Origin of the sequence: Mesorhizobium sp. M6A.T.Cr.TU.014.01.1.1, from assembly GCF_004022765.1 — a bacterium.
Taxonomy (GTDB): Bacteria; Pseudomonadota; Alphaproteobacteria; order Rhizobiales; family Rhizobiaceae; genus Mesorhizobium; species Mesorhizobium mediterraneum.
This window is the reverse complement of the sequence record NZ_RZPG01000002.1, coordinates 215,909-272,913: the sequence shown is the minus strand read 5'-3', so window position 1 is coordinate 272,913 and position 57,005 is coordinate 215,909. Positions and strand designations below refer to the sequence as shown.

Below are 57,005 nucleotides of genomic sequence, written 5' to 3'. Positions count from 1 at the left end.
TCGTCGCTCGGCCGAGTGGGCCCCTGGCACTCAGATTCCTTCTTCAGCCGGTGATGGCGACTTTGTTCGGGATACGTGACGGCATCAAGGATGCGCGCGACGGGCGGTCGCCCTATTTCTGGACCGTCCTGTCAAAGTCTGACGAGCGCCGCGCACGCCTTGTCGAAGGGGTTAGATCGACGGGCAAGGTTATGGTGCTCGCCGTGATCCTGGATGCCGTCTATCAAATCATGCAACTCGGCACCTTCTATCCGTTTGAAGCTGTGGTCGTGGCGATTGTTCTCGCCTTCGTTCCCTATCTCCTGATCCGGGGCCCCGCGGCGCGCATCGCGCGCTGGTGGAGCAGCGCTCGTCTCGGACCAAAATCGTGAATGATCAAAAAGCCTTGGGGCCAATCTCGTACGCTGAAACAATGTCGATGAACAAGGATTCAAGGGGATCAGAATGGTGAGCCAGCCCGCGGATGAGAACCCACCAAGATTTGAAGTCCATGTGACATCGGACAGTCATTTCTCTTGGCTGCGTACGCGTCTCAGCGTCGAGCGCACGCTGATGTCTTGGGTGCGAACGTCCGTCTCGCTTATCGGCTTCGGCTTCACGATCGTCCAGTTCTTCGAGCGTTTTCAGGACATGCAAGGCGTCGCCCCGGCGCTTCGCCCGCAGTCGCCGCGTGTTCTCGGCCTTGCGCTCATCCTCGCCGGCGTGGGTGCGCTTGCTGTCTCGCTGTGGCAATACCGATCGCTACTTGGTTATCTCTGGAGCAAACAGTTCGCTCCGCTCGCCGGAGTGGACGAGGACCCGCACAAGACGCCGCTCGTTGCTGTCACAATCGTTCTGTTGCTCATCGGCATTTTCACTTTCATTGCCGTGCTGTTCCGGTTGGTCTGAAGGCAAGGATGGCGCAGCATCCAAGTGGCAACACGAAAACATAGGGAGGAGACGAAAATGGCAGACAAGAAACCGAACGTTCTCATCATCTGGGGCGACGACATCGGCCAGTTCAATGTCAGCGCCTACAACCAGGGCATGATGGGCTACAAGACGCCCAACATCGACAGCATCGCCAAGGAGGGAGCGCTGTTCACCGACTGGTATGGGCAGCAGAGCTGCACCGCAGGTCGTGCGGCATTTATCACCGGGCAGTCGCCCATCCGCTCCGGCCTCACCAAGGTCGGCCTGCCGGGAGCGCCCGAGGGCATGAAGAAGGAAGATCCGACGATCGCCGGCCTGCTCAAGAACCACGGCTACATGACCGGGCAGTTCGGCAAGAACCACCTCGGCGACCGTGACGAGATGTTGCCTTCGAACCACGGTTTCGACGAGTTCTTCGGCAACCTCTACCACCTGAATGCAGAGGAAGAGCCGGAAAACCCCGACTATCCGAAGGAATCGGAGTTTCCGAATTTCAAGAAGAACTTTGGTCCGCGCGGCGTCATTCACAGCTTCGCCGACGGCCGCCTCACAGACACGGGTCCGCTGACCAAGAAACGCATGGAGACCTTCGACGAAGAGGTATCCGCCAAGGCGATCGACTTTATGGAGCGCGCCAAAAAAGCGGACAAGCCGTTCTTCCTCTGGTGGAATTCCACCAAGATGCATATCTTCACGCACCTCAAGAAGGAGGTGCAGGGAAGGACGGGGCTCGGCATCTATGCCGATGGCATGGTCGAGCACGACCGTCAGGTCGGCGAGATGCTGGCCAAGCTCAAGGAACTGGGTCTCGATGAGAACACCATTGTAATGTACTCCACCGACAACGGCTCGGAGTCCTTCTCCTGGCCCGACGGTGGCACGACGATGTTCCGGGGTGAAAAGAACACCAATTGGGAAGGCGGCTATCGGGTGCCGTGCGCCATTCGCTGGCCCGGCGTGATCGAACCCGGCACGGTCATCAACGATGTCGGTTCGCATGAGGACATGCTCACGACCATCCTGGCCGCGGCTGGCGAGCCTGACGTCAAGGAGAAACTCCTGAAAGGTCACAAGGCCATGGACCGGGACTACAAGGTCCACCTCGACGGCTACAACCTCATGCCCGCATTGAAGGGCGAGGCCAAATGGCCGCGCAAGGAGTTCATCTATTGGACCGATGACGGCAGCGTCGCCGCCCTGCGTTACGGCAACTGGAAGGCTACCTTCCTGCGGCAAGACGCGCACGGCCTGCACGTTTGGCAGGAGCCCTTCGTGGCGCTGCGTGCACCGATGTTGACCAATCTACGGATGGACCCCTTTGAACTCGCGCATCAGATCGGCATGGACTATGGCCGCTGGTTCGCCGAGCACATGTTTATGATCGCACCCGCGGGCGCCTTCGTGGGACAATGGCTGCAGAGTTTCCGCGAGTTCCCGCCGCGCCAGAAGCCAGGAAGCTTCAATCTCGACCATGTGATGGAAGCGGTGACCGCCACAGGCGGAGGCGGACACTAGCGCCGTTGGCCGGGCGGCGGGCATCCCGCCACCCGGCATTGACTGCCGAGCGATTAGGACTGACAAAAATATACTTGCGAGAACGCGATGAAGGAGTGGCTAACCGCCATGACAGAGCGCCATGGCGTTGCCTATGATCGCCTTCGGTAGCTGGGACGACACAAAAGGTGCTATGTTGTGAATGACTCTGTTGATCTGACCACGCGCGACCGACACATCGGCGTGCCGCCTTTCGAAGGCATGCTGTGGATCCCCGGTGGCACTTTTTTGATGGGCTCGGACGAGCATTACCCGGAAGAGGCGCCGGCGCACCGCGTCAAGGTGGGTGGCTTCTGGATGGATCGCCATACCGTAACCAACCGCGAGTTCGAGCGTTTCGTAGCAGAGACCAGCTATGTGACGCTGGCTGAACGTCCGGCAGATCCCGCAGACTACCCCGGAGCGATACCGGAACTCCTGGTGCCGTCGTCCTCCATGTTCAAGAAGCCGCCTCAGAAGGTCGACATACGGAACTCCTACAACTGGTGGGTATATGTAGGCGGCGCCAATTGGCGCCATCCGCGCGGCCCAGCGAGCTCCATCAAGAAGCTGGGCGACCACCCAGTGGTCCATGTTGCGTTCGAGGATGCCGAAGCCTATGCGAAATGGGCGGGCAAGGAGCTGCCGACCGAAGCCGAATGGGAGTTCGCAGCCCGCGGTGGACTCGACGGCGCCGAATATGTCTGGGGTGACGAACTGACGCCAGGTGGCAAGCACCTGGCCAACACCTGGCAAGGCGAGTTTCCCTACGAAAATCGCAACGAGGATGGCTACGAGTGGACGGCTCCGGTCGGTTCGTTCCCGGCCAACGGTTACGGGCTCCACGATATGGCGGGAAATGTCTGGCAGTGGACTACGGACTGGTATCAGGAGCACTCGCGGATCGACAGCCCGTGCTGTACGATCGACAATCCGCGGGGTGGCCAGCGCGAAGCCAGCTTTGACCCCCACACCCCTGAGATCACGATCCCACGCAAGGTAACCAAGGGCGGCTCTTTTCTATGTGCACCCAATTACTGTCGGCGGTATCGGCCTGCAGCGCGCATGTCGCAGCCGGTTGATACTTCGACCTGCCATCTCGGCTTGCGCTGCATCGTTCGTTCACGCTCGGGGGAGTGATGGAACAGGCATTTGCCGTCGTTACCGGGTATGCCGTCCTGCTTATCGATGCAATCGCCCTCATTGCAATCGTATACGGAACAATCGAGGCATTCGTCGGCGCGCTTCGAACGATGTTAGTCCCTTCGGGAGCAACCGAGGGACGCGTTGTCTGGCTGCGCTATGCTCGCTGGCTGGTTGCCGGCCTGACCTTCCAGCTTGCGGCCGATATTATTGAAACTTCGATAGCACCGGGCTGGGATGACATTGGACGACTGGCGGCAATTGCCGTGATCCGAACGTTCCTTAACTACTTCCTCGAGCGGGATTTGGTCGAGGTGCGGACAACTCAGCCAACCTGACAGGAGCTATTGCAAGGCAAGCAGAATCTGGATGCTGAGATGCGGAATCCGTATCCACCCTGGTCGCGATTGTCATTCTAGCTCTAGAAAAGCAGTCCCTTCAGTCCTGCCAAGATTTCCGCCATGGGTAGCGCCAGGAATACGACCGGAACGAACGGGAGCAGCAATGCGATGGCGAGCATGGCGATGCTTTTGAGGTCGATCGGGACCAAGCGCAGCGCGTAGACATTTGCGACGATCGCGTACAAATCGGTAGTCGCCGAGAAGTCTGGCTTCTCGAGCGCGGACTTATCGACAGGTCTGTCGCGCCCAAGCCATTTCTCTTCGAATGCCGCCCCGACCTGGGTGGCAAGAGCGCCGTATTCGAATGAGCCGCGCTGCAACGCCCTCATCAGCATCGGCGTAAAAAAGAATAATGGCGCGGCGAACAAGGCGCCGACCACCACCAGGAGACCGGCACTGAAGATCGTGTGGTCTCTCGGCAGCGCCCCGTCGACAAAGACAATATTCGCCGAACGGCCCGCAACGATCGCGGCAAGCGCCATCGCTAAGAGGGAAAATGCCCGCAGAGAATATCCCAGCACGGCAAGGCCCGCTGCGCCATCCGGATGGGATGCCAAGAGGCGGAGGTCGAGCCGGGCGATCCGCCACAGAAGATGCGCCCACAGAGCAAGCCTCCACGTCCAGCCAAGGAGCAAGGTCAGGAGCAAAGGGAGACTCACCAGCAGGTGCCACCAGCCGGCTGGCGAGAAGGCAGGCGCGGAGCCGCCGGTCTTGTGCCAAATCGGAATCTGATCGAACGGCAGCGAAAAAACCGCCGCAGACATGAGGAGATAGGCCAGAGCGATTGCGATAATTTCTGCGGCGCGCGAATTGAGCTGCGCTCGGGTCGATGCGACGGCAGCGTCATATGTCCCACGGTCCCGATTGGTTACAAGCCCGGCGTCAGCAAAGTGCCGTACGATCGCATTGAGCCTTGGTGCGCACAGCGCTTCGGCCAAGACGAGTAGTGGTGCGGCGATCAGGTACCGCGCGTGCATACCCGCATCCCAAAGGAGCGGCGTAATTCCGCCGGTGTGCATAGTCACATTTTGAATGCCGGCTAAAACGAGAAGGGGCGCCCAGCCTACCGCACCGACGATCATCGCCCGGCGGCCAACATTCAGTTGACTACCCCTGACGAGGCCCAGACGTCGCTGGAGCCCGACAGGCGGACCATTCTCAAACAGTACTTCGTTTGCGTGCAGAGCTTCGTTCATTTGCATGCGCACATCTGCTCCCGATCCCGACAGCTCGGCTCATCAGCATCGAGATGTTCCCGGTTGGCTTTACGGCTCCAGGGGAATTAGTTCATCGATCCCAGCGAGAGTTTAAGCTGATCTGATTTCCGTTCGTCCAATTCCTGGTCCGATCGACCTTCTCCCGCGATCTCATCGGCTCGGAAGGCGCAGGGAGAGGCCGCCGGACGGTTCCTTCGGCCTCCCTTCCGCGGTCAACGTCAGTCGACGGCGAAGGCCGCTGCCGCCAGCTTCTCCAGATCGAGGTACTGGCCCTTTTCGACAGTGACGCCGACGAACAGGATACTGCCTCCCTTGAACTCCCCCGGGGTCTTATAGTCTTCGCTAACCGCATCGCCGCTGTCCCGTCCGACGCAAAGCCCATCGCCGGACAGGGTGAACTTGCCGGGTTGGGTACGCATATCACCCTGCGCCTCGATCTTCTCATTGACATAGAGCGTCGTCTTGCCGAGCGACTCCCCGTGCTTGCCGGCTTTGTCGCGGATGAACTCCATTCCGAGCGTGTACTTGCCCGGCTTGAGCTCGCTCTCCGACACGAACGCTTGCTCCGGCTTGATGCCGAGGAAATTGTAGACGTAGTGGAGCTTGCTGTCCTTGACGAAGAGTGCATGACCGCCGAAGCGCGAGCCGTGGGCGAAGATGACGCCAGAACAATCCTTGTCGACGATCTCGACGTCGGCGACGATCTTGTAGGATCGGCCACGGACGTTGGCGGCGACACCCTCCGGCACCGGCGACGTCCCGGTATAGTAGATGTAGCGCTCGCGCGGAGGTTCCTCCGTCGGCCGCTCGACGTTGAGCAACTCAGTGGCGCTGCGGTCGTCGAGCGGAAGCACCTTGTTCTTCTCGGCCTCGTCGAACCAGGTTTCAATGAGCGCCTTGAGTTTCTCGGGATGCTTCTTTGCAAGGTTGGTCGATTCGGAGCGGTCCGCGTCGACGTGGTAGAGTTCCCATTCGTCCTTGTCGAAATGACCCTTGCCGGTCAGTGGCACGTGAAGGGCAGCGGCCTTCCAGCCGTCCTCCCACATGCCGCGGGTCCCGAGCATGGCGTAGTACTGGCGTTTTTTCGTCGTCTTGCCGTCGGGCTCGGCGCTGAAGCTGTAGCGCATCGAGACGCCGGAGAGCGGGTACTGCTCGACGCCCCGGTAGGTCTTGGGCATCTCCAGTCCGCAAACGTCTAGGATTGTCGGTACGATATCGGTCGAGTGGTGATACTGGTTGCGCACCTCTCCCTTGGCTTTGATGCCCTTCGGCCAGGAGATCACCATCGGGCAGCAGGTGCCGCCGGCATATTCCGAGTAGCGCTTGAACATCTGGAATGGAGTCGACGTTGCTGCTGCCCAACCTGTCGGATAATGGCCATATGTGTCGGTGCTGCCCAGCACCTTGAGATACTTGAGGTTCTCCGACAACTCGTCTGGATAGCCGTTGAAGAACTTGTTTTCATTGACCGAGCCACTTGGGCTGCCTTCGCCCGAGGCGCCATTGTCGGAGCAGTAGAAGACGATCGTGTTCTCCAGCTGGCCGCTCTGCTCGAGATAGTCGATCAGCCTGCCGACCTGCGCGTCCGTGTATTCCGAGAAACCGGCATAGACTTCCATCATGCGGGCGAACAGCTTCTTCTCCTCGGCATTGAGCGAGTCCCACGGGCGCACGGCGTCGCCCGGATTGGCCACGTCCGCCGGCAGCGGGTTGATCGGCGTAAGCTTGGTGTCCTTGGGTAAAAGGCCCTTCGCAATCATGCGCGGCAGCACCCATTCCCGATAGGCCTCGTAGCCTTCGTCGAACTTGCCCTTGTATTTGTCGATGTACTCCTCGGGCGCATGGTGCGGCGCGTGGTTGGCGCCGGGGCAGAGCCACATGAACCACGGCTTCGACGGGTTCGAGGCCTTCTGGTCGCGGATCATATGCAATGCGTGGTCGACCAGATCCTTGGACAGGTGATAGCCGTCTTCGGGTCCATAGGGTTGGTCGATGAACTTGTTGTCCTCGATGAGGTCAGGGTACCACTGGTTGGTTTCGCCGCCGATGAAGCCGTAGTAGCGGTCGAAGCCCTTCTGCAACGGCCATTCGGAGCGGCTCGCGCCGGAGGCGATATCCTGCTCAGGCACGTTGTGGTTCTTGCCCAGCCAATAGGTGCTCCAGCCGGCATCCTGAAGGACCTGGCCGATCGTCGCGCATTCCGCCGGGAGGCGGCCGCTCCACCCTGGAAAGCCCTGCGCTCCTTCCGTGATGCAGGAGCATCCGTTGAGGTGGTGGTTGCGCCCAGTTAGGAATGTCGAGCGGGTCGGCGAGCAGAGCGCCGTCGTGTGCCACTGCGAATACATCAGGCCGTTGTCGGCAAGCTTCTGGAGCGTCGGCATGTTGATGCCGCCTCCAAAGGGCGACCAAGCCGCGAGACCGGTGTCGTCGTAGAGGACGATTAGAACATTCGGGGAACCTTCCGGCGCCCTGGGCAGCGTGAATGGCCCCCAATCCGGTTTGGAATCACGAACATCGAGCTTGATGACGCCGTTGAATGGTTTCTTGGTCATGATCTTCTCCCGTTGTCAGTCGGTTGTAATCCCGCCCAGATCTTTGCCTCCGCGTCAGAGCGCTCGGAGCAGCACCGCGAAGAATGCGAAGAGCCCGTCGACGAGGCCGCGCAATGCCGCGCGCCAGCGCTTGTCGTACGAATGATCGTCTACTGCTTGTCATGCTGCTTCTCCCGCCTAAGGGGCAAATTAGCTATTGGACTACCGCGTCACGATCCGCGGGGCGTCTTGGGTTCGCACATGCCTGCAGCAACCGAAGCGTAGATCGCCTCGTAGTCATCGACCATGCGGGACGCACTGAAGCACTCCTCGAACCTGCGCCTGACCTGGCGCCGGTCGAGCCCGCCAACCTGGCGATCTCGATCGCGCGGGGGTGCTAAGGGATGCATCGCTTCGGACACTGCCATTACTCCAAATACCAAGCGCCGTCTGATGATCGCCGCTTCCTATTCACCACCCTGTGCGGCCTGTACGGCCCTCTGCTGGGCAAGCGAAATCACGTTGGCCGCGGCCGCGGCGGCCTGTTTCTCGTCGCTGCCGACCTGGACCGTCGGCTGGGCAAAATTGATGCCGTTTTCCGCGAAGGCCTGCTGGATCATGGTGTAGGCGCTTCGCCTGACGACGGACTGGTGACCGGGCTTGGCCATGAAGGCGAAGCTCAGTTCCATGCCGAAGTCGCCGAACTGCTCGACACCCTTCATCTTCACGGTCTCGATGATCTGCGGCGCCAGTTCGGGGTCCTGGAGCAGCTCCGCCCCGATGACGTTCAGCAGCTTCTTCACCTTTTTGACATCCGTGTCGAACGGCACGCGGATCAGGAACTTGTCGATGACCCAGTCGCGGCTCATGTTCTGCACCGCGCCGAGGTCCCCGAACGGAACCGTGAACACCGGGCCGCGGTGATGGCGCAGCTTGACCGAGCGCAGGCTGAAGGATTCGACGGTTCCCTTGTAGCTGCCGCTCTGGATGTACTCGCCGACCCGGAACGCATCGTCGAGCATGAAGAAGACGCCGCTCAACACATCCTTGACCAGGGTCTGTGAGCCGAAACCGATGGCAACTCCGAATATACCTGCGCCGGCGATGAGCGGCGCAATGTGCACGCCAAGCCCCGACAGCACCGTGAGAACAGCCACGACGCCGACCAGGACGGCAAGCATGTTGCGGAAGATCGGCAGCAAGGTCCTCAGCCGGCTTCGCCGTGCCGCCTCGTCAGCGCTGACTGTATCGTCGACCGCGGCCAGTTCCAGTGTCCGGCCGATATGGGCCTTCGCCAACTGCCAGATTAGGTCGGCGACCAGCAGGATAACGACACCATGCAGCAGGCCGCGCACGATCCGGGGTATGGCGGTGTTGCCTTCGGCCAACACGCTTGGGTTCAGGCTCCATACCAGGCCCAGCCACAAAACCGCCAGCAGGATCACCAGCGAACGAACCCCTCGAACGATCAGCACGGTCCGGATCGGACTGGCTGAGGTCAGACCATCTCGCCCCTCCGCGAGCTTCAGCGCTGCCTGACCGGCAATGGACAATGCTCTCGGCAGCAACAGGGCATAGATGCCGAGCCACAAAAGGCCGGTGAGGCCGGCGACCCAAAACCCCCACAGGACAACCAGGTAAATAGTGAGCAGCCACTCCTTGGGGCTTATGCCCTGTGTCGTGGCCGAACGGCCCGGACGACGCCAGACCATTTCGACGGCCAGGACCAGCAGTCCGATCCCCAGCAAATAGGTGATCGAGCTTTTCACGTCCTGCGAGAAGCCCAAGGCAGGAAGCAGGCTGACGGTCGCCTCGCCGGCCATCAGATAGCCGGCGAAGATCGCCACCCGCCGGTACCAGAAATGCGCTTCGGCATCGCTCGCCTGGATCAGCCTGAGGGGTGTTCCCTGTTCTGCCGAAACGGCTCCAGCGGCCGGGGCGAGCAGTATTCTGGCGAGTGCCATCACCGCGCGGACAACAATGAAGGCGACCAAGTACGTCATGACAGCGAGGCGCAGCAGCGCCGGCCATTCGAACGCCAGGAAAACCCCGGCGCTGACGAGGGTGAACACAACAAGCGGCGCAAGTTCCGACAGCCAATTAACGGCGCCGCGCTCTTCACGCTCGGCTGCCGTGGCGGATTGCTTCACTCCACCTATCGCGCGCCTGAACAGCCATTCCGCCCCGAAGCCCAGTGCGAGCAGCGACCCGAAAAGAAGAAGGACCGTCGCGAATCCGTGGTTGTTGATCTCCGTCCTTACGATCTGGACGGCCTTCGCGGCCTCGCCCGGGATGCGCGGAAACGCGCTGCGCATTGCCGTGAGATGATGGCGAATGGTGCTTTCCCACACGGTTATCTGCGAGGCGGCCCGGGCGCCCGGACTTTCCGCCGCCGGTGGCGCGGCTACGGCCTCCAGCCGCGCGCGGATATCGGGATCATCAAGCATCCTGATGAATGTCTGAAATTTTTCATCGGCCGCCGAAACCGTCGAGTTTTGCTGTGCCTGCGCCATCGAGGCGCTGCTCATTGGTGCCAACCACATCAACGCCAGCGCCGCCATGAAGCATGCCGTCAAAAATGGCGACTTTACCCGGGATGTCCTGATCGCTCTCATGTCGCTCTCCCGCTTGAGGTTACCGCGGGGAGGGCAGTGGGGGAATGTAAGTTACGTGGTCGGCTGGGTAAGGCAGCTATGTCGATCAAAAGATCGCCGGTTCTGTGCGATCCGATCTACCACGTGATTGCCAGGGACGTTTCTGGCGAAGCAGGAAGCAAGATCGAGGATGATCGCGAACCTGCCTAGCCGAGCAAAAATGCGCTCGATCTGGTGAAGAACAGCCGAGAGGGTTCGGTGAGGATAGCTGCTTCGACGGACGTCAAGTTCTTGCTCGGCTTGCAGAAAAAGCAGGGTTCACATCGAGACTGACTTTCGAATTCTCCAATACAGTAGGTTACCTTCCGCGCAGAGAGGCTATGTCTCGACGTGACCTGAGAGCGACAAGTCGGAAGGTGACGAGGATGAGAACTCCGACGCATTCGATCTCAGTCCCGACGCGAGGAGGGAAGCACTTCGTGCTGGTCGATGAAAAGAAAGCCACTGCTGCAAAACCGCGTTTCCAGCGTTCCGCGAACCTTCAGCCAAGCAAGCCGCACGGTCAGCCACGATGGGCCGGAATCGTGCGCGTCGGCCGCATGGCGGAATGGCCGACCTGGACGCCTCCGGCCGGCGGCGCTCTGGCGGAGGGAGAGGACCTGAAATCCAACCTTCTCCACGGATCCGCGATCACCTTCGTAGTCGGGGTGTTCGGCTGATGCTGTTCAGTCGACCTGTTCAATCTGCGGACCTGGGTCAACCGGCGGAGCCGGCGTGCAATCTTGCCCCTTGCATTCCTCGACAGGGTCGTCGGCTGGTGGGAGGCAGTTTTGCCCCTCGCAATGAACTGGCGGCTGCTCAGGCGCTGCTTCGCCGTTTGGCGGAACAGGCTGATCCTCTGCGCGAACGGCCGGCATTGCCAAGGCGATCAAGGCCGTGCACAAAAGCGCCGTCCGAAGCAAATTCATTTCCGCCTCCTCGACTGACATCGGGCGGCACAGTACACTTTCGTACTGTGGCCGACATCCTGTCAGCTGCCAACGACGTTAACAGCGTGTTTATGCCATCGTTCAGATGTTCTTCGGCCAGCCTGATTGGCCCGATACCCCGTGGGGCCATATCGACAAGCTGACCTGGCACCAGGCTGTCACGCGGAGTTATTGGGTCATGTATCGAGTTTTCATTGTTTGCTCCTGTTGTGTGGGCGGCTGAAGACTTGCTGCCCGATACGTGTCTGGGCTTAATTGCGTACGAACCGCAATTGTTGAAACACTGTCCTTGTATCGCGGCAGCCTCTTAGTTACTCCTATCTGAACCGAGCTGGATTTGTGGGCCATGCGTGTGTCGGCAGCCACGGTAAAACGCCAGACGATAAGGGCACGGCCTTCGTTGCCTCGATTGTGAAAGGCATTGAACCGCAGGATCAGATCGAAGCTATGCTGGCATCGCAGATGGCTGCGGTGCACATGGCGACAATGACGTTCGCCCGCCGCCTTGCTCACTGCGAAACTATCCCGCAGCAAGACAGCGCCGAACGTGCTTTCAACAAGCTCACCAGGACATTCGCGGCCCAGGTGGAAGCCCTAAAGAAATACCGCACGGGCGGCCAGCAGCACGTCACGGTGAAGCACGTCACGGTGAACGAAGGCGGCCAAGCTATTGTCGGCAACGTCTCGCATGAGGGGCAGGGTGACGGAAAAAAATAACGTCAACCTCATGAACCTAGCGCCTCGGTGTCATGCTCGATCGAAGCGGACAGGTTGCCAGTGTCGATCGCCAGCGGTGAGGGGCAGCGTAGTCTGTCGCATGCATGGTGCGGGCGGTGGCGCACCTGAAGGCAAGCGGAACGGCAACTATCGCAACGGAGGCAGGACGAAACGCACAATGGCAGCCTTGGCGGTTGTCCAGGCAATGGCGCGGATGTGTCGGCAGACGATCGATGATCTACCGGATTAACTGGGAACTAGTCGCGAAGCTGCTCGCCGGTTGCGAAGGGGCGCTGTCCTTCATCATGAGGGGGATGTGAACGTCCGGCTCTTCTGCAGGACGTCGTTGCCGATCGCCCCGCAATCGCAGCGGCCGGCGAAGCAGGCCGAAGTGCACTTGTCACTGGCTAGGGAACGATATCGGCCCCCATGTGTTAGAAATCCATGGACACTTTGGAACCCCAGGGCCACGAGACAGTGGCCGACATTTTGACATCGGAAGTTGCCAATGCCAGGCAGCGCATCCACCGGACCGAGCTCGCGCTTCAACGCACTGAAGAAATGCTGGCCGAGAACCTCGCGCTGCGCAACAGGATACGAACTGCGGTCGAGGCCGCAGACCGCTTGGTGAAGATCGATCCCCCCAGCTTTGAAGGACGTCGCGCGGGTTGAACTGGGCCGGCGTTTCATTCGTCGCGACTTTCAGACCACCGGCGCCACCACTCTCGCTCCAGAACTGTGCCAACCACATCAACGTCTGGGCTGCACGCTCGCGAACAGCCGGAACCAACGGCGACCACGAGCGGTTTACCAATCGAAGGGACCGCAATGGATTCGGAATAATGGAACTTTTAGATATGGAACTGGCGCGAGCCCGACAGCGGCTTAATCGGGCCGAGCGCTCCCTTGAACGTGCGAACGAGATGCTGGATGATGACTGCGGTGTCGGCATCAATATCGCGCTGTGCAGCAGGATACGGGCTGCGCAACAGCGCGTAATTGAGGCCAGATCGCGGTTGACGAAGATCGATCCCACCAGCGCTGACGGAGTTCGCACGGGTTGAACCATCCGGCCCGTCGACATGAAGGGGCAGCCGGGGGTATGGTCTCCCCTCCGATCAGCCCGCGACCTCTCCCTCGGGGCGCGGGCGTTTTTCGCGCTAGGTGCGACTAGCTCCTGGTATCTCGTCGAGGAGAGTTGGACCGTTGCTCACAGGCATCTGGCCGTCGGGAGTAAGCTTGTCCACCGCGTCGGGCAGTTCTCTTGTGAGCCGGTCGAGAAGTTCGTCGCGGGACAATCCGGTTTGCTCAGCGAGATCGCTCAACGTTTGCGGGTCGATCGCCTTATCGACCTGGTCGCGCTGAACGGGGCGATTTGATCCTGTACCGACCCAAGAATCAACTTGATCACCCGCCCCCGCGTTCCGGAGACGATCCAGGATATCGCCGAGCCCGCCGGGGGAGCCCGCGCTTTTGGGATCTGTCGAGTTCCTACCGGCGATTAACTCGCCGATCTTGTCCCTGTTCTTGTAGGCAAGCAGGCCAAGCAAGGCTATGGCGACTTTTCCTATGTCAAGGCTCATTTCGCATCTCCTTCCATGAAGAAGGGACAAGGCATGCGGCTTTGAAAGGTTCCACTGTATTGCTACTGGGCTGATTTACCGTTCGGTGAGCCAAGCGATTGCGGCTTCGCGGTCGGCTTCTGGCGGGACTCCAGCACGCGCGCCCCGCGCAGACTGATGGACGATCCGTGATGCCAATCGTCTCGATCGGTTCGCGCGCTTGAGCTTGCGCCAATCCTCCCAACGAGGAACTCGACGGGTTCTCCGATCGTTGAATGCCTTTGATCGAGCCGCCGTCATGCCGTCCACCTCGATACGCAAAACGGAATACGATCCGGAGCGCAAAGTCCTTTCGGTGTGGTTCGTGGCCAGCGGTAAATGCTACCAATTTGAGGAAGTGCCGCCGGATACCTTCGCCGCGTTCAAAGCCGCCTTTGCCAAGGGCCGCTATTTCAACGACCACATCCGCAATCACTTCCGGTATCATGTGGTTGCGACCGGCGATGATGCCGGATGACGTCCTATGGACCACGCCCGTCATTCAGGCTGGTGGCGACGCTATGAGGTGGTAGAAGACTCGTCCGACGACCCCGGCAAACGATCGCGAATGGCTTCCTCGGTTCGCTTTGCGGTCGATTCCAGAACTTTGCCGACCTTGCCTGCTAGCGTGTCGGCATCTCCACCCGAGCCTTGCCGGTCGGCCTCTTCCTTGACCGTTTCGTAGGCCTCGGCGGCAACTTGCTTTGCTTGCTCCAGGCCCGTTTCGAGAACCTCCTCCGCACTGTCGCGAATTTTGTCGCGGTAGGCGCCAAGTTGCTCGTCCTCTGTGGCTGTGTGGGGCAGCATCACCCCGATAGCAGTGCCCAGCGCAAGGCCGACTGCGGCGATAGCCAGCGGTTCGCGCTCGAAGAGGTCCTGTGCCGATTGGCGCGTCCGAGCCGCTATCTCGCTGGCGCTTGAGCCGAGCTGGCCGGCGGTTGTTGTCATCCTCTCCTTGGCACCCGTCACAGCATTTGTTGCAGCTTCGGCCGCGCCGCTTGCAGCTGATGTAACCGAACCGGCGGTATCGGAGATCATCGCCCCGATTCCGGACCCTTCGTTGCCCTGGCTGAAATCATCGCCGCGCAGGTCGGAGAAAGCGTCAGGAGCCGTTCCTGTCCGATAAGCGGCGGCAGCTGAACTAGACGCTGACGTGCCGTTGCCGAGCATCAGCCAGGCCAGGCCGGCTCCAATCAACGTCAGCGGCAACGGGTTGTCCCTGACTTGCGACTTGAGGTTGCCAAGCATGGCGGATCCTTCGCCGGCGAACATTCCGGTAAATTCGTCGATCAATTGACCCGGTGTCATCTTGCTGCGGATCGAATCGGCGGTGTCTGCTACTTTCGCCCGGGCGATGTCGGCATCGCGTTCAAGCTCGGCTGCGGATTTGTCGCTCATCTGATTTGATCCTTGATCACGCGCGCGTCGCGCTTGAGTTGGTCTTGTGTGCGATCGGGCGTCAGCTCGGAAGGAGCCATGCTTTTCGTGCCAGAGCGCAAGAGAATGATTCCCAGTATCGCGACGACGATCCCGACCAGCAGCGAGGACCATCCCGCTCCCAAGCCGGCACTCGCCAGGGCGATTACGAGTGCTTGCAAAAGCACTATCAAGGCCGCGAGAAGGCATATCGCGCCGCCCAGAACCTCGGCGGCGCCTGCGCCGGCCTTGCTAATTTTTTCCGAAATTTCGGCCCGCAACAGCCTACTTTCGGTTTGAAGCAGGGTTGTGACCTGCTGTGCCAGATCGCTGACGAGGGTTGCGAGGCCGCGACTTTCCTGATTGTTGGTCATGGGTTCTGCTCCAGGCTTGCGCCAGCCCAGTCGTCGCCGGCCAAGTCGTCGCCGGCCAAGTCATCGCCGGCCCTGTCGTCTCTTGGCTGGTTGAAACGGGGCGGCGTCGCTTCAGATGCGTCTGCCGACCGCGTTCCGTTCTCATCCGAGTTCGAAACCGTTTCTGAACCCCCGCCTGTTTGCGATCGTGTCTGTGTTTCGGTCGGGGCAGTGGGCGGCGAGCTCTTGATAAACCGTCCCAGCGCCAAGCCTGCCAATACTGAACCGGCGATCAGCGCCCCTGAGTTTTCGCGGCCGAACGACCGCATCTCGCCAAGAACATCTTCGAATGGTTTGTCCTTCAACGAGGATGAAAGGCGTTCAAGTCCGCCGGCGGCATCAAGGGTGAGCTTCGAAGCGGTCCGTTGATCATTATTGGCCAGATGCTCGCTTGCCGCTCGCAACGCTCCGCTAAAAGCTTTTAGGTTGGAGCTGATATCGCGCTGTGTTCCCTCGGCCTTGTTGAATAATTCCTGCTTCGCTTCCGAAGCGTAATCGCCCGCCTTCCTGGTGAGTTCATCGCGAGCGTCATGTAGCGCCTCTGTCGCGGTCTGCGTTTCCTGCTGGAACCGTTCGGACAGTTCGCTTTTGGCTGTTTCGAAATCGGCCGGCTTACGGCCCTGATCGTCTTCGCGCTGCATGGTATCTCCTAATGGAATCCGAGGAAGGAGAGGATCGCAAGCACGACAACGACAAGGCCGATGAGATAAATGACACTGTTCATGGTGGCAATCTCCTCCACTGCCTAACGAACTTGCCTGCGGCAAACAGGTTCCATCACTTCAAGCTAAATTAGCAACATCGCACTAACCGGTGAGCTTGGTGAACTTTCTTTGGGAAGTTCGCACACGCGGTGTGCCAAGACGCGGACCCAGGCGGCCGTGCGGACATTGGTCCGCGCCTCTGCGCATGTGCTTCAAGCGCTTATGGTCAGGCTAGTATAATGAAGCACCACGCCTAGCTCGCATTAAGATCAAAGCGCACCGGAAGGTTGTAGTCTATTGCACGATCAGCAATCATGTTCGCTAGGTCGGAATCAGAGATCGAACATGCCGGAACAACCTGTTTGAGCGCCTTAACGGCGAGCCCCGTCGATATGAAACTATGGCGCCGCCTCCGAATATTTACATACTGTTCGAGGTTTTCGAGGTCACGCATGTGCAATCCTTCTTGGTCGTCATCTGTGCCTATTGAACCAAGCAGTAATCGATCCGGAGCGAGGGCTCATTCACATTGTTTAATTGGCAAGAAATCTTGATGCCGCATTGGCGCGCTAGCGCGTCCCGGCCGAGGCGGTCACCGCGGTTCATGAAAGAGATTTAGGTAGGTCGCATCAAAGTCGGCCAGCAACGCCAATCGCTGGAAATCCAGGATAACAATCCTCCTGTCTTTCCAGCTAAGCAGGTCGTTCGCTCGAAGTTCCTGTAGCGTCCGATTCACGTGAACTACTGATAACCCAAGCACGTCGCCCAATTCCGCTTGCGTCAGTGGAATCGCGAACGTCTGGTCAGAGGCCAATCCAACTATTTCTAAGCGGACATACAACTCGCAAATTACATGTGCGAGATGCTGTTTGGCGGAGCGACGCCCGAGGCAGGTTATCCAAGTTCGTTGGATCGAGGCATCGATAGTGGTTGAAAGCCAGAGCATCCGGGTGAGATGTGGACTTTCACCCATTGCTGCGAGCAGGTCTTTGTGTCGAATGAAAACTACATCGCACGAGCCCAGGGCGCTCACGCTGTGATCCATCACTTTTAGCAGTAAACTATGCAGATCGACAAAGTCTCCCGGCACGTGAATTGCCGTTATTTGACGCTTATCCCGAATAGCCTGGTTTCGAACTGCGAAACCATTCGCGACAAGACAGCTTTCGGCCGGGCGGGAACCCTCCCTGACGACCTCCTCATCGGGTCTGAAAGTTACCGGCCGGACCGGAAGAGCCTCAATAAGCGCGATCTCGTCTGGCGGCAGGGTGTCGCGGCGGTCGAGCATGCGAACCAAGAGGTCTTTGCCGAACATCGCGGCCCCTTTTGACTAGATCAGGAATTGAGTTCCAGCGACCCGTGCCTCGGCTGGTCGTGCCAGATCACCTGCCGCAGGTCCCGAGCATCTACAACTTTGCCGCCTCTCGAACCCAGATAGAAATGATCGCTCTCATGCTCGACCTCTTCGCTATGTAGCTTGCCTGTAATGGGCGGCCCTAGTTGTGAAAGGTTGGTCATTGTTCGAGAATCGTTCTTTTTTTGAGTCACTGCGTTCCGAGCCTCCCAGCCTCCCGACACAGGGTCTCGCGACCATTACGTGCTTGCCAAAAGGTCGCGGATCCTGCGGTATTGAGAGGCCGAACTTAGTGGCGAAATAGCAGAACTCATATTTTTCGTCACCCGCGACGCGTTTCCGCCCCAGAACCTCTATTGCACTTGTCGTCGGCCATTTTGATTTCCTCCCTGGCTGGCCTTCAGATCAAGCGCAACGCGGATCAGCAACATTTGTTGCCGCCTTCCATTAGAATCACGTTATGTTCCGTCTAGCTAATATATACCGCCGACCCAGACTCGATCAGGTGGGCAAACCTGTGAGTGCCGCGCCGGCCGGCTCAAGTTCATTCCGCCGATGCCTACCTGGTAGCCAAGCCGCCCCAAGGTGACGACTGGATTCACGAGGCCAAGTTCGACAGCTACCGCTCGCAGATCGTTATGAGCCGCAAGTTTTGAGTTGCGTCTGCACGAGTAATTGCCTGGGGTGAGTTCGGGTAATTAGCCATGTGCAGGGTCCGCGATTTCGCCCAGCTTCAACTGTCAGGAGGCGATGGAGCCTGGCTTTCAAGCGATGGTCGATTGCATGCTAGAGGCCGGCTGGACGCGCCCAGAGAGGCGCAGCTCGCGATCGCCCATGCCATAATCCGCGCCGGCCGGCCGCGCTAAGTTAAAACGCAGTCAGCCGACTGCCGCGAATGGCCGACATGCTGGAAAGCTGGCGTATTCTCATTGGTCGCTCGAACAAGCCATTGAGGGTCGTGGGCAGGGCAGTGTTGCTATTAAATCAACTCGTCGCATGGGAATGGCGCAGTGTTTCTGCAGTCGGCGGATGTTTATTTGTGAGCGCAGGTCTGCACCTGCATCCTTTGGCGCTATTACACGTTTGCCCGGCGAAGAAGATGCTCCGGGCCGGCAGAATGTCGAAGAAAACAACCGACGACGCTTACGAAAACCAAGTGCAACTTGAGCGGGGGGCCGAATGGGAGGGCCGCGGACGCAATGCCGAATGGCCGTCACAGATTCCCAGCCGTGGCTGGAAAGACGTGCTGTGGCGGGTCTTTGCTGAAGTAAAGGAGGACCGTGTTATGCTGATCGCGGCCGGGGCCGCATTCTATCTGCTCCTTGCCCTCTTTCCCGCGCTCGCCGCGTTCGTGTCCATCTACGGTTTTGTCGCCGATCCTCAGACCATCGCTGAGCACATTTCGTTCCTTGGCGGCGTACTTCCTTCGGGCGGTTTGGACGTTATCAGATCACAGCTTAGGTCCCTGGCCGCCCAGGACACTGGCGCGCTCAGCTTCGGCTTCATCTTCGGCCTTGCCGTCGCACTGTGGAGCGCCAGCAACGGCATCAAGACGCTATTCGAAGCCATGAACATCGCCTACGAGGAGAGTGAAAAGCGCGGCTTTATCCATCTGAATCTCCTGGCCTTGGGCTTCACACTTGGCGCCATCCTCATCGGTATTGGGTTTATCGTCTCGGTGGGGATCGTGCCGGCCATGCTTGCGCTGCTGAACCTCGGCGGCTGGGCCGAAGCCCTTGTGCGGATCTTTCGGTGGCCGATGATGCTGATCATGGTCGGCCTCGGGATTATGCTGATCTATCGCTACGGCCCCAGCCGCGAAAGGGCAAAGTGGCAATGGGCGACATGGGGCGCCTTCCTCGCGGCTGTGGTCTGGATCGCAGTCTCGATAGGGTTCTCCTATTACCTTGAAAACTTCGCCGACTACAACGCGACGTATGGAGCCCTGGGGGCAGTCATCGGCTTGATGATGTGGACCTGGATCTCCGTGATTGTCCTGATTGTGGGCGCGGAGCTGAATGCCGAGATGGAGCATCAGACCGCCAAGGACACCACCACAGGTGCGCAGCAGCCGATGGGTGCGCGAGGTGCCACGGTCGCCGACACGCTGGGCGGATCGGCCGATGCCGCCGACCAGCAGTCGCGTTCGGGCGAGCACAACACTTAGCGCGCAGATCACTTGGAATCTCCGCGCAACTTCGCTTGGCGCAATCACTGACATCAGCATTGGCGACGAGTTTGCAAGGACGGCTCATCACGGGCTATGGCAAGTCAGATCGCGAGCGTATGAATACCTTCAGGCGCAGTCCCCATCCTGCTCAGACCCCGCGGATGGCAAGCGCGACATCGGCGGAGAACGGCGGCACATCAAGCTTCAGCCAGCCGTCCGAATTCGCTTGCCATTCCGCTGTTTGCCTGCCGGCGTTGGTATCCCAGGCGATGACGCGATAGGTGCCGCGAGCCAACCCGGGCAGCTCCAAGGCGGCCGGAACCGGCACAGCGCCGGCACGAAGCATACCGTTTCGCCCGATCGTGTCGCGGCGAACCAGCCAGACCACTGCCTGGGAATCGTCGCCGCAGGCGACAGCCGCGCCGTCGGGACCGGAAACCCGCATCTGGTCGCCGAGATGGGCACGCCGGAACGAAACCCAGTCGATCAAAGGCAGGAAATCGGCCAGCGAACGCTGCGCCCGCCGCATGCCGGGGGTGAGCACGTGCGGGGTGCGGTTCGGCCACCGCATGCCGCCACCGGCGCCCCCCGCCGCCAGGTGAGCCCATTGCAAATGGCGGAAATATTCATCGTCGAAAGGTTCGGGGAGCGTGATCTTCTTGTCCTTGAACGAGTGGATCGGGCCGTGCTCGGAATCGAGAAAAGGGCGGCCGTCACGGATTTCGCCAAGCGCCTTTCCCACGATCCGCGCCATGCCGAGCGCCGGCGCCACCGTGTCACTGGGGTCGTCGATCGTGCCCTCCTCGTAGAGATGGAGGGAGGCGAAATCGAGGTCGGTGTGGCGGAAGATCGGCTCGGGCAGCGGCATGTGGGACCGCCAGCGAAGCTCAGGTCCGAACAGCGAGACGGTCTGCGGGTGATAGCGGCCGTAAAGTGACGTTTCCAGGCGGCGCACAAAATCGCTGAGATCATGGATGAAGGCGCCGAAGCCGTCCGCGCTGCCCTGAGCCTGCTCGGGATGGATCTCGTTCCAGAGGTCCCATGCGAAGAGGGCTCCGCTGCCGCTCCATCTGCGAACCACGAATTCCAGCCTCGCCTTGATCGCGCGGCGTGTATCGGTGCAGACCAGGAATCGCGACGGGTGGTCCAGCACGCCTCCGTTATTGCGGTTGTAGGGGTGGTGGCGCCAATGGCGCCAGTGCCAGAACGTATCGAAGGGGGTGAGCAGGATTCTCAAACCCTGTTTTTCGCAAAGACGGAAGAGGTCGTCCCACAGTTGCACCATCGCCGGCACGAAGCGGCCCTGCGGCTTCTCGAAATAGCGGTGGCGAACCTGGGCATATTCCAGCATCAGCCTGAGGCAGGTGACGCCGCTTTCCTTCAACCAACGGAGATGATCTTCCACGCCGGCCATATCGGCGCGCCGGAACAGGCCATTGAGTTCGGGCCAGCTTACCGCATCATTCTGCCCGATCGGTGTCCATGACTCGCCGTCCTCGGTGACGAAATAGGAACCAGCCACCTTGATCCAAGGCAGGCCCGCAGCCGATCTCGGCGCAGAGTCTTCTACTTCGCCGACCAGCGGTATCGCCAATCTAGTATCGTTCAAGGCATGCTCGAATTTTCGTCCGCGGAGCAGTATAACTGCCGCGGTGGCAAAATGTTTCGCCGGGCTTGGCAGGCCAATGGATCCTTTCGTCCCATTTTGCGGTACAAGGATGCCCTGCTGCCCTAGTCGGAGCGAAGGAATCTTAGCGGCAGCCTCGAGGGCCTGACGCACCTCCTGGTGGGATCATCCGGTCCCAAATGCATCTATGCAGGACTGGACCGCTTTCTTCCACTTAGGCACCTTCTTGGGCAGTTCATGAGTTGCTCAAAGGCTCCCTTGACGTGGTTGATCCCCTAGGGAATCCAAGTCGGTCGGTCCTGACGAAGACCGGAGGGGTGAATCAGTGGAGAGCCATGAAGGGGAACTTGGGGCAGCCGCGGGTCTCGTCAGGCAATTCCTGCTCTCGCCGCTCAAGCGGCTGCTGAAGCTCCTCGCTAACACGACAAGCTTCGGTGGCAGAGTTTGATTGCGCTCCTAACTAGTAGATCGCGCAGCTCGACATGATCAACTCTCTGAACAAACGTCTTTATCTAGCGTTGCCATAACCTTAATTATTTGATTGGATAGACGCTTCAGAGCTGGCGCTCAGAGTACGCGCTCGATTAAACGGATACTACTCGCGCTCATCGAAAGCCACGAACAGGCCCAGGGCAGTAGCCGCCTCGCCGATAGCCTCGGTTATCTCGTCGTTGGACGCGACCAAATCAGGCGCAGCCTGCCGAATTTGGTTCACTGCCGCTTTGATCCAGACGGTGTTCCCTGGTCCGCGCTATTGAGGATTGCGGCAATCGCCTGATCTAGAACTGGACTGACCCTTTGGACGATGCTCATCCACTTCCCCCCGAACGCGAGGAGGCAATGATCACATGTCCGAGACCCTTGATGCGACCCATGCACGAAACGCACCGAACTGGGCCCGGTGCGGGGCGCAACACAGGATATTTGATGGAAATTGCCGAGCGAGAAGAACCGGCCGACCAACCAATTGAAACGGGGGCGTGACCGCACGTGCGGCGCCTCTAAAGCAGTTCCTTCTGATGGGCTCTTTTGGGGTGATTCAGTGCGGGCGCCGCCTGCAATATATTATCATAGCCGTGCGTCGCTTCGTGGATAAAGAGCAGAAATGGTAAGTTAGCGGGTCGCCCGCCCAACCAGAAATATTTCAGCCGAAGGGGAACCTCACGGTCGCAGGCAAGTTCGGTACGCAATGTGGGGGAGATTGCGCCATCTCATCGGATGTATCGTTGTCTTGCTAGCGATATTCTCCTTCCTCGGATTCCATTAGGAGAGACCATGCAGCGCGACGACGATGAACGAGGCTCGGCTTGAGAGCACCAGTCTGTCATCCTGAGGTCGACCTCTGCTCACCGACAATACCTGGACTCGGCTCCGCTCACGCTCGCTTGGTCAACATTCGACGCTTGCACCCGTACCACTCAGAGGCGACGTGATGGCGGCCCGAATGAAATTGTGGTGGAGGTCGAAACTAGCAATGGCCGATCGCTTAGCGAGAGCGCTGGCGCGAGCCTTGGCCGACGGGTTGCACGTATGAGCAACGAGCCGGCGCGTCTGCCAGGCGAATATCCGTCCGAGTTTGCCAGTTTCTTCATGGCTGGCTTCGAATGTTCCTCGCATCGGCGCGGCGACGGAGTGCGCCTCGATTTGATTCGCGCAACCGCACACGACAAACATGCTCTCGGCGACTATCGCAGCTGTGCTGCCCTTGGGCTTCGCACGATCCGCGACGGCTTGCGCTGGCACCTGATTGAAACAGCGCCAGGAGTCTTCGACTGGTCGGGTTGGATCTCAATGATCGAAGCAGCCCACGCGGCGGGGGTGCAGGTCGTCTGGGATATCTTCCACTATGGCTCACCAGATCACGTAGACCAAGGCGCCCCAGACTTTACAGAAGCCTATGTCCGCTTCGCCGCTGAAGCTGTCCGGATCCACCGCTCCGTCACGGGAGTAGCTCCCCTGGTGTGCCCGATCAATGAGATCTCATTTTTCGCATGGGCGATAGAGGTCGGCTATTTCCCACGCGTGGGGCCGAAGAAGCGGGGATGGTTCAAGCGACAGCTTGTGAGGGCAGCGGTTGCCGGCGTCAAGGCGATGCGCGATGCCGAACCTGATTGCCGGTTCATATGGGCTGAACCGCTAATTCATGTTGGGCCCCGTGACCGTAGTCGTGCCGAGCAGCGGCGCGCGGAAAATGTTCGTCAGGGCCAGTTTGAAGCCTATGACATGCTGACGGGCCGTGCCGAGCCTGAATTGGGCGGCAGCGAGGACTGTGTCGACGTCATCGGACTTAACTTTTATCCGCACAACCAATGGTACTTTCAGGGCCCAACGATACCGATGGGCCACCACGAATATCGGGCGCTTTCCGAAATGTTGGTCGAAGTCGCAGAGCGCTACAGAAAGCCCATGTTCATCGCCGAGACAGGCGCTGAAGGATCAGGCCGGCCGGCATGGCTCCATTATGTTTGCGATGAGGTCCGTGACGCAATGAGCCGTGGTGCCCCGGTTCAGGGTATATGTCTGTACCCGGTGACCGCGTATCCCGGCTGGGACAATTTGCGCCACGCGGAAGTCGGCTTGTTCTCTACGATTCATGCCGACGGTTCGCGCAGTCTTCGCCAGCCGGTTGCCGATGAATTGGCTCGCCAGCGCAGATTGTTCGCGACAGGTGTTTCGTAGCGGTCGAAGAAGGAGCGGGCCACTTAGGTGGGGAACTGCTCCGAATGTTGGCCGAGCACCGTCCGCTGCGTAAGCATCTGCACGGTGCCGGTTGCCGGCAGGCTCTGTTGAATGCGCGCGAACGTCGCCAAAGCTTGACCGACAACCTGATCCATATTGTAGTAGCGGTACGTGGCTAGGCGCCCGACGAACCACACGTCGGGGCACGCCACCGCCAGTGCTTCATAGCGTTTGTACAGCGCCTCGTTTTCCGCCCGCGGCACCGGGTAATAGGGATCGCCGATATCGGTTGGATATTCGTAAGTCAGGCTGGTCTTCGGGCTCTGCTGACCGGTCAGATGCTTGTACTCGGTAATGCGGGTATAGTTTTCCGTCTGCGGATAGTTGACAACGGCGACCGGCTGAAACTGCTCGCAATCAAGCGTCACGTGTTCGAACCGCAGTGACCGATAAGGCAGACGACCAAGGCTCCAGTCGAAATATTCATCAATCGGCCCGGTGTAGATCATCCGCTGAAAGGGGATCTTGTCGCGAATTTCGCGATAATCGGTCTGCAGCATGATCTTGATCCTTGGGTTGTCCAGCATGCGCTGGAACATGCGTGTATACCCGCCAGCCGGCATATTCTGGAAAGTGTCGCCAAAGTAGCGATCATCGCGGTTGGTCCGGGTAGGGACCCGCGCAGTCACGGACTTGCTTAGTTGGGCTGGATCGACGCCCCACTGCTTCCTTGTATAGCCGCGAAAGAATTTTTCGTAGAGTTCCCTGCCAACGGTGCTCACAACCACGTCTTCGGCGGTCCGGACTTCCTCGACCGTTTCTCGCCGGGATGCGAAGAACTCCTCCAACTGCTCGGGCGTCAATTCAAGACAGTACAGGCGATTGATCGTGTCGAGGTTGATCGGTATCGGCAGCAGTTTTCCGTCGACCGACGACAGTACGCGATGTTCGTAAAGCCTCCATTCGGTGAATTGCGAGAGGTAGTCGATGATCGATCGGGCGTTGGTGTGGAATATATGCGGCCCATAGCGGTGGACCAGAATCCCCGCTTCGTCATAGCAGTCATAAGCGTTGCCGCCGACGTGGTTTCGCCGGTCGATGAGCAGGACGCTTTCCTGCCGTTGCGATGCGATGCGTTCAGCGAGCACGCTGCCAGCGAAGCCGGCGCCGACAATCAACCAATCGAACATGGTCAGGCTCCCCGGCGCAAAGGCACAATGCTTTTCATTGCATAGGCGCGCTGAATATGGGCAGCCATTGCGTCCCACGTTCGTTCCCAGGACATGTTAGCAAGGTAAGCATCGACCTCCTTCAACAGGAAATTCCGGGGACGTGACAGAAGGGACCGAAGCTTGGTTTCGATGTCGTCGGCGTCAACAATGTCGACCAGGCCTTCGGCACCATAGGTGCGCACGACGTCCACAATCGCCGTGGAGGCCACCGGCAGTCCGGCGGCCAGGAACTCAGGAGTTTTGGTCGGGCTGATATAGCGTGTCGCCTCATTGAGCGCGAAGGGCATCCAGCCGGCGCTCCAGTGCCTGAGATAGCGAGGTAGGTCGGCGTAGGACTTGGCACCCAGCCAATGTAAGTTACTTGCGCGCGGCAGGCTTAGCGGGTCGATCTTGACCACCGGGCCGAGCATGACGAAATGCACTTCGGGCATTGCCGCGGCCGCCTGTGCGATCATTTCAACGTCGAGCCGTTCGTCGATCACCCCGAAGAAGCCTACTCTCGGGTGAGGTATGTCTGCCTGGTCTACAGGGTCATCGCCGGGCTCTCTTGCCTTGTGGAAATGCGCAACGTCTATGCTGCTGGGGAAGGGAAAAATCGACTTGTGGAGGCTTCGTTTGGCCTCGTACAGACTCTGCCCGCCCGTGAACACGACGTCAGCGCGCTGGAACAGCGCTTTTTCCATCTGCTGCAACTCTGCCGGCGCGTTCTTGAAGGCGGAGAGTTCATCCATGCAGTCGTAGACGCATACATCGCAGGCTATATGGTCACTGAAACGCAGCGCCATGGGCGTGTAGTACCATATGGTCAGACGGTCATGCGGAGTTGAGTTGACGATCTGGTTGACGAACCTGCGCTGGATGGCGTCTGCCTTTGTCGCGGAGATGCCGGCCGGAAGCACCGGGGTTACGATTGTGATCATTGCAGACCGATTGTTCACCCGCATCGAAGGACAGCGTATTTCTTCGTAGATCGGCTCCTCAAAGTAAATTAGCTGCTGCTGCTTTGAGGCGTGCGTCAAAATATGCTGCGGGCGCTGATGTACGAAATCCCACCTGAGGTGAGAAAAGCAAAGTAAAATAAACGATTTTAGGGGGATATTTGATTTATTTTTTTTGCGTCCCGCTATTTTCATGTAAGAATCCCTTTAGCTATAGTTTATAATTCTTCGGATTAACAAATGTTAATCGAATAACGCTCCTGCTGAAGCGTCATCCGTACATCTAACTTTCATTTGAGTAAGTTGTTCCACGGATTTTAATTGGCTGGAGCCGCCGGGCTGGCCACTTGCGCGATTGTTCGAAGAGAAGCGGCGCTGCTACCAACACCCGACGGACATGTCGCCTCGGCCAAGGCGAAGGCCCTTGCAGCTTCAGATCTCGCCAAATGTGGCGCATTGCCACGGAACGGCTGAAAATCCGCTCAACCGTTCAACAACAATTCATGAGCGCAGGTATAAGAGTTAATGAGCTGCGCATGATTCGTTTTGGTCGCCACAGATGGCCCGACGCATGGGTCGATGCAGGCAGCACCGTGAGAGACCCGCAAGGAATGAAGTTCAACTTTGAAACCAACGTCTTTCCGTTGTTTCACCCGCGGTCCGTGGATGATCTGAAGGATCCTTGTCCGGTGTTCGACGGCACGCTTTGGCACGTCTTCGGTTCCAGCGGCACTGTCACGACCGAGAGCTGGAAAATACTACATGCCACGGCTCCGGACCTTTTGGGGCCGTGGACTGAGCATGAGGCGCTCGACTTGGCGGTAACCGGATCGGGCATAGCGGCGCCCGGCGTCATCCATGAATGCGGCGTTTTCCACATGTTCATCCAGACCGAATTCCTGAAGTCCGGCGGACGTTGCGAGCATGCGGTGTCCAACGATGGCTTTCATTGGGTGGTGCTGAATCCGGCGATATTGTCCCTGCCGGACACCGATGAGGACGGGATCTACGATCCCCATCCGGCGATCATCGGCGGCAAGCGCTACATCGTCTATTCAGGCATGCCTAAATTCACCAGGGTGCCGCAGCCTGACGTCTATCTGGCGCGCAGCCAATCCGATTCCTGGTTCGGGCCGTGGAAACGTCTCGGCAAGATATTGGACCATTTCGACGTTCCCCATCACAACGCGCGCGAGCATCCGGACTACGAATGGGGCATCGAGGGCGCCCAACTGGTCGAATTGCCCGATGGTCGCGTGCTTCTCAACGCCACCTGCTTCCTTCCCGACGTTCCGCGCGGAAGTCGTCAGCGCGTATTCTTCGCCATCGCCGACGACGTCCAGGGTCCCTACGTGTCGGTCGGCCCTGTGCTTGATCCTGGTGAGCCTGGGGAAAACGGCCATTCGACGGTGATGATCGAGGGCGGGAAACTGACTTTGTTCTACCAGAGCAGACGTGAGGCAACGAACCATCGCTGGCGTTTCGGACTGGCTAGGTGCGACCTGGATCAGCAAGTCCTTTCACGAGTCGCCTAACAGGGACGACCAGCCCACTTCAGATAATCATCTTTGTAATCGGGTTGCTGCCGCGTGCCGAGCGATCCTCAATCAATCCAGATCGGTCGACTTAGCCGAACGTCGCAGAGACTACGAGGCCGGCGGTTGGACAGGATTTGACGCCGAGGCGGAAGACTATACTCCCGACGAGATCGAGCGGGATCGGGCTCGTGACCTCAACCGCCTCTGATCGAGGAACCCCGCTGCCCGAAAGGTAGCGGGGAATTCTCACTCTCTTCATAGCCCGCTTTGAGCGTTGCGCGAAATCGCGCCCAGTGCAAAGGCGCTGCGCCATCCAGCCTTCGCTAGTCCCTTCGCTGGTGAGACTCTGCCTTGCTCTGCGCAGTGTCGATGGTCCCTCTGAGAAGCTGCACTGGGCATCAACAGCAATTCGGCCAAGTCGAATGCGACAGTATCAGATTCCGCGGAACCAAGGAGGTAGCGGGGCATTTCTGCCTACCGGTGCTTTAATGGAGGCGACCATGGGTTTCTTCAGCAAACTGCTCAAGAGTTTCAAAACAGCAAACCCTGCGAAATCGAGCAGCGGAAACATGCAGAAAGACACCGGCGCCGGGCCCGCTTTGGCGGCGCATTCCAAGGATGCCAAAGCAAGTGGGAAGGCTGGGCAGAACGCATCGGCAGCCACCAAGAAGAGGTGAGACGCCCTGGCTTTCAAAGCGTAGCGTCATCAAAGTGGATGAAGTCCGCCGACTCCATCGAGCCGTCGTCGCAAACAAGCCAGCCGCTTGGTTGGCCTTCATTATCGATGTTTGGCCAATGCCGCGTCACGAACCCAACCGGACTGCCTCCAGCAAATTGCACTCATCGGTTACTAATGTTTCGGAAAACCGCGACAATCGTCACAGCTAAGACTTCCACATCCCGGCTAAAAAGGTCGATTTATTCATCTGCGCAAACCTGATCAAAGACGCGTTCACAAACAGCCAGATCGTGAGGGCTGAGGCAGGTGCGATTGAAACGCGGGCGCGGCATTTGAAAGCCTTCGAGCCCCCCGCTGCACGTGCAAAAGAAAGCGGGCTTTCACACCCAGACCGAGGAGAGCGGCAGTCCGGTCCTCGTGCAAGAAACGCCGGTCGTTGAGTGTTTGTTCCCGGTTGGGGACCAAGCTATCGAGCGATCGGAACTAACGGTCTGTGGCGCCGTTGCGATGGCAGTAAAATTATGCTGACCAACGGAGACAGACATGACCGACTCCAAGGAACGTCTGACGCAGTGGCTTCGCGACGCTCACGCCATGGAAGAACAGGCCGAGACGATGTTGAGCGGCCAAATCGAGCGTCTCGAAAACTATCCCGAGCTACGCGACCGGATGACGCTGCACCTCGAAGAAACGAGGCAACAGGCAAAACGTCTCGAACAATGCCTCGATCGCATGGGGGAAGGATCATCAACGCTTAAAGACGCCGGCGGTAAGCTAATCGCCATGGGACAGAGCATCAGCGGCCTGTTCGCAGGCGACGAGGTGATGAAAGGATCGCTGGCCAGCTACACATTCGAGCATATGGAGATCGCAAGCTACAAAATGCTCATCGCCGCAGCCGGCGAGCTCGGCGATTCCGAGACCCAAAGCGCGTGCAAGGCAAACCTGCGCGAGGAAGAGGCGATGGCTGAATGGCTGGAAAGCAAACTCGGCACCGTCACCAGTGAATTCCTCAGACGCGAGGAGCGGGATTCCGATGCCGCGAAACGGTGACGTAGGCGGACATTCTGATTGATTGCTGCCTACAGAAACCGCTCCCCTTCGGCGCGGTGCTCGAAACAGAACCAGTGCGGCGTCTGCCTCGGCCTGGCGAAGTAGCGGTGCGACGCCGCCGCGGTGAGGATCGTCCAATTGCCGGCACCCAACTGCTGCGTGAATGGCAGGGCGTAGAGCAGACCGTGACGGTCCTTGCTGATGGCTACGAATGGCAAGGCAGGCCTTACCAGTCGCTGTCCTCAGTCGCGCGCGCGATCACCGGCACGCGCTGGAACGGCTGGCTGTTTTTCGGCGTGAAGAACCATTGCAGCAAGGCGAGGGGCCGGTCATGAACATGGCGGGCCCGAAGACCATCGTCCGCAAGCTGCGCTGCGCGGTCTACACCCGCAAGTCCAGCGAGGAGGGGCTCGACATGGAGTTCAACTCGCTCGATGCGCAGCGCGAGGCCTGTGAGGCCTTTGTGGCCAGCCAGAAGGCCCTTGGTTGGGTTCTGGTGCCCGATCACTACGATGATGGCGGGATCTCTGGTGCGACGCTGGAACGCCCTGCCTTGAAGCGCCTGCTGACCGACATGGACGTGGGCCTGGTCGACGTGGTCGTGGTCTATAAGATCGACCGCCTGTCACGCTCGCTCATGGACTTCTCGCGGCTGGTCGAAGCCTTTGATGCCAACGACGTCACCTTCGTCTCGGTGACCCAGAGCTTTAACACCACCACCTCAATGGGTAGGTTGACGCTCAACATCCTCCTCTCCTTCGCGCAGTTCGAACGCGAGGTGATTGGCGAGCGCATTCGTGACAAGTTCGCCGCATCGCGAAAGCGTGGCATGTGGATGGGCGGCTGGGCGCCGCTCGGCTACGACATCAAGGACCGCAAGCTGGTCATCAACGAGGCTGAGGCGGCAAATGTCCGCATGGTGTTCGAGCGGTTTATCTCGACCGGCTCGGCAACAACCCTTTCCAGGATTTTGACGGCCGAAGGGATTTTAACCCGTCGCGGCCGTCCATTGGACAAGGGCGTAATCTACAAGCTGCTCAACAACCCTGTCTATGTCGGCGAAGCCGTGCACAAGGGTGCCTCCTATGCTGGTGAACACCAGGCCATCATCAGCCGCGGCCTCTGGGCCAAGGTGCAGGCTATCCTGTCAGATGGATCGAGGAAACGCGCAGCCAACACTCGCGCGCAGACACCGGCGCTGCTGAAGGGTCTTCTATTTGGGCCGACGGGATGTGCGATGTCGCCAACCCATACGCGCAAGGCAGGCAAGCTCTACCGCTACTATGTTAGCCAATCGGTGCTAAAGCACGGTACTGGCGCATGCCCAGTTGGGCGCCTGCCAGCGGCCGAGGTCGAGGCAGCCGTCATTGATCAGTTGCGCGTCCTCCTCCGTGCTCCCGAGATCATCATCGCCACCTGGAAAGCAGGGCGCGAACACGATGCCGAGATCAGTGAAGACGAGGTGAGGGCGGCGCTGCTCGGACTCGATCCGCTCTGGAATGAACTCTTCCCCGCCGAGCAGGCACGCATCGTCCGGTTGCTGGTCAAACGCGTGGACGTGACAATGGACAGCCTTTCCATCCGCCTGCGCACCGAGGGATTGGTCGGTCTTGCGGCCGATCTCGCTCAACGTCAAAATGTCCCGAGCGCAACATGATAACCAACAGCGACACCGGCAGCGACACCAACATCATCACCGTCCAAGTTCCGCTGACGCTTCGCAAGCGGGGAGGGCGCAAGCTGATCGTCGCGCCGGTCGGCCAGGAGCGTTGGGCCTCTGCTCGGCCACGCGTCGACAATACACTCGTCAAGGCGATCGCACGCGCCTATCGCTGGCAGCAGATGCTGAAGCAGGGCGCCTACGCGAGCGCGGAGGATATCGCCAAGGTAGAGAAAATCAGCGCCTCATATGTCAATCGTCTCTTGCAACTGACGCTGCTTTCTCCGGCAATCGTCGAGACGGTCCTCGACGGGCACCAACCAGCCACGATGACCACCGCTGATCTACTTCAACCGGTACCGGCGCAATGGCACGCACAACGGGCGCTGCTATGTTAGGTCCGCTTTGCGCCCCATATCGGCCGTTGAGGTGACCGTTGCTACTGCCTGAAAGCAGACATTGTTGCGACCATTCTGGACGTCGCGGTTGCGGCATAACCGACGTTCGCGCGAGAAATGGAGCCAAGCGGTCAATACGTTGGGATTCAGTTCGCCGCGCCGACCCGCTTGCGCTCCCGGGTTTCCAGCAGCTTCGTCAGCCAGTCTGGATCCATCTCCGGCACGGAGGAGAGAAGCAGTTCGGTATACGGAGCATGCGGCGGCGTCAGGATTTCGGTCTTGAGCCCCTGCTCGACGACTTTGCCTTGATGCATGACGACAATTTCGTCGGCGATTGCCCTCACCGTCGCGATGTCGTGCGTGATGAAAATGTAGCTGACTCCGAATTCTTGTTGCAGCCGCATAAGAAGCTTCAGGATCTCTTCCTGTACGATCTGGTCGAGGGCTGAGGTCACCTCGTCGCAGATGATGAGCTCCGGATTAGCAGCCAGCGCCCGGGCAATGCAGATGCGCTGCTTCTGACCGCCCGAGAGTTCGCTCGGCAGACGATCGAGGAAGCTTTCGTCCATCTCGATCATGTGCATGAGTTCGCCAACCCGGCGGTCGCACGCCCCCCCTTTGAGGCCGAGATAGAACTCGAGTGGCCGGGAGATGACTTCCTCGACGGTCTGACGCGGATTGAGCGCGTTGTCAGGCATCTGGTAGATCATCTGAATGCGGCGCAGAATGTCTTTGGGCCTCTCTTTCAGTGTTCTTGGCAGACGATGCCCCGCAAATGAGATCGAGCCCGAGACCGGCGGCAGCAGGCCGGTGATGACGCGGGCGAGCGTTGATTTACCGGAACCAGATTCACCAACGACCGCTACCGTCCGTCCGCGCGGCACCTTGATCGATACATCCTGCAGAACCTTGACTTTCCCTGCGTAGGCGGCGGTGATGTTATCGATCGTGAGCAGATGGTCCGCGGCCGGCACTTCGGGTTTGGCTAGCTTTCGCACCGCCCAGAGCGTCCTCGTATAGTCTTCGGCCGGCGCGGCAAGCATCTGGCGTGTTTCGGCCTCCTCCACAGTACGGCCATGGCGCAGAACCATGATCCGGTCCGCCATCTGCGCAACCACGGCCAGATCATGCGTGACGTAGATCGCGGCAGTGTTGAATTCTTCGACAATCTGGCGGATCGAGGCGAGGACCTCGACCTGTGTGGTCACATCGAGCGCCGTCGTCGGCTCGTCGAAGATGATCAGGTCGGGCCGGCAGGCCATAGCCATCGCCGTCATAGCCCGCTGCAACTGTCCTCCGGAGACCTGGTGAGGATAGCGGAAGCCGATGGTCTCCGGATCCGGCAGGTGAAGACGCCGGTAAAGTTTGATGGCATCCCGATTCGCTGCCTCGCGACTGGCGATCCCGTGCGCCACGACCGTTTCGACGGTCTGATCGAGGAGCCGATGGGCCGGGTTGAAGGAAGCGGCCGCGCTTTGCGCGACATAGGCGATGCGCGAGCCTCGGAGCCGCCGCCGTGCGGTTTCCGTCATGGCGAGGAGGTCGACCCCGTCGAACAGGATGGATCCTTGCGTGATCCGGCAGCCTGGCTTGGCATATCCCATCGCGGCAAGCCCAATGGTGGACTTTCCGGCGCCGGACTCGCCAATGAGGCCGAGAACCTCACCGCGGTTTAGCGAGAGATCCACACCGCGAACGATCGGATGCCAGCGCTCGTCGGAAAACCCTTCGACGTGAAGGTTGCGAACGCTGAGGAGTTTCGTGCCCTTTTCGCGTTGGCCAGAATTCTTACTTTTCATCGCGCAACCCGCTTGTCGCATGCAAGAACCAGTCGACAACGAAATTCACCGAGACCGTGAGAAGGGCAATGGCGCCTGCCGGCAAGAGCGGAGTGATGTCGCCATAGGTGATGAGGGTAGCGTTTTCCCGCACCATCGAGCCCCAGTCGGCAGTCGGCGGCTGGATGCCGACGCCGAGAAAGGAGAGCGCGGCGATGGTGAGGAAAACGAAACAGAAGCGCAGGCCGAATTCCGCGATCAGCGGCGGCAGTACGTTGGGCAGGATCTCCTTGGTCAGAATCCATCTCGGCCCTTCGCCACGCAGTTGCGCGGCTTCGACATATTCCATGACGGCAACATTCAGCCCGACCGCGCGCGCCAGCCGGAATACGCGGGTCGAATCGAGCAGGGCGATGATGAGGATCAGGCTGGTGACCGACGAACCGAAGATGGATAGCAACATCAGCGCGAAGATGAGGCTCGGGATCGACATCAGCACATCTACCGCGCGCGACAGAATCTGGTCGAGCCACCCCCGGTACATCGCGGCCAGCAAACCGAGCGTGACGCCGACCGCGAAGGACAGAAGCGTAGTCGCGAAGGCGATGCCGATCGTATTGCGCGCGCCATAGATCAGCCGGGTGAGCACGTCGCGACCGAGTTGGTCGGTCCCGACGATGAACTCCTGGCTCCAAGGCGCGAAAGCCTCGGTGAAAACCTGCGTTTCTCCGTACGGCGCTATCCAGGGCGCTAACAGCGCGACGAAGACATAGCCAAGGATGACCACGATGCCGAACCAAGCGCTGAATGGAGCCTTTTTGAGTGCGGTTTTTATCCGGGAGGCGCGTGTGCGCCTCTGTCTCGGAACCGCCACGGCATGTTCGGTGCTGGTCATCGCGGATGCAAAAGCCTCGGATTGGTGGCGATGGAAATGATGTCGGCGGTCAGGTTGAGCAGGATGTAGGTTGCTGCGAAGATTAGGGCGCAGGCTTGCACGACCGGAACATCCCTGGACTTCACCGCATCGACCATCAATTGGCCGATGCCGGGATAGACGAACACCACCTCGACGACGACCACGCCTACGATGAGATAAGCGAGGTTGAACGCAATTACCGTGACGATAGGCGCCCAGGCATTGGGCAGGGCGTGTCTGAGAACGATTGCCATCGGCGACATTCCCTTGAGCCGCGCCATGTCGATATAGGGGCTTGCCAGCATGTTGATAATCGCAACGCGCGTCATACGCATCATATGGGCAACAATCACCAGCGTGAGGGTGATGGACGGCAACGCTGCGCGCCAGACGTGCTCCCAGAACGGCGTTCGGTCGCTGATGTTCGCCAGTGTCGGAAATTTGGGAACCAGGTTCAGGACCCAGTTGATCGAAGCCGCGAGCCACTCGGGCAGGGATTGTGCGAATTCGGTTCCAATGAACGTGTCGCGCGAGATGATGAGATAGGCCAGCATATAGGCGACGAAGAATTCGGGGAATGAAATCGTCGTCAGCGTCACCGTGTTCACCACACGGTCGAACCAGCTGTTGCGGTAGAGAGCGGCGAGAATGCCGAGTCCCAGCGCGAGTGGAACCGCTATAAGGGCAGTCATCACGGCGAGGAACATCGTGTTGTAGAGCCGGGGCGCAATGATCTCGGCGACCGTGCGCCGGTAGCCGGTGCGGCTTGCGAAGGAAGAGCCGAAATCCCCCTGCACGATTTGTCCGACCCAGGCGAAATAGCGCTCAACCGGCGGACGATCGATGCCGATCTCGCGCTGGAATGCGGCGACCGTCTCGGGCGTCGCGGATTGCCCAAGCATAGCCTTGGCGAAATCGCCCGGAAGCATGGCAATCGCCGAAAAGATGATGATGGTGACGATGAACAGCGTGATCAGGCCGAGGCCCAGGCGCTGCAGAACCGTCCTAACGACCGGATTCATGGGCGGTGCCTTCGAGCGTTTCCCCTGAAAAGAGCGAACCGCCCGCGCCGCGGGCGGCCTCGCCTGGCGAACGTCACGCGTTGGCTACCCACCAGCGCTCTGCCATCTTCAGTCCGTCATTCTCCCAGTTCGGCGCCAGCTCGCCGTGCGCCAGTTTCTTGGACTTGGCGCTTACAAAATTGTTGAAGACCAGGACGATGGCGCCGCCGTCATCATGCGTCAACTGCTGCATTTCGGCATACATCGCGGAGCGCTTGGCCTCGTCGGTCTCCGCGCGTGCCTGGATCAGCAGTTCGTTGAAGCGGGCATTTTTCCAGAACGTCTCGTTCCAGCTGGAATCCGCCGAGTAGGCCTGCGTGAACATCCAGTCGGCCGTTGCACGACCGCTCCAATAGGAGGCGCACCACGGTTTCTTGAGCCAGACATTGTCCCAATAGGCGTCCTCGGCCTCGCGCACCACATTGACATCGATGCCGCATTGGGCCGCCGTCTCGCGGATGAGGGCGGCCGCGTCCACGGCGCCGGCGAAGGCGGCGTCGGCGACGGAAAGGTCGACCTTGAGATTTTCCATTCCCGCTTTTTTCAGATGGAAGCGCGCCTTTTCCGGATCGAACTTGTGCTGCGGCTCCGGATTGATGGCGAACTTTATCGCCGGTGCGATCGGGTTGTCATTTCCGACAGTTGCATGGCCAAGGAAAATCTTCTGCGCGATTTCCTCGCGATCGATGGCCCATTTCAACGCCATGCGCACATCGGGGTTGTCGAATGGCGCAACCGTCACGTTCATAGGCAGCGTGTAGTGGCCGTAGCCGGTCACCTCGAGGATCTCGATATTCGGCTTGCGCTTCAGCATGCCGAGCGTTTTCAGGTCGGCGCGGCCGATATAATCAACCTCGCCGGTTGACAGCGCGGCCATACGCGCGGCGAGGTCCGTGATGGCGATAAACTCGACCTCGTCCAAATAGGGTTTGCCGTTCTTAAAGTAATTGGGGTTGCGCTTGAGCTTCGCCGAGACGCCTGGCTGGAAGTTCTCAAGCACGAAGGCGCCGGTCCGGACGCCCGATTCCCAGTCCGCCTTTCCGTCCTTGGCAGGCATGACGACAAGGTGATAGTCGCTCATGATGTAGGGAAAGTCTGCATTCCCGCTGTTTAGTGTGAAAACGATCGTTTCCGGGCCGTCTGCCTTGATGTTGGTCACCGATTCGAGCAGCGACTTCGCCGCCGATTTGGTGTCGGCCCCCATATGATATTGCATAGAGGCGACCACGTCGTCCGCCGTGATCGTCTTGCCGTTGTGGAAGGTCGCACCTTTGCGCAGCTTGAAGACCCATGTTGTCGCGTCGTCCGAGGTCTCGAAGGTCTCGGCAAGGTCCGGCTGGATGCTGCCTTTCGCGTCGACCTCGGTCAGGCTGTTGGACATGGCACCCGAAAAGGCGGTTTGCGTGAACGTATCGGGATAGCCGGCCGGATCGATCGAATCCGTCGTCGCGCCATGCGCCATGCCGAGCTTGGCGAAGCCGCCCTGCTTCGGTGCGGCCCGCGCCACGCTCACGAAGAGCATATCGGCGGCGGCGACCGTCAGGCCTGCCGCCAGCCCTAGATGGATGAAATCACGGCGCGAAACCTTGCCGCGGCCGATCAGGTTTTGCGCTAAGCGCAGTTTATATTCAGATTCCGACACTGCTTCCTCCCATTGCGGATTTCCCGCATTCTTGTTGTTGGCATTTATCGAGCAGATCTGGTGGATTCAGCCGATTTGCCTCCTTTCGATTTTTCCGGCGGTTTGACGCAAATTTCACGCCGTTACATAGATTTCACCAGCTTCCACCGTGACCGGGAATGTTCGGGCACGCACGCCCGGGTCGACCAGAGCGGCACCGGTCTTTATGTCGAATTCCCACCCGTGCCAGGCGCAGCGCACGATTTCGTTCTCGCGGTGATAGATGAATTGCGCTTGGTCGACCGGTGCCGTGGTTCCGCATTGCGGTCCCTCGCAAAGCGGAGCGCCGCGGTGCGGACAAACGTTCAGCAAGGCATGGAATGAATCTCCGATGCGGAAAACCCCGACTGAAAGGCTGCGGATTTTGGCGATGTACGGAGTTCCGGTCTCGATTTCGTCGACGCGGCAAATGTATGTCTTCTCAGCCATGGTTTGCTCCCGTCACGCGGCATTCGCCGCTTGCGTGCGGGGAATGCGTTTATAGACCTCGAGCGCATTCAATCCCATGATCTTGCTTTTCCAGGCGGGCGGGATGTGCAGCGTGTTGGCATCGTCATAATCCCAATGCGGGTAGTCGGAGGCGAACATCAGCGTGTTCTCGCCGTCCATTGCTTCGAGAGTGGACCAGAGATGCTGAATGTTCGCGGGCTGCTCCAGTGGTTGCGTGGAGAAGCGAATATTGCGCCGGCAATACTCGGAGGGCAGCATCTTCAGCCACGGCGTTTCCTTGCGCAGAGCTTTGTAGTCTGCGTCCAGTCGCCACAATACCGACGGAACCCAAGCCACTCCGCACTCGATGAGCACGAAATATAGATCCGGCCATTTCTCGAAAACGCCATGCGCGATCATGCTTGCAACATGCGACAAGGCCGACATGTGAAGAATTGCGTGCGTCTCCCAGAAAAAGGTCGTCGGAGCCGGCGCGACCGCGTTCCAGTTTATGCCGCCATGACCGCCCAGATGAATTGCAAATGGCAGCCCGACTTCGGCGCAGGCCTCGAAAATGGGGTGGTAAAAGGGATCGCCGTACGGTTTGACCGAGCCTTGGGAGGCTAGAACCTGGACCATACGGGGGTGGTTGCCGAGGCGGCGAATCTCGGCTGCTGCGAGCTTCGGATCCTGCGGCGCGACGATGATCGAACCCATGAAGCGGCTGTCTTTGGGAAGCCACTCGGCGATTTGGTAGTCGTTATAGGCGCTGACCAGCGCGCTAGCGTAATATGGGTTTGCTAGCGTGGAAGCCTCTATCGGCTCGTCGCCGGTGAGGATGGCGGCCCCGATATTATATTTGTCGAGGTGCTTTTCCTTCATGATGAGATAATTGTCGGCTTCGGTCTCGGGCCTGACATCCTTGCGGGAAAAGTCCTGCGGGTGAAACCAGGGACGGTGCCCGTGCGGGAAGGCGCCTCTCGGACCAGTTTTTTCGCCTTCCATGAACATGTCTTTCCAGACGCCGGAAAGATAGGGCTCGAGCACCGTCGCGCTCGACCAGTAATTGTGACAATCGCAATCGACTATGAACACCCTATCCAACTCCCTGGCGTGGTAGGCCGGCTAACCTAGCCGGCTTCTTCAACGGCAGCTTCCGCCTTGGGCATTATTTGATCAAGCTTGTGATTTGGGCTAATACGATCGGGTTTTTCGATTGGGAGGCGACATGCAGCTGGATCACATCGAGACCTTTCTCGACATCATGGAGTCGCGAAATTTTAACCGCACTGCGGATCGTTTGGGCGTAACGCAGTCAACAGTGAGCACCCGCATCAAGAACCTGGAGCAGGCCATCGGTTCGGAGCTCTTCCTGCGAGGACGAGCCGGCGCCGAGCCGACCGCGGCGGGGCGGCGTTTTGAAGCTTATGCGCGCGCCATGCTGTCGACATGGTCTCAGGCCCGCCATGACGTGCGGGCATTTAACCGGTTCGAAGGCACCTTGCGCGTCGCTGCCCAGGTCGGGATGACGCGCTCGATATTGCCAGGTTGGGTGGAGACGTTGTTCCAAGTGCTGCCGAAATCGTCAATTCACGTAGAATCCGACTATTCGCCGCAGATGATTTCCGATTTGAGCTTGGGAAACCTCGATATTGCTGTGGTCTACGCGCCCAGATACCTCCCTGAAATCGCCTACGATCCTCTGATGGTCGAAGAATATGTGATGGTGTCTACTGCGGCCAGTATCCTGTCGGAGGTCAATCCGGACACGTACATCCGGCCAGGCTACACGGTCGCGCTTGAAAAAGCCCACGCCGAGGCGCTGCCGCAATTGGCGATAGGCCGTCTTTCGATGGGCTCGGAAACGCTCGCCGAAGCGATGCTGCGGCGCATGGGTGGCACTTGCTATATGCGCAGTGACGACGCTCGGCGGTATACCGCCGAGCGGCCATCTTTTGTGGTAGAGGGTGCGCCCGCGCTTCAGCAGCCGGTTCACACCGCTATTTTGGCGCGCCGCAAGCATGAGCCGATCATCCGCAGAGGGATTCGCGCGCTCCATCTGGCTGTTATGTCCATGGAAAGTTAGATCGAAATACCCGATTGTAAAGCCGACATCTGCCACTTTTTTGAAAGTATCCCGGCTGCCATTCTGGCTGAGGCAAACCAGAGTCAAATGATGAACGCGCACATTCCCTTTTCAACTGCCGATTTCGCTCTGGCGATGCGTCAACGGCAATGGGCGGAGAGCGCAAGACAGTTCGTCCGCTGCCGGCGCGTCATCGACGAGACGCACGATGTCCGCACATTCGTCTTTTCCACCGCTTCGGGCCACATGTTCAGCTTCAGTGCAGGCCAATATCTGATACTGCACCTGACGATCGACGGCGCCACGGTAACGAGATCCTACTCGGTTTCCTCGCCGCCGACCCGACCGCTCGACCTGCAGATCACGGTGAAGCGGGTGAAGGGCGGGCTTGTTTCCAACTGGCTTCACGACAATCTCCGGCCGGGCCACGACATTGAAATCGAAGGGCCGGTCGGACGTTTCAACTTCGACGATCTACCATGCGAGAAGCCGCTTTTCCTTTCCGGCGGCAGCGGCATCACTCCCGTTATGTCGATGCTGCGGGCGCTAACCGACCGGGCATCTGGCCATGACATCCGTTTCATTCACTGCGCTCGGACGGCGGACGACATCGCCTTCCGCGCCGAGTTGGAGGTGCTCGCCGCGCGATTCTCCAATGTCAATGTAAGCTTCATCTGCAGCCAGGAAGGTTCGGTGTGGCAGGGCCCTAAGGGTCGCATCGACGGCCCCATGCTCTTGCGGCTGGCTCCGGACCTTCACCAGCGCACGTCTTACGTTTGCGGCCCCGAGCCGTTTATGCAGACGGTTCGGACCTGTGTCGCGGAGATCGGCATCGCACCCTCGCAGTACCACGAGGAAAGCTTCGGCGGCGCCGTGGGTAATTCCATGCCTCTGCAATCGGCTGTCGCTGGCGTTACGCGCGTCCGCTTCGCCCGGTCCGGCGCAGAGCATCTTTGTGCGCCCGAAGAGACCCTGCTCGATGCGGCGCGCAATTGCGGGCTCCACATTCCCACCGCATGCCAGCAGGGTATTTGCGGAACTTGCCGGACGGTCAAGCTTTCGGGTGAAGTCGCGATGGACGACCTTGGAGGGCTCAGCCTTGAAGAGAAGGCGGCCGGTTATGTGTTGGCCTGCTGCAGCCGGCCGCAAGGCACTGTTTGCCTCGATCTCTGAATCTCATTGCGAATCCTGATGGAAAGCCCGGGTGCTCGCGCACGAGCCGGTTGTGCCTTGCCTCGCGCCAGGCCTGTCCAGCGGCGGGCGGTCCAGCAGCTCAGGCCACGGCATCGCCGACACACGGAACCGAGGTTCGGTTCGGCAATTAAAGGAGGGCGAACTGGTTTTGCGGAGGTTTGAGGTGAACGGGTTTTTGAATGTGGGGCTTTCGACGGCCGTGACGGGCACGGTCGTAAGCTTTGTGACGGCGGCGGTTCTAGCCCTTCTGGCCAAAGCCGAAGGCAAATCCGCACTGCAGCCGACCAACGCCACCAGCCACTGGCTGCACGGCGATAAGGCCGGTGCGGTCAGGAAAGCCGACCTCGCACACACTGCGGTGGGCTTCGGCACCCACCATGCCTCGGCCATGTTCTGGGCCGCTCCGTTCGAGGCTTGGCTCGCCCGAAACCCTCAGCGGTCGCCGCTGCTGATGCTGCGCGATGCCTCGGCAGTGGCCATGATTGCAGCCGTCGTGGATTATCTCGTCGTACCGAAGCGGCTCACCCCAGGCTGGGAGACCGTGCTTTCGAAGCGCTCGATCGCCGCCACGTATGTCGCGCTTGCTCTGGGCTTGGCTGCCGGCGGACTGATCGCGCAGGCGATGCGGAAGACGGATTGATCGGATTCCAAGACTGGCGAGAGACCGCCGATGGTATTCCGCTTTTCGCCTGGCAGGCAGGGCTCAACCGGCACCGGCAATCGCCAGAGCCCACCGACTCGGTCCAGATGTTCGGTGCTGGTTCGCACTCCAGCTCTGTCCCTTACCCAATGAGCCGACGAATGTGGCCAGCTCACCGCTGGCGCGTTAAAGTTGATCCAGATGATGCATGAGTTTCAAAAGGAACGAGTACAAGACCTGTTCGGGGTCATCAGCTTGCTCGCTGAGCACCGTTATGCCCGCCAATGGCCAGCACGGCCTTCTACACCGGGTTAGGGTCCGGCATGAAGGTCCGCATTGGTTCAGCTTAGGACCGAGCCTGCGCCGAGCTGAATGTCTGCTCACTTACACTCAGATTAGAAGCTGCCTGACCGCTTTCGGCCCAAACAGGACGGTGATTGCTTGGCGCTGAGCGTAGGCAATAGCGCACGGCGCCATTTCACCGTCACAGGCTGGGATTGCCCAAGAGGGCCATGGGATCCGTATCGCCTAGCGAATGATCTGCTAAACTTCGCATAATCCCGATATCACGAAACAATTGAAATTGTTCGCCTCTAAACCTGAGAACTAAAAGTGCGAGGTTGACAGCTTTGGAGAATATCGGCCGAGAGAACGATCATTCGACGGAAACATCCGGCGGCGCGGTTGCAAGCTTTGCCTGAAAAGCCCGCAGTTGCGCGGGGTTTCGACCCTGCTAGATCAAGGCGGAGAATGTTGGGGCAGGGTGCATCTGGCGGAGGGAGTGGGATTCGAACCCACGGTGGGCTTGCACCCACGCCGGTTTTCAAGACCGGTGCCTTAAACCGCTCGGCCATCCCTCCGTCGTGATTTTTCAATCACTTGGATGCTCGTCCTAATCTTAATTTGTACCTGTTGGTACTGCTGCGCCGCCCGAAGACCGTTCTCGCTTCATTGCTCTAGTGCGCCCGACGAAGTCCTGTCAACCGGCCATAACCCGTTCCTGCCAACGGCAGAGCATGGATGCTCGACGGCGGGACTGAAGCAGGACGAACAGCACTCTGCACCGAAGGTCGAAAGGCCGTGGTTTTTCACAGCGATCGCCGGGGCGGTTTGTGCCACAATCTCGCCCGGTTCCGACCACAATCGGTTAATACGGTGATAAGCAATTCCGGTGCACAAGGGATTGCGAATCAAGGTGGCGCTGGCATTTGTCGAGGGGTTTTAGCTCTGCCGACAGTCAAGTTGCGGTGCCTTTGTTGAGAGGGGACAATCGAAACATGCAGAGCACGGCGCGCCCGCATCTCCGTCGCGCTTGCGCTTTCACGTTGTTTGCCCTGTCGGCTGCCTTGCTGGCGGCTTGCGCCGCGCCACCACAGCCGAAGGCGATGGTCAACAAGAAGCCTCGCTCCAAGGAGTATTTTGCCGAATCCGAATATGGCGTAAAGGCCAGTCCGCGCGTCACCTTCAAGAAGTCCGGCTTGCAGCGTGGCGGCGGACGCGACCAGTTGGGCAAGCCCTATCAGGTGCGCGGCAAGTGGTATTATCCCAAGGAAGACAAGCGCTACGCCAAGGTGGGCCTCGCCTCCTGGTATGGCGACGCCTTCCACGGCCGGCTGACCGCCAACGGCGAAGTCTACGACATGACGCATCTGACCGGCGCGCATCCGACCATGCCGCTGCCGAGCTATGCGCGAGTCACCAATATGAAGACCGGCAGTTCGGTCATCGTGCGCGTCAACGACCGCGGACCCTACCATGACGGGCGCATCATCGATGTGTCGAAACGTGCCGCCGAAATGCTCGACTATGCAAACATCGGCACGGCAAAGGTGAAGGTCGAATATGTCGGCCGTGCGCCGCTTGACGGCAGTGACGATCAGTATCTGATGGCCTCCTACCATCCCGGCAACAGGGCGCCGGATCCATCGGACGGCTTGCCCACCGGTGTCATGATCGCCATGAATGGACCATCGCCGAGCACCGCGTTGGGTGCTGCCGCCGCTCCATTTCCCGGTCAGTTGACGAATTCCGCATCCGCACAGCCTGTCCTGTCGGCGCAGACGCCGGCCGCTGGCAATGTGACGCTGCCCGATTTCGGGCCGATCGTGCCGGAACGTCCGGAAATCAATCTGCCGGCGCAATCGCCGTTCACAGTGGCGTCGCTGTCTTATGCGGACGAGCGCGTGCAGCGTGCCACCAATGTCTTTGCCGCGCTGGATGGCGCCGGCATGTCGCCCGCCGAAATCCTTCAATCGTGGAAGCGGCAAGCGCCTTCGGCCGGTTCGCCCACGGACTATATCGCGGCGGGTTCGTTTGAGGATGCTGCCGAGGCGCAGCGTGTGGCCACCCAGCTTTCCGGCTTCGGCAAGGCCGAAATCCAGCGCTCTGAATTCGAAGGCAAGGACTGGTATTCGGTCAATCTCTATCCGGACGGCCATGGCAGCCTGGACGAGATGCTGCAGGCGGCATGGTCACATGGCGCACCGGACGCGCTCGTGGTTCGGAACTGACCGGCAAAACCTGAAGTTTTGCCCAGTTGTCCAAGGCGCGGTTGATCGGCCGAGACAAAGCCTGATAGCTTGTAGAGCTTGCCCAGAAATGCCGGCTGACAGGTCGAACCTCTCATGAAATCTCGCTTCGCCGCGCCTGTCGCCGGGCTCCTGGGTTTTGGCCTCCTGCTGCTCTCGCTGGCCCCGGCCGCGGCGCAGCTTTTCGAGACCAAGGCCGCACAGGCCTTCATGATCGATGCCGAAACCGGGACGGTGCTGTTTTCCAAGGACGCCGACAAGCCGATGCCGCCGGCGTCACTGGCCAAGCTGATGACGATGGAGGTGGTTTTCAACGCCATCAAGTCGGGGCGCGTGACGCTCGACGATACATTCGCGGTGAGTGAGAACGCATGGCGCACGGGCGGCGCGCCATCCGGAACATCGACAATGTTTGCCAAGCTCAAATCGACGATCCGGCTTGAAGACCTGATTCAGGGCGTGACGATCCAGGCAGCCAATGACGGCTGCATCATCATCGCCGAAGGCTTCGCCGGATCCGAGGCGAATTTCGCGACTGAGATGACCAACCGCGCAAGGCAGATTGGCCTCGCGAAATCGACATTCGTCAATTCAACCGGTCTGCCGGCCGAAGGTCAGCAAACGACGGTTCGAGAGCTTGCCCTTCTGGCCCTGCATATCTGGCGCGAATATCCGGATCTCTATCGCTACTATGGCCAGACGGACTTCACCTGGAACAAGATCACTCAGAGGAACCGCAATCCGCTGCTGGCGATGGATATCGGCGCGGACGGCTTGGCTGTCGGCATGAGCGAGGCATCCGGCTTCGGCATCGTTGGCTCGGTCAGCCACAATGGCGCCCGCATCATCGCGGCGATGAGCGGACTGAAAAGCGACCGCGAGCGCGCCGAGGAAGCGCGGAAGCTGCTCGACTGGGGCGTTCGCGCCTTCCAGAAGACGGAGATTTTCGCCAAGGACGAAGTGGTCGGCGAAGCCCAGGTTTTCGGCGGTGCGAAATCCGGCGTGGCGCTGAAGGCAAAAGGGCCGGTGAATACCTTCCTGCCCATCGCCAACCGCGACAAGCTGACCGCCAAGATCGTCTATGACGGACCGGTTGCAGCGCCCGTGGAGGAGGGGCAGCCGGTGGGTGCACTGCGGGTCTGGATCGGTGATACGCTGAGCCAGGAGACGCCGCTTTTCGCGGCCGAATCGGTTGGCGTTGGCTCGCTGCCGCGGCGCGCGCTCGACGCCGTCAAGGAACTGGCCGTCGGCTGGCTGCGTTAGCACCGTTGCGGTGGACCTTTTTTCTGACCGGGACTATTACGGTTCCCGCAGTATGGAAGAAGGCTTTTTGATTGGTGCACGGATTTTTCATCACCTTCGAAGGCGGAGAGGGGGCAGGCAAGTCGACGCAGATCGAGCGGCTGGCCAGCAAGATGCGCGCCAAGAAATACGATGTCCTTGTCACGCGTGAGCCGGGCGGCTCGCCCGGCGCGGAGGCGGTCAGGCATGTCCTGCTTTCCGGCGCTGCCGAACCGTTCGGCCCCAGGATGGAGGCGCTGCTTTTCGCCGCCGCGCGCTCCGACCATGTCGAGCAGGTAATTCGGCCGGCGGTCGAACGCGGCTCGATCGTGCTTTGTGATCGCTTCATGGACTCCTCGCGCGTCTACCAGGGTGTCACCGGCGGCCTCGATCCGGCGTTCATGGGCACGCTGGAAAAGGTCGCCATCAACGGCATGGTGCCCGACATGACGCTGATCTTCGATATCGACCCGGCCGAAGGATTGCGGCGCGCCACGGCACGGCGGGGCACCGATGCCGGCGCCGACCGCTTCGAAAAGGAAACGCTTGATATCCACCAGCGCCGCCGCGAAGCCTTTCTGGCGATCGCCGCGGCAGAGCCCGAGCGCTGCATCGTCGTCGACGCGTCCGCCGATCCCGACACGGTGGAGAATGTCGTCACCGCTGCCGTGTTCGCGGCTCTGGAGACGATGACGCCGGCGCACAGGAAGCAGGCGTCGCCAGGATGATTTTCGAACGGATCGCACCAGAACAACACGACACGCTCGACGGCGTGCCGGAGCCGTCCGAGACCCCGCGTCTGGTCGGACATGGCCAGGCGGCGAACATGCTGGCCGCCGCCTATCGCTCCGGGAAGCTGCCGCATGCACTGATCTTTGTCGGACCGGTCGGCATCGGCAAGGCAACGCTTGCCTTCCATCTGGCGCATCATCTGCTGAAGCATCCCGCATTCGAACAGGCGCCGGACGTTCTCGCCGTTCCTGATCCGGCGTCGTCGCTGTTTCGCCAGATCGCCAACGGCGCACATCCTTCGGTGCTGCATCTGACCCGCCCGCCGAACGACAAGACAAAAAGCTTCAAGACGGTCGTGACCGTCGACGAGATCCGCAAGGTCAGCCGCTTCCTGTCACTGACCTCGCATGACGGCAGCTACCGGGTAGTGATCGTCGATCCGGCCGACGACATGAATGTCAATGCGGCCAATGCCTTGTTGAAGAACCTTGAAGAACCACCGGCACGCACACTGTTCATCCTCATCGTCCATGCACCGGGCAGCCTGCTGCCGACGATCCGCTCGCGCTGCCAGATGGTGCGGCTGGCGCCGCTCGATGCCGAGAGCCTGATGGCGGTTCTGGAGAACGTCGAGCCACCGCCGCCGGACGAACCCGCGGCGCGCGCGGCATTGGCCAAGCGGGCAGGGGGCAGCGCGCGCACCGCAATCCTGCTGACGCAGTATGGCGGGCTGGAAATCGCCGAGACGCTCGACGCCCTGGCGACGGCCAGGAAGAGCGATGTTGCCGGCGCCTATCGCCTTGCGGAGGCGGTCGCCGGTCGCGACCAGGCGATCCAGTTCGATATCTTCAATCGCCGTGCACTCGACCTGCTCTCGACCGGCGCAAGCCAGGCCGCGCTGGCGGGCGACCTGGCGCGGGCGAAAACGCTGTCGGATACTTGGCACGAGGCTTTGAACGCTATATCTGAGACCGACACCTACAATCTCGACAAGAAGCAGCACGCCTTGGCCATGATCGACCGCCTGAATTCTGCAATGCGAATGTGACGGCCCATCGGGATGGCAATCGCCGTTTCGATGCGATATCTCACCGCTACATCTTCATTCAGACATTCATGACGGTTAATTCATGTCACGCGACACATTCTACATTACCACCGCGATTTCCTATCCCAATGGCAAGCCGCATATAGGCCATGCCTACGAATTGATCGCCACCGACGCACTCGCCCGCTTTCAGCGGCTCGACGGCAAGCAAGTCTTCTTCCTCACCGGCACCGACGAGCACGGCATCAAGATGCTGCAGACGGCGAAGCGGGAAGGCATTCCCGCGCGTGAACTGGCCGACCGCAACGCGGCCGATTTCCAGCGCATGGCAATCGCGCTCAATGCCTCCAACGACGATTTCATCCGCACTACCGAAGAACGTCACTATGCGGCCTCGCAGGCGATCTGGAAGGCGATGGCTGCCAATGGCGACATCTACAAGGGCGGCTATGCCGGTTGGTATTCGGTGCGCGACGAAGCCTACTACGGCGAGGAGGAGACCGAAGTCCGCGCCGACAATGTCCGCTACGGACCGCAGGGAACCCCGGTCGAATGGGTCGAGGAAGAGAGCTATTTCTTCCGCCTGTCGGCCTATCAGGACAAGCTCATCACGCTCTACGAAAGCCAACCCGATTTCATCGGCCCGGCCGAGCGGCGCAACGAAGTGATGAGCTTCGTCAAGTCAGGATTGAAGGATCTGTCGATCTCGCGCACCACCTTCGACTGGGGCGTGCCGGTGCCGGGTGACGAGAAGCATGTGATGTATGTCTGGGTCGACGCTCTGACAAATTACATTACCGGTGTCGGTTATCCAAATGAAAATGCTGACAATTGGCGCTTCTGGCCTGCCGATGCACACATCATCGGCAAGGACATCGTGCGCTTCCACGCAGTCTATTGGCCTGCCTTCCTGATGTCGGCCGGAATCCCCTTGCCGAAGCGCGTCTTCGGTCACGGCTTCCTGTTCAACCGCGGCGAGAAGATGTCGAAATCGGTAGGCAACGTCATCGACCCGTTCGCGATGGTCGAGCATTATGGCCTCGACCAGGTGCGCTATTTCTTCCTGCGCGAGGTGCCGTTCGGCCAGGACGGCAGCTATAGCCACGAGGCCATCGTCAACCGCACCAATGCCGACCTCGCCAATGGCCTTGGCAATCTGGCGCAGCGCTCGCTGTCGATGATCGCCAAGAACTGCGGCGGCGTAGTGCCGAAGCGCAGCGATCTGGCGGAGGCCGACAGGGCGATCCTCGACCAGGCGGTGGAGGCGCTTGCTACTGCACGCAAGACGATGGCGGAGCAGGGCATCCATCTAGCGCTTGCGGCGATCATCGGCGTGGTGGCGGAGGCCGATCGCTACTTCGCCTCGCAGGAACCCTGGGCGCTCAGAAAGACCGATCCGGCGCGTATGGAAACGGTGCTGTGGACGACCGCGGAAATCATCCGACGCGTGGCGCTGCTCTGCCAGCCCTTCATTCCGGGATCGGCCGCTAAGCTGCTCGACCTGCTGGCTGTGCCGGCGGACAGCCGCGATTTCGTGCATGTCCACGCGGACTATGCGCTGGCATCAGGGGTTGCTTTGCCCGCGCCGGAAGGCGTGTTTCCACGTTACGTCGAGCAAACGGATGCAAGCGCCTAATGCTGGTCGACAGTCACTGCCATCTCGACTTTCCGGATTTCGCAGAGGAGCGGGCGGCCATCGTCGCCCGCGCCCTTGCCGCTGGAATCGGTCGCATGGTGACGATCTCGACGCGTGTGAGGCGGTTCCAACAAGTACTTGAGATCGCTGAATCTTTCGACGAAGTCTATTGCTCGGTTGGCACCCATCCGCACAATGCCGCCGAAGAGCTGGACGTGTCGGCCGAGGATCTTGTCCGGCTATCCGCTCATCCAAAAGTCGTGGCGATCGGCGAGGCCGGGCTCGACTATTTCTACGACCACGCGCCGCGCGATGCGCAGGCGCAGGGTTTTCGCATCCATATCGCTGCCGCGCGCGAGACTGGCCTGCCGCTGGTCATCCATTCGCGTGACGCCGACAGCGACATGGCCGATATCCTCGAGGACGAAACAGGGAAGGGCGCCTTCCCCTTCATCCTGCACTGTTTTTCGTCCGGGCGCAGGCTGGCCGAAGTCGGCGTGGCGCTCGGCGGCTACGTTTCCTTTTCCGGCATCCTGACCTTCAAGAATTCGGCCGAGCTGCGCGCCATCGCTGCCGACGTGCCACACGACCGACTGCTGGTCGAAACCGACGCGCCATATCTTGCGCCGATACCCTTTCGCGGCAAGCGCAACGAGCCTGCGTATGTGGCGCATACAGCCAAGGTGCTGGCCGAAACGATCGGTGTCAGCGAGGCCGAAATCGCTGCCGTCACCACGGACAATTTCTTCCGGCTGTTCGAGAAGATGCCGCGCCCAAGTGCGCTGAGCGCCTGACGCATGAGCGACCGGCTGCGCCTCACAATTCTCGGCTGCGGCTCATCGCCGGGCACGCCGCGCATCACTGGCGACTGGGGCAATTGCGACCCAGCCAATCCGAGGAACCGGCGCATGCGCACCGCAGCGCTCGTCGAGCGGATCGCCGCGAACGGCGACAGAACCACAGTCGTCATCGACACCGGGCCGGATTTCCGCGAGCAGATGCTGCTGGCATCGGTCAGGCGCATCGATGCGGTCGTCTATACGCATCCGCATGCCGACCATATCCACGGCATCGACGATTTGCGTGGCTTCGTGCTCGAGCAGCGTCATCTCATCGATATCCACGCTGACCAGCCCACCATGCTGCGGTTAAGGGAAGCGTTCGGCTACTGTTTCGAAACACCGCTGGGCAGTTCCTATCCGCCCATTGTCGAGCCCCATATCATCGACCACGCCAGGCCGGTCGTAATCGAAGGCGAGGGGGGTACCCTCACCCTCGAGCCGCTGCCGCAGATCCATGGCGACATCATATCGCTTGGTTTTCGCATAGGTGGGCTCGCCTATTGCCCCGATATCAGTGATTTCCCGGACACCACGGCCGAGCGTCTGGGTGGGCTGGACGTGCTGGTCATCGACGCGCTGCAATACAGGACGCATCCGAGCCATCTGTCGCTCGGCCAGGCACTCGGCTGGATCGAAAAACTGGCGCCGAAAAAGGCCGTGCTGACGCATATGCATGTGCCGCTTGACTACGCCACGGTGATGGCCGAGACGCCTGATAACGTCGAGCCGGCCTATGATGGCATGACGATCGAAATCGCTTTTGAATCAGTGTAATAGGCTCGGTTCTTCATGGCTGGCAGCATTGAGCGTGTGACCAAGGAAGCGGCTGATGCCGGTCTTGACATCGAGATCAGGCGCATGGGCGCCTCGACACGCACGGCCGAGGAAGCCGCCGCGCAATGCGGCTGCACGGTTGCCCAGATCGTCAAATCATTGATTTTCCAGGGAGAAGCCAGTGGCAGACTTTTTCTCTTCCTGGTTTCCGGCGTCAACCAGCTCGATCTCACCAAGGCAGCCGCGCTGACTGGCGAGCCGCTGAAGCGCGCCGACCCGCGGCAGATCCGCGACGAGACCGGCTTTGCCATTGGCGGCGTAGCGCCGATCGGCCATCTGATTGCGATCCCGGCGTTCGCCGATGAGACGCTGCTAGGTTTCGATCGCGTATGGGCAGCGGCCGGCGCTCACGACGCGGTATTCGCGGCCGAGCCACGCGCCATGGTCAAGGCAGCGCAGGCTGTCGTAGCGACGCTGACGAGCTGAGTCGAACACCCCGCTATCGCAGCTATTCGGCGGCGACCGCTGTGTGCGCAGGCGGCAACATGATGTCGGGCGCAGCCGGCGCGAACAACATCTTTACGAAGCTGCGGAAGGCGAGGATCTGGCGCTCTAGTACGCGGGGATCGCCGAGCCCCCGCGACATGATGATGCCGCCATCGATCACACAGGAGAACATGATAGCTACATCGTCGAGGTCCATGCCTTTGCGGGCAGGATAAACGGTCGCGATCTCATTCAGCGCATCGCGAAACCGCCCGTTCCAGGAGCGTACGGCGTCGGAGGCGATGTCGCGAACGTTGCGGTCGAAGAGGCGCTCCTGATAGGTGAACGTCGCGATCAGACAGCCGGGGTGGCCGTTCGGCAGGTCACCCATCAGCTCGGCAAGCAGCTTGAGCGTGATCAGGAAGGACTGCAACGGATCATCGGAGAGTTGCCGGCCGCGGTGAAACACATCGTCGAAGATGCGGTCGTTCTCCTCGACGTAGCGCAGCATCAAGGCGCGGGCGAGTTCGTTCTTGTCCTTGAAATGATAGAAGAAGCCGCTCTTGGTGATGCCGGCCTCGGCGATCACCTCCTCGATGGAAGTCGCGCCGAACCCCTTGGCGAGCACCGATGCCTCGGCGATCTCCAGAATGCGTTCGCGCGTTTCCGCACCTTTGCGCATGACCGAATGCCCTCAAATTTACTGTACCGGCGGTATGGTTTTCACACCCGCCAACATCGGCACTGATAGCAATACGACCGACCCAGAACGGCTATCCGTCTGTAATTGCCGCGGTTCCCGCTTCGGTGGAGTACCGGACCACGAGCCTTCTACCGCACCGGCGGCACGTGCTGTTAAAACTTGGCTATTCCGAAACCGGCCGCAACCAAGGCGGCACGGTGTTATCTTACCACTGGAGACAAACATGGCCAAGTACCGCCAGAATCTGCCGCAACTCGCCAACAGAACATTCCTGAGCGATGGCGGCATGGAGACGACCCTCATCTTTCACGAAGGCCTCGACCTTCCGCATTTTGCTTCATTCACGCTGGTGGCAACGCCTGAAGGCCGGCAGAAGCTCAAGGACTATTACGTCCGCTATCTGACCATTGCGCGCAGAGGCGGGACCGGGTTCATCCTCGACACGCCGACGTGGCGGGCCAACCCCGATTGGGGAATGTTGCTCGGCTACGGGCCGGAAGCGTTGCGGGCCGTCAACGAGAGCTCCATCGAGCTTCTTCTCGACCTGCGCAAGGAGTTCGAGACTGCCGAGACGCCTTGCGTCATCAGCGGCGCGATCGGGCCGCGCGGCGACGGCTACAAAGCTGGCAATATGGACGCCAACGAGGCGGAGGCCTATCACGCGGCGCAGATCGAGAGTTTCGCGCGGACCGAGGCCGACATGGTGGCGGCCTATACGCTCACCAATTTCCACGAGGCGATCGGCGTGGCGCGGGCGGCCAAGGCGCATGCGATGCCCTGTATGATCTCGTTCACCGTTGAGACCGACGGGAAGCTGGTGACCGGCATGGCGCTCGGCGAGGCGATAGACAGGGTTGACGACGCCACGGACGGTGCGCCGGCTTACTATATGATCAATTGCGCACATCCGACGCATTTCATGCAGGCGCTGAAAAAGGGCGAGCGCTGGCTCGATCGCGTCTATGGGGTGAAGGCGAACGCTTCGGCCAAAAGCCATGCCGAACTGGACGAATCGGAGACGCTCGACGCGGGCGACCCGGACGATCTCGGGCGGCGCTACAGCGGGCTGAGAGCTTCGTTTCCGACCATGCGCATCCTGGGTGGCTGCTGCGGCACAGACCACCGGCACATCGCAGCAATCTGCGAAGCCTGCGTGCCGCAGGCGGCGTAGGAGACTCTACCAGCCGCAGTTCCGCTGAGTCCCAAGGAACAAGGAACTGCGGCTGGGCCGAAAGGCAACTCAATCAAAACCGCACACCAGTTCCATAATCTATCTTATGCGACTTTCTGATGTGGCAGCCTATAGAGATAGAGATGAAGCGCAGCCGACCGGGCAATCGACTACCCCGACGCGGCGGGCTTGAGATCATGGAGGGCAGCACGTCCCTGCGCGGTTGCGCCCTGGCGGAACAACCCTCATCGATACGTGTTAGACCTTGAGACGGGCAATTGTGAAAGGGTGGAATTCAGATGTCCAACAAGTCTGAGCAGCCAGTCGCCAAGGCACAGATGATGATACGCAAGCCCGTCGCAGAGGTCTTTCAATCACTGATCGATCCGAGGATCACATCCCATTTCTGGTTTTCCAAGGGTGCCGCACCGTTGCAAGTGGGCGAAAGGGTCAGATGGCATTGGGAGATGTATGGCGTGCATACAATCGCCGACGTAAAGGCTATCGACCCGGACGAGCGAATCCTGATCGAGTGGAACGGGCCTGAAAATCCGAGTTTCGTCGAATGGACATTTAGATCGATAGAAGACGGTCAGACCTTCGTCACGGTCAGAAACTGGGGCTTTTCTGGCGGCGCGGAGGAAGCGATAAATTCCACCGAAGGATTCACAAACCTGTTAGCAGCCATGAAGTTCTACCTTGAGCATGGCATTGAGCCCAATCTCGTCCTAGATCATGCACCGAACGCTCGCGTTATCTGAGAGGCAACCGTTCGCTTCGATTCAGTCGACTGACTCAATCTCGCATTCGGACGACCCCATCCTGCACCTCTCAACACCGAAATTTTCAGCTAAGACCATCACAAAATGACCGCCTCGCCTCCCTTTCTCGGCTTTCCCGATCGCCTCGCCGATGGCCGCATGCCTCGTGCGGTGATCTTCGGAGCCGGTCACGGCAGCACTTATCCCGGCAAGGACAGCAGCGGCTATGCCTTGGCCGCCGACGCCATTCGCGCTGCGAGCCAAGACGATGCCGAGCTCGTCGAGCACTGGGATTTCGACCTCGGCGGCCCGCTGTTCGACGGCAAGCCGGTCTGCTGCATCGACGCCAGCGACATCCCGACCGCTATGCATGACAATGCCGGCAACCGGGCCCGGATCGAGGCAAAGACGCGCGAGGTCCTGGCATTGCCGGCCGTACCAATCCTGCTCGGCGGCGACGATTCCGTACCCATTCCCTTTCTCGCCGGCTTTGCGGATCACGGGCCGATCTGGATCCTGCAGATCGACGCCCATATCGACTGGCGCGACGAGTTGCATGGCGAACGCCACGGCTATTCGAACCCGATGCGCCGGGCGAGCGAGATGCCGCATGTCGCCGGCATCGTGCAGGTCGGCATCCGTGGCGTCGGCAGCGCACGCCTCACTGACATCGAAGCGGCGCGGCGCTATGGCAGCCGCTTCGTGACCGCCCGCGAGGTTCACGCCCAGGGCGTCGAAGCCGCACTCCAGCATATTCCGGAAGGAGTACGGGTCGTCGTCACCCTCGACTGCGACGGCCTCGACCCCGGCATCATGCCGGGCGTGGCGGCGCGTACGCCCGGCGGCCTCACCTATACGCAGGTGATCGACCTGATCGCGGGCCTCGGCAGGCGGGCCAAGATCGCAGGATTCGACCTTGTCGAGCTCTATCCTCCGGCCGACATTGACGGCCTGTCGGCGCTGACCGCCGCGCGCCTTCTCGTCAATGTGATCGGCACCATTGTTAGGCAGGTTTGAAACCTGGATTCCTCTCGTAGCTTCAACGCCCCCTCGCCGCCCATGGACGCCCCGACGGGGTTCGTTGTAAACATTCCGACCGCTTGTTTTGGAGGAGACGCAGCATGGACCGATTCACCGGCGGTTGCTTGTGCGGCAACGTCCGAATTGTGGCGTCGGGACTCCCATACCGGGTCGGCATTTGTCATTGTCTCGACTGCCGCAAGCATCATGGGGCCCTTTTTCACGCTTCCGCGGTGTTCCCCCAGGATGCGGTAACGATCGATGGCGAAACACGCGACTACGCCGGGCGGTTTTTCTGCCCCCGCTGCGGCTCGACCATTTTCGGGCGCACCGCAGACGAAATCGAAGTGAACCTGGGATCCCTGGATGCCCCCGACCAGCTGATGCCAACATACGAAAGCTGGATCATCCGTCGCGAATCCTGGTTGCCACCGTTTCCGCTCAAGAGACGATATGAGCGCGATCGTGACGCCACGGGTCGCTTTGAGGAGTAGGTCGCACGCACGAACGGTGCGAGTGGCCGTTTGGGAGGGTCACGCCGGCGCGTCACTCCGGAAGACCGGCCTTGCGGTAACCTTCAACGAAATGCTCAAGCGTCGCAGCGTCCCGGAACGGCTCCGTCGTGGCCCAGTGGCGGGTTGTGAAATGCGGGTTGCCGACGAGAAACAGCTCGACCTCTGCGCGCGCCTCGTCGAGTCGGCCGAGTTGGGCAAGGCTTGCCGCCAGGAAACGGCGTGAGCTTGTACGATAGGTCTCATCCCTGCGCAGTGTGTCGACAGCGGCTTCGTACTCGCGCGCCGCATATTGCGCCTGGCCGAGCGTCAGATAGTACCAACTTGCCGGAAACGGGTTCAGCCGGAACGCCTTGCGAATGTGCTCAAGCCCCTCCTCGACCCGCCCGGCCAAGACCGCGATGTCGGATAATGCCGCCCAGGCATCGGCCTCGTTCGGGTCGAGCTCGATCGCCTTGGCGAATTCCGCTTCGGCCTCGGCGAAGCCGCGCTCATAGGCAAGCAGGTAAGCCAAAACCCAGCGGCAGCCGGCATCGTTGGGGTCGATCGCCACCGCTTTGCGCGCCAGTTCCAAAGCAACGCTACGGGATGTTTCGGTTGGTCCGCCAGAATGCACCCATCCCATCCAGTGATTCATGGCAAGCCAGCGATAGGCCTCGGCATATTCCGGATCGAGCGAAATCGCGCGGGTGAGCATCAGATGCGCTTCCTGCGCCGTCTGCGGCGAATCATCCATCAGCTTGCGCGCCCGCACGCACAGATCGTAAGCCTCGAGATTTTTGGGTCGATTGCGCGGCGGCGGTGCACGCAGCCGGCCGAGTAACGCCTCCACGATCTTGCCGGTGACCTCGTCCTGAACGGCAAAGACGTCTTCTAGGCTGCGATCGAAGCGTTCCGCCCACATATGATCGCCACTCACCGCGTCGACCAGCTGTGCGTTGACACGCACCCGCCCCGCGGCGTGTCTTGCGCTACCCTCCAGCAGGTAGCGCACGCCAAGGTCCTGTGCGATATCGCGCACGTCCGTCGCCTTTCCTTTGTAGGCAAAGACCGAGTTGCGTGCGATGACGAACAGGCCGGAGACCCTGGACAGGTCGGTGATCAGGTCTTCGGTCAACCCATCCGCGAAGGATTCCTGCTCGGGATCGTTGCTGATGTTAACGAAGGGCAGCACGGCTATCGATGGTTTGCCGGGCAGCGGCAAAGGTTTTCGCTTCGCGCCACCGAGCTGTTCGATGCCCCCCGTGAACCGGTAGCCGACGCGCGGAACCGTGGAGATCCATTCACCGCCGTCGGTGGCCGGACCAAGCAGCTTCCGCAGCTGCGCTATCTGGACGGTGAGGTTGCCTTCCTCGACGGCAGTGCCTGGCCACGCTGCGTCCATCAACTCGGCCTTCTCAAGGATTTCGCCGGGCCGTCCGACGAGCGCCGCAAGCAGCTTCAGCCCGCGGTAGCCAACGGCAACGGGGACGTCGTTCCGAAGGAGTGTTCCCGCACCTGGATCAAGCACGAACGGACCAAAGGCAAAGCGCGATCCTTGCATACAGCGCATCTATAGCCGATTTGGAAGTTTTGAGAACTATTTGGGAGAGCTTAATTACGGCGCTGTTTGTATCCTGCAGAATTCAACCTCTTTCAGGTCGAGGGTCCCGGACCCTCAAACCATATGGAGGTTGCCATGAACGATACCCTTGCATCGGCGCCGCATCAGGCAGCGCGGCCGGAAACGCCCGTGAGGCCGGCGGAAGTGTCGCGTCGGCACCTGACGACCCTGCGAAGCATTATCGCGACCTGGCGCGAGCGGACACGCTTTCGCTGGGAACTTAAGCAAATGTCGAAGGCCAATCCCCATTTGATCGACGATATCGGTCTGACGAGACAGCAGGTCGAGGAAGAGATCGCCAAGCTGCCCTTCTGGCAACGATAAGGCGAATGCTGCAAAGACACCGGATTGCCAGTTTCCGCGTGCCGCAGTGGTTCGCCGGCGCGTCTCTAAATCGCTTTGACAGCTCGCTAGGAGATACGGCCTCGTCACAAATCTGCATTCAGCGCTTCATATAGCTCGACGATGACCAAACGCTGCCTCCTTATCATCGACCTGCAGAATGAGTATCTCGACCTGTGGGAAGCAGATAAAGCCGATCGACTGGTTCAGAATACCAACCGGCTGGTGGCCGCTTTCAGGAGTTTACAGCTCCCGGTGATCTGGGTGCGGCAGGAGTTCCGT

The 57,005-nt window shown here is 60.0% G+C and carries 53 protein-coding genes, 1 tRNA gene and 1 pseudogene (2 of these 55 running past the window's edge); 35 read left to right on the top strand and 20 right to left on the bottom strand.

The annotated features are described in order from the left end of the window. The 5 genes from EN885_RS03815 to EN885_RS03795 form a co-directional block, all read left to right on the top strand. Positions 1 to 371, top strand: partial view of a hypothetical protein gene (locus EN885_RS03815; protein WP_128241016.1) — the 3' portion only. It extends 40 nt beyond the left edge of the window; only the last 371 of its 411 coding nucleotides appear in the window; its start codon lies beyond the left edge, outside the window; its stop codon occupies positions 369 to 371. A 73-nt stretch (positions 372 to 444) separates the two neighbouring features. Next, complete coding sequence (locus tag EN885_RS03810) at positions 445 to 888, top strand: DUF202 domain-containing protein (RefSeq protein ID WP_128241017.1); 444 nt, start codon at positions 445 to 447, stop codon at positions 886 to 888. 57 nt (positions 889 to 945) lie between these two features. Next, positions 946 to 2,427 (top strand): arylsulfatase, encoded by a 1,482-nt coding sequence (locus tag EN885_RS03805; RefSeq protein WP_095486770.1) that lies wholly within the window; start codon positions 946 to 948, stop codon positions 2,425 to 2,427. Positions 2,428 to 2,667: 240 nt separating this feature from the next. After that, positions 2,668 to 3,585 carry a formylglycine-generating enzyme family protein gene (locus tag EN885_RS03800; protein ID WP_126107494.1) on the top strand — a complete coding sequence of 306 codons (918 nt, stop codon included), beginning with the start codon at positions 2,668 to 2,670 and terminating at the stop codon, positions 3,583 to 3,585. After that, a complete protein-coding gene (locus tag EN885_RS03795; RefSeq protein WP_126106618.1) occupies positions 3,585 to 3,926 on the top strand; it encodes a DUF1622 domain-containing protein in 342 nt (113 codons plus the stop codon). Before EN885_RS03800 ends, EN885_RS03795 begins: the two co-directional genes overlap by 1 nt. 83 nt (positions 3,927 to 4,009) lie before the next feature. Here EN885_RS03795 and EN885_RS03790 read toward each other — a convergent pair whose 3' ends face one another. From EN885_RS03790 to EN885_RS03780, 3 genes are all read right to left on the bottom strand, one after another. Beyond that, positions 4,010 to 5,191, bottom strand: coding sequence for a hypothetical protein (locus EN885_RS03790; RefSeq protein WP_128241018.1), 1,182 nt, complete (start codon positions 5,189 to 5,191; stop codon positions 4,010 to 4,012). A gap of 233 nt (positions 5,192 to 5,424) precedes the next feature. After that, positions 5,425 to 7,758 (bottom strand): arylsulfatase, encoded by a 2,334-nt coding sequence (locus EN885_RS03785; RefSeq protein WP_126106620.1) that lies wholly within the window; start codon positions 7,756 to 7,758, stop codon positions 5,425 to 5,427. Between the two features lie 446 nt (positions 7,759 to 8,204). Next, positions 8,205 to 10,352: a mechanosensitive ion channel family protein gene (locus tag EN885_RS03780; RefSeq protein WP_245492992.1), complete on the bottom strand. Its 2,148-nt coding sequence runs from the start codon at positions 10,350 to 10,352 to the stop codon at positions 8,205 to 8,207. 458 nt (positions 10,353 to 10,810) lie between these two features. Here EN885_RS03780 and EN885_RS03775 point away from each other — a divergent pair, with 458 nt between their 5' ends. The 4 genes from EN885_RS03775 to EN885_RS03760 all read left to right on the top strand — a co-directional run bounded on the left by EN885_RS03775 (position 10,811) and on the right by EN885_RS03760 (position 13,101). Further along, positions 10,811 to 11,050 carry a hypothetical protein gene (locus EN885_RS03775; RefSeq protein ID WP_128241019.1) on the top strand — a complete coding sequence of 80 codons (240 nt, stop codon included), beginning with the start codon at positions 10,811 to 10,813 and terminating at the stop codon, positions 11,048 to 11,050. A 609-nt stretch (positions 11,051 to 11,659) separates the two neighbouring features. Beyond that, positions 11,660 to 12,037, top strand: coding sequence for a hypothetical protein (locus tag EN885_RS03770; RefSeq protein ID WP_128241020.1), 378 nt, complete (start codon positions 11,660 to 11,662; stop codon positions 12,035 to 12,037). Between the two features lie 477 nt (positions 12,038 to 12,514). Continuing rightward, complete coding sequence (locus tag EN885_RS03765) at positions 12,515 to 12,709, top strand: hypothetical protein (protein WP_031256726.1); 195 nt, start codon at positions 12,515 to 12,517, stop codon at positions 12,707 to 12,709. Between the two features lie 170 nt (positions 12,710 to 12,879). After that, the gene (locus EN885_RS03760; protein WP_091591673.1) at positions 12,880 to 13,101 is read left to right on the top strand and encodes a hypothetical protein; all 222 of its coding nucleotides are present in this window, start codon (positions 12,880 to 12,882) and stop codon (positions 13,099 to 13,101) included. Between the two features lie 96 nt (positions 13,102 to 13,197). Here the strand turns inward: EN885_RS03760 and EN885_RS03755 are convergent, their stop codons facing one another. Next, on the bottom strand, positions 13,198 to 13,620 hold the full coding sequence (locus EN885_RS03755; protein WP_128241022.1) for a YidB family protein: 423 nt from the start codon (positions 13,618 to 13,620) through the stop codon (positions 13,198 to 13,200). Between the two features lie 277 nt (positions 13,621 to 13,897). On the opposite strand from EN885_RS03755, the gene EN885_RS03750 reads away from it, so the two are divergent. Then, complete coding sequence (locus EN885_RS03750) at positions 13,898 to 14,116, top strand: KTSC domain-containing protein (RefSeq protein WP_128241023.1); 219 nt, start codon at positions 13,898 to 13,900, stop codon at positions 14,114 to 14,116. A 41-nt stretch (positions 14,117 to 14,157) separates the two neighbouring features. Here the strand turns inward: EN885_RS03750 and EN885_RS03745 are convergent, their stop codons facing one another. The 4 genes from EN885_RS03745 to EN885_RS03730 all read right to left on the bottom strand — a co-directional run bounded on the left by EN885_RS03745 (position 14,158) and on the right by EN885_RS03730 (position 17,486). Then, positions 14,158 to 15,036: a hypothetical protein gene (locus tag EN885_RS03745; RefSeq protein WP_128241024.1), complete on the bottom strand. Its 879-nt coding sequence runs from the start codon at positions 15,034 to 15,036 to the stop codon at positions 14,158 to 14,160. Then, entirely contained in the window at positions 15,033 to 15,428 is a 396-nt protein-coding gene (locus EN885_RS03740; RefSeq protein ID WP_095486764.1) for a phage holin family protein, read from the bottom strand. Before EN885_RS03740 ends, EN885_RS03745 begins: the two co-directional genes overlap by 4 nt. Then, a complete protein-coding gene (locus tag EN885_RS03735) occupies positions 15,425 to 16,108 on the bottom strand; it encodes a hypothetical protein (protein WP_206072982.1) in 684 nt (227 codons plus the stop codon). The genes EN885_RS03740 and EN885_RS03735 overlap by 4 nt, the downstream gene beginning before the upstream one ends. 655 nt (positions 16,109 to 16,763) lie before the next feature. Continuing rightward, the gene (locus tag EN885_RS03730) at positions 16,764 to 17,486 is read right to left on the bottom strand and encodes a Crp/Fnr family transcriptional regulator (protein WP_128241025.1); all 723 of its coding nucleotides are present in this window, start codon (positions 17,484 to 17,486) and stop codon (positions 16,764 to 16,766) included. Between the two features lie 934 nt (positions 17,487 to 18,420). Here EN885_RS03730 and EN885_RS03715 point away from each other — a divergent pair. Continuing rightward, positions 18,421 to 19,692 (top strand): YihY/virulence factor BrkB family protein, encoded by a 1,272-nt coding sequence (locus EN885_RS03715; protein ID WP_348631554.1) that lies wholly within the window; start codon positions 18,421 to 18,423, stop codon positions 19,690 to 19,692. A 151-nt stretch (positions 19,693 to 19,843) separates the two neighbouring features. Here the strand turns inward: EN885_RS03715 and EN885_RS03710 are convergent, their stop codons facing one another. Beyond that, positions 19,844 to 21,304 carry a hypothetical protein gene (locus EN885_RS03710; RefSeq protein WP_206437519.1) on the bottom strand — a complete coding sequence of 487 codons (1,461 nt, stop codon included), beginning with the start codon at positions 21,302 to 21,304 and terminating at the stop codon, positions 19,844 to 19,846. 1,548 nt (positions 21,305 to 22,852) lie between these two features. Between EN885_RS03710 and EN885_RS03705 the strand changes: the two genes are divergently transcribed. Then, the gene (locus tag EN885_RS03705) at positions 22,853 to 24,001 is read left to right on the top strand and encodes a beta-glucosidase (protein WP_128241027.1); all 1,149 of its coding nucleotides are present in this window, start codon (positions 22,853 to 22,855) and stop codon (positions 23,999 to 24,001) included. 23 nt (positions 24,002 to 24,024) lie between these two features. Here EN885_RS03705 and glf read toward each other — a convergent pair whose 3' ends face one another. Both glf and EN885_RS03695 read right to left on the bottom strand, forming a co-directional pair. Beyond that, positions 24,025 to 25,191, bottom strand: a complete 1,167-nt coding sequence (glf, locus tag EN885_RS03700; protein WP_126106628.1) for a UDP-galactopyranose mutase — start codon at positions 25,189 to 25,191, stop codon at positions 24,025 to 24,027. A 2-nt stretch (positions 25,192 to 25,193) separates the two neighbouring features. After that, on the bottom strand, positions 25,194 to 26,366 hold the full coding sequence (locus EN885_RS03695; protein WP_126106629.1) for a glycosyltransferase: 1,173 nt from the start codon (positions 26,364 to 26,366) through the stop codon (positions 25,194 to 25,196). A gap of 416 nt (positions 26,367 to 26,782) precedes the next feature. On the opposite strand from EN885_RS03695, the gene EN885_RS03690 reads away from it, so the two are divergent. From EN885_RS03690 to EN885_RS03665, 6 genes and pseudogenes are all read left to right on the top strand, one after another. Further along, positions 26,783 to 27,706: a hypothetical protein gene (locus tag EN885_RS03690; protein WP_126106630.1), complete on the top strand. Its 924-nt coding sequence runs from the start codon at positions 26,783 to 26,785 to the stop codon at positions 27,704 to 27,706. Positions 27,707 to 28,209: 503 nt separating this feature from the next. Further along, entirely contained in the window at positions 28,210 to 28,386 is a 177-nt protein-coding gene (locus EN885_RS33485; RefSeq protein ID WP_023801603.1) for a hypothetical protein, read from the top strand. Positions 28,387 to 28,931: 545 nt separating this feature from the next. Then, the gene (locus EN885_RS03680; RefSeq protein ID WP_128241028.1) at positions 28,932 to 29,441 is read left to right on the top strand and encodes a ferritin-like domain-containing protein; all 510 of its coding nucleotides are present in this window, start codon (positions 28,932 to 28,934) and stop codon (positions 29,439 to 29,441) included. 77 nt (positions 29,442 to 29,518) lie between these two features. Continuing rightward, positions 29,519 to 29,776: pseudogene (locus tag EN885_RS34060) on the top strand (DUF2924 domain-containing protein); the annotation flags it as partial. 2 nt (positions 29,777 to 29,778) lie between these two features. Further along, positions 29,779 to 31,098 carry a recombinase family protein gene (locus EN885_RS03670; RefSeq protein ID WP_128241190.1) on the top strand — a complete coding sequence of 440 codons (1,320 nt, stop codon included), beginning with the start codon at positions 29,779 to 29,781 and terminating at the stop codon, positions 31,096 to 31,098. Next, positions 31,095 to 31,499: a hypothetical protein gene (locus tag EN885_RS03665; RefSeq protein WP_095488655.1), complete on the top strand. Its 405-nt coding sequence runs from the start codon at positions 31,095 to 31,097 to the stop codon at positions 31,497 to 31,499. Before EN885_RS03670 ends, EN885_RS03665 begins: the two co-directional genes overlap by 4 nt. A gap of 146 nt (positions 31,500 to 31,645) precedes the next feature. Here the strand turns inward: EN885_RS03665 and EN885_RS03660 are convergent, their stop codons facing one another. The 6 genes from EN885_RS03660 to EN885_RS03635 form a co-directional block, all read right to left on the bottom strand. Then, a complete protein-coding gene (locus tag EN885_RS03660) occupies positions 31,646 to 33,298 on the bottom strand; it encodes an ABC transporter ATP-binding protein (protein WP_095488654.1) in 1,653 nt (550 codons plus the stop codon). After that, on the bottom strand, positions 33,288 to 34,172 hold the full coding sequence (locus EN885_RS03655; protein ID WP_095488653.1) for an ABC transporter permease: 885 nt from the start codon (positions 34,170 to 34,172) through the stop codon (positions 33,288 to 33,290). The genes EN885_RS03660 and EN885_RS03655 overlap by 11 nt, the downstream gene beginning before the upstream one ends. Then, positions 34,169 to 35,215: an ABC transporter permease gene (locus EN885_RS03650; RefSeq protein WP_095488652.1), complete on the bottom strand. Its 1,047-nt coding sequence runs from the start codon at positions 35,213 to 35,215 to the stop codon at positions 34,169 to 34,171. The genes EN885_RS03655 and EN885_RS03650 overlap by 4 nt, the downstream gene beginning before the upstream one ends. 73 nt (positions 35,216 to 35,288) lie before the next feature. Further along, a complete protein-coding gene (locus tag EN885_RS03645; protein ID WP_245330031.1) occupies positions 35,289 to 36,896 on the bottom strand; it encodes an ABC transporter substrate-binding protein in 1,608 nt (535 codons plus the stop codon). 114 nt (positions 36,897 to 37,010) lie between these two features. Beyond that, a complete protein-coding gene (locus EN885_RS03640) occupies positions 37,011 to 37,364 on the bottom strand; it encodes a Rieske (2Fe-2S) protein (RefSeq protein ID WP_023797723.1) in 354 nt (117 codons plus the stop codon). Between the two features lie 12 nt (positions 37,365 to 37,376). Continuing rightward, positions 37,377 to 38,459 carry an amidohydrolase family protein gene (locus EN885_RS03635; RefSeq protein WP_095488651.1) on the bottom strand — a complete coding sequence of 361 codons (1,083 nt, stop codon included), beginning with the start codon at positions 38,457 to 38,459 and terminating at the stop codon, positions 37,377 to 37,379. 133 nt (positions 38,460 to 38,592) lie between these two features. On the opposite strand from EN885_RS03635, the gene EN885_RS03630 reads away from it, so the two are divergent. The 3 genes from EN885_RS03630 (at position 38,593) to EN885_RS03620 (ending at position 41,284) form a co-directional block, all read left to right on the top strand. Next, complete coding sequence (locus EN885_RS03630) at positions 38,593 to 39,450, top strand: LysR family transcriptional regulator (protein ID WP_095488650.1); 858 nt, start codon at positions 38,593 to 38,595, stop codon at positions 39,448 to 39,450. A gap of 87 nt (positions 39,451 to 39,537) precedes the next feature. Next, positions 39,538 to 40,623, top strand: a complete 1,086-nt coding sequence (locus tag EN885_RS03625; RefSeq protein WP_128241030.1) for a hybrid-cluster NAD(P)-dependent oxidoreductase — start codon at positions 39,538 to 39,540, stop codon at positions 40,621 to 40,623. A 31-nt stretch (positions 40,624 to 40,654) separates the two neighbouring features. Beyond that, a complete protein-coding gene (locus EN885_RS03620; protein WP_245467756.1) occupies positions 40,655 to 41,284 on the top strand; it encodes a hypothetical protein in 630 nt (209 codons plus the stop codon). Positions 41,285 to 42,054: 770 nt separating this feature from the next. Here EN885_RS03620 and EN885_RS03615 read toward each other — a convergent pair. Continuing rightward, positions 42,055 to 42,144, bottom strand: a tRNA-Ser gene (locus tag EN885_RS03615). 417 nt (positions 42,145 to 42,561) lie between these two features. Between EN885_RS03615 and EN885_RS03610 the strand changes: the two genes are divergently transcribed. From EN885_RS03610 to EN885_RS03575, 8 genes are all read left to right on the top strand, one after another. Next, the gene (locus tag EN885_RS03610) at positions 42,562 to 43,794 is read left to right on the top strand and encodes a septal ring lytic transglycosylase RlpA family protein (protein WP_128241031.1); all 1,233 of its coding nucleotides are present in this window, start codon (positions 42,562 to 42,564) and stop codon (positions 43,792 to 43,794) included. A 114-nt stretch (positions 43,795 to 43,908) separates the two neighbouring features. After that, on the top strand, positions 43,909 to 45,075 hold the full coding sequence (locus EN885_RS03605) for a D-alanyl-D-alanine carboxypeptidase family protein (RefSeq protein ID WP_128241032.1): 1,167 nt from the start codon (positions 43,909 to 43,911) through the stop codon (positions 45,073 to 45,075). Positions 45,076 to 45,146: 71 nt separating this feature from the next. Then, positions 45,147 to 45,821, top strand: a complete 675-nt coding sequence (gene tmk, locus EN885_RS03600) for a dTMP kinase (protein ID WP_128241033.1) — start codon at positions 45,147 to 45,149, stop codon at positions 45,819 to 45,821. Further along, the gene (locus EN885_RS03595; protein WP_128241034.1) at positions 45,818 to 46,873 is read left to right on the top strand and encodes a DNA polymerase III subunit delta'; all 1,056 of its coding nucleotides are present in this window, start codon (positions 45,818 to 45,820) and stop codon (positions 46,871 to 46,873) included. The genes tmk and EN885_RS03595 overlap by 4 nt, the downstream gene beginning before the upstream one ends. Before the next feature lie 82 nt (positions 46,874 to 46,955). Then, positions 46,956 to 48,509, top strand: a complete 1,554-nt coding sequence (gene metG, locus EN885_RS03590; protein WP_128241035.1) for a methionine--tRNA ligase — start codon at positions 46,956 to 46,958, stop codon at positions 48,507 to 48,509. Next, on the top strand, positions 48,509 to 49,303 hold the full coding sequence (locus EN885_RS03585) for a TatD family hydrolase (RefSeq protein ID WP_127204563.1): 795 nt from the start codon (positions 48,509 to 48,511) through the stop codon (positions 49,301 to 49,303). The genes metG and EN885_RS03585 overlap by 1 nt, the downstream gene beginning before the upstream one ends. Before the next feature lie 3 nt (positions 49,304 to 49,306). Further along, a complete protein-coding gene (locus EN885_RS03580; protein ID WP_128241036.1) occupies positions 49,307 to 50,125 on the top strand; it encodes an MBL fold metallo-hydrolase in 819 nt (272 codons plus the stop codon). Positions 50,126 to 50,140: 15 nt separating this feature from the next. Continuing rightward, entirely contained in the window at positions 50,141 to 50,611 is a 471-nt protein-coding gene (locus EN885_RS03575; protein WP_128241037.1) for a YbaK/EbsC family protein, read from the top strand. A gap of 22 nt (positions 50,612 to 50,633) precedes the next feature. On the opposite strand, the gene EN885_RS03570 is transcribed toward EN885_RS03575, so the two are convergent. Then, positions 50,634 to 51,293, bottom strand: a complete 660-nt coding sequence (locus EN885_RS03570; protein ID WP_127293987.1) for a TetR/AcrR family transcriptional regulator — start codon at positions 51,291 to 51,293, stop codon at positions 50,634 to 50,636. A gap of 244 nt (positions 51,294 to 51,537) precedes the next feature. On the opposite strand from EN885_RS03570, the gene EN885_RS03565 reads away from it, so the two are divergent. From EN885_RS03565 to EN885_RS03550, 4 genes are all read left to right on the top strand, one after another. Continuing rightward, the gene (locus tag EN885_RS03565) at positions 51,538 to 52,485 is read left to right on the top strand and encodes a homocysteine S-methyltransferase family protein (protein WP_128241038.1); all 948 of its coding nucleotides are present in this window, start codon (positions 51,538 to 51,540) and stop codon (positions 52,483 to 52,485) included. A gap of 299 nt (positions 52,486 to 52,784) precedes the next feature. After that, the gene (locus EN885_RS03560) at positions 52,785 to 53,246 is read left to right on the top strand and encodes an SRPBCC family protein (RefSeq protein WP_128241039.1); all 462 of its coding nucleotides are present in this window, start codon (positions 52,785 to 52,787) and stop codon (positions 53,244 to 53,246) included. Between the two features lie 105 nt (positions 53,247 to 53,351). Continuing rightward, on the top strand, positions 53,352 to 54,263 hold the full coding sequence (locus EN885_RS03555; protein ID WP_128241040.1) for an agmatinase: 912 nt from the start codon (positions 53,352 to 53,354) through the stop codon (positions 54,261 to 54,263). A 104-nt stretch (positions 54,264 to 54,367) separates the two neighbouring features. Continuing rightward, entirely contained in the window at positions 54,368 to 54,760 is a 393-nt protein-coding gene (locus tag EN885_RS03550; RefSeq protein ID WP_095488635.1) for a GFA family protein, read from the top strand. A gap of 52 nt (positions 54,761 to 54,812) precedes the next feature. On the opposite strand, the gene EN885_RS03545 is transcribed toward EN885_RS03550, so the two are convergent. Further along, a complete protein-coding gene (locus EN885_RS03545; RefSeq protein WP_128241041.1) occupies positions 54,813 to 56,321 on the bottom strand; it encodes a winged helix-turn-helix domain-containing tetratricopeptide repeat protein in 1,509 nt (502 codons plus the stop codon). A 135-nt stretch (positions 56,322 to 56,456) separates the two neighbouring features. Between EN885_RS03545 and EN885_RS03540 the strand changes: the two genes are divergently transcribed. Together EN885_RS03540 and EN885_RS03535 are read left to right on the top strand one after the other, a co-directional pair. Further along, positions 56,457 to 56,705, top strand: a complete 249-nt coding sequence (locus EN885_RS03540; RefSeq protein WP_128241042.1) for a DUF1127 domain-containing protein — start codon at positions 56,457 to 56,459, stop codon at positions 56,703 to 56,705. 141 nt (positions 56,706 to 56,846) lie between these two features. Further along, on the top strand, positions 56,847 to 57,005 hold the 5' end (the start) of the coding sequence (locus EN885_RS03535; protein WP_128241043.1) for an isochorismatase family cysteine hydrolase. It continues 399 nt past the right edge of the window; only the first 159 of its 558 coding nucleotides appear in the window; its start codon is at positions 56,847 to 56,849; its stop codon lies off the right edge, out of view.

Coding starts and splice junctions, on each gene's coding strand:
- EN885_RS03745 (WP_128241024.1), bottom strand. CDS start 15,036: ATGAGCGACAAATCCGCAGCCGAGCTTGAACGCGATGCCGACATCGCC.
- EN885_RS03630 (WP_095488650.1), top strand. CDS start 38,593: ATGCAGCTGGATCACATCGAGACCTTTCTCGACATCATGGAGTCGCGA.
- EN885_RS03580 (WP_128241036.1), top strand. CDS start 49,307: ATGAGCGACCGGCTGCGCCTCACAATTCTCGGCTGCGGCTCATCGCCG.
- EN885_RS03760 (WP_091591673.1), top strand. CDS start 12,880: ATGGAACTTTTAGATATGGAACTGGCGCGAGCCCGACAGCGGCTTAAT.
- EN885_RS03585 (WP_127204563.1), top strand. CDS start 48,509: ATGCTGGTCGACAGTCACTGCCATCTCGACTTTCCGGATTTCGCAGAG.
- EN885_RS03575 (WP_128241037.1), top strand. CDS start 50,141: ATGGCTGGCAGCATTGAGCGTGTGACCAAGGAAGCGGCTGATGCCGGT.
- EN885_RS03640 (WP_023797723.1), bottom strand. CDS start 37,364: ATGGCTGAGAAGACATACATTTGCCGCGTCGACGAAATCGAGACCGGA.
- EN885_RS03730 (WP_128241025.1), bottom strand. CDS start 17,486: ATGTTCGGCAAAGACCTCTTGGTTCGCATGCTCGACCGCCGCGACACC.
- EN885_RS03650 (WP_095488652.1), bottom strand. CDS start 35,215: ATGAATCCGGTCGTTAGGACGGTTCTGCAGCGCCTGGGCCTCGGCCTG.
- EN885_RS03715 (WP_348631554.1), top strand. CDS start 18,421: ATGGCCGACATGCTGGAAAGCTGGCGTATTCTCATTGGTCGCTCGAAC.
- EN885_RS03670 (WP_128241190.1), top strand. CDS start 29,779: ATGGCGGGCCCGAAGACCATCGTCCGCAAGCTGCGCTGCGCGGTCTAC.
- EN885_RS03665 (WP_095488655.1), top strand. CDS start 31,095: ATGATAACCAACAGCGACACCGGCAGCGACACCAACATCATCACCGTC.
- EN885_RS03545 (WP_128241041.1), bottom strand. CDS start 56,321: ATGCAAGGATCGCGCTTTGCCTTTGGTCCGTTCGTGCTTGATCCAGGT.
- EN885_RS03790 (WP_128241018.1), bottom strand. CDS start 5,191: ATGCAAATGAACGAAGCTCTGCACGCAAACGAAGTACTGTTTGAGAAT.
- EN885_RS03800 (WP_126107494.1), top strand. CDS start 2,668: ATGCTGTGGATCCCCGGTGGCACTTTTTTGATGGGCTCGGACGAGCAT.
- EN885_RS03540 (WP_128241042.1), top strand. CDS start 56,457: ATGAACGATACCCTTGCATCGGCGCCGCATCAGGCAGCGCGGCCGGAA.
- EN885_RS33485 (WP_023801603.1), top strand. CDS start 28,210: ATGGGTTTCTTCAGCAAACTGCTCAAGAGTTTCAAAACAGCAAACCCT.
- EN885_RS03795 (WP_126106618.1), top strand. CDS start 3,585: ATGGAACAGGCATTTGCCGTCGTTACCGGGTATGCCGTCCTGCTTATC.
- glf (WP_126106628.1), bottom strand. CDS start 25,191: ATGTTCGATTGGTTGATTGTCGGCGCCGGCTTCGCTGGCAGCGTGCTC.
- EN885_RS03550 (WP_095488635.1), top strand. CDS start 54,368: ATGGACCGATTCACCGGCGGTTGCTTGTGCGGCAACGTCCGAATTGTG.
- EN885_RS03755 (WP_128241022.1), bottom strand. CDS start 13,620: ATGAGCCTTGACATAGGAAAAGTCGCCATAGCCTTGCTTGGCCTGCTT.
- EN885_RS03785 (WP_126106620.1), bottom strand. CDS start 7,758: ATGACCAAGAAACCATTCAACGGCGTCATCAAGCTCGATGTTCGTGAT.
- EN885_RS03605 (WP_128241032.1), top strand. CDS start 43,909: ATGAAATCTCGCTTCGCCGCGCCTGTCGCCGGGCTCCTGGGTTTTGGC.
- EN885_RS03595 (WP_128241034.1), top strand. CDS start 45,818: ATGATTTTCGAACGGATCGCACCAGAACAACACGACACGCTCGACGGC.
- EN885_RS03570 (WP_127293987.1), bottom strand. CDS start 51,293: ATGCGCAAAGGTGCGGAAACGCGCGAACGCATTCTGGAGATCGCCGAG.
- EN885_RS03705 (WP_128241027.1), top strand. CDS start 22,853: ATGAGCAACGAGCCGGCGCGTCTGCCAGGCGAATATCCGTCCGAGTTT.
- EN885_RS03780 (WP_245492992.1), bottom strand. CDS start 10,352: ATGAGAGCGATCAGGACATCCCGGGTAAAGTCGCCATTTTTGACGGCA.
- EN885_RS03735 (WP_206072982.1), bottom strand. CDS start 16,108: ATGCAGCGCGAAGACGATCAGGGCCGTAAGCCGGCCGATTTCGAAACA.
- EN885_RS03695 (WP_126106629.1), bottom strand. CDS start 26,366: ATGAAAATAGCGGGACGCAAAAAAAATAAATCAAATATCCCCCTAAAA.
- EN885_RS03810 (WP_128241017.1), top strand. CDS start 445: ATGGTGAGCCAGCCCGCGGATGAGAACCCACCAAGATTTGAAGTCCAT.
- EN885_RS03660 (WP_095488654.1), bottom strand. CDS start 33,298: ATGAAAAGTAAGAATTCTGGCCAACGCGAAAAGGGCACGAAACTCCTC.
- EN885_RS03805 (WP_095486770.1), top strand. CDS start 946: ATGGCAGACAAGAAACCGAACGTTCTCATCATCTGGGGCGACGACATC.
- EN885_RS03625 (WP_128241030.1), top strand. CDS start 39,538: ATGATGAACGCGCACATTCCCTTTTCAACTGCCGATTTCGCTCTGGCG.
- EN885_RS03610 (WP_128241031.1), top strand. CDS start 42,562: ATGCAGAGCACGGCGCGCCCGCATCTCCGTCGCGCTTGCGCTTTCACG.
- EN885_RS03690 (WP_126106630.1), top strand. CDS start 26,783: ATGAAGTTCAACTTTGAAACCAACGTCTTTCCGTTGTTTCACCCGCGG.
- EN885_RS03740 (WP_095486764.1), bottom strand. CDS start 15,428: ATGACCAACAATCAGGAAAGTCGCGGCCTCGCAACCCTCGTCAGCGAT.
- EN885_RS03750 (WP_128241023.1), top strand. CDS start 13,898: ATGCCGTCCACCTCGATACGCAAAACGGAATACGATCCGGAGCGCAAA.
- EN885_RS03565 (WP_128241038.1), top strand. CDS start 51,538: ATGGCCAAGTACCGCCAGAATCTGCCGCAACTCGCCAACAGAACATTC.
- metG (WP_128241035.1), top strand. CDS start 46,956: ATGTCACGCGACACATTCTACATTACCACCGCGATTTCCTATCCCAAT.
- EN885_RS03655 (WP_095488653.1), bottom strand. CDS start 34,172: ATGACCAGCACCGAACATGCCGTGGCGGTTCCGAGACAGAGGCGCACA.
- EN885_RS03680 (WP_128241028.1), top strand. CDS start 28,932: ATGACCGACTCCAAGGAACGTCTGACGCAGTGGCTTCGCGACGCTCAC.
- EN885_RS03555 (WP_128241040.1), top strand. CDS start 53,352: ATGACCGCCTCGCCTCCCTTTCTCGGCTTTCCCGATCGCCTCGCCGAT.
- EN885_RS03560 (WP_128241039.1), top strand. CDS start 52,785: ATGTCCAACAAGTCTGAGCAGCCAGTCGCCAAGGCACAGATGATGATA.